At 67.6% G+C, this 44535-nt stretch carries 24 protein-coding genes and 2 pseudogenes; 11 read left to right on the forward strand and 15 right to left on the reverse strand.

Annotated features, from left to right (window positions below; all coding sequences use genetic code 11):
• Positions 1-109: 109 nt before the first annotated feature.
• Complete coding sequence (locus NP3_RS50725) at positions 110-1279, reverse strand: hypothetical protein (protein WP_245721166.1); 1170 nt, start codon at positions 1277-1279, stop codon at positions 110-112.
• 120 nt (positions 1280-1399) lie between these two features.
• On the opposite strand from NP3_RS50725, the gene NP3_RS50730 reads away from it, so the two are divergent.
• The gene (locus NP3_RS50730) at positions 1400-4000 is read left to right on the forward strand and encodes a hypothetical protein (RefSeq protein WP_157124613.1); all 2601 of its coding nucleotides are present in this window, start codon (positions 1400-1402) and stop codon (positions 3998-4000) included.
• Positions 4001-4033: 33 nt separating this feature from the next.
• On the opposite strand, the pseudogene NP3_RS51625 reads toward NP3_RS50730, so the two are convergent.
• A pseudogene (locus tag NP3_RS51625) lies at positions 4034-4189 on the reverse strand (IniB N-terminal domain-containing protein); the annotation flags it as partial.
• Positions 4190-4469: 280 nt separating this feature from the next.
• Between NP3_RS51625 and NP3_RS29305 the strand changes: the two are divergent.
• The 6 genes from NP3_RS29305 (at position 4470) to NP3_RS29330 (ending at position 14107) form a co-directional block, all read left to right on the forward strand.
• Entirely contained in the window at positions 4470-6299 is a 1830-nt protein-coding gene (locus tag NP3_RS29305) for an Hsp70 family protein (protein ID WP_063044839.1), read from the forward strand.
• Positions 6299-9031, forward strand: a complete 2733-nt coding sequence (locus NP3_RS29310) for a LuxR C-terminal-related transcriptional regulator (RefSeq protein WP_063044840.1) — start codon at positions 6299-6301, stop codon at positions 9029-9031. The genes NP3_RS29305 and NP3_RS29310 overlap by 1 nt, the downstream gene beginning before the upstream one ends.
• 44 nt (positions 9032-9075) lie before the next feature.
• The gene (locus NP3_RS29315; RefSeq protein WP_063044841.1) at positions 9076-10203 is read left to right on the forward strand and encodes a hypothetical protein; all 1128 of its coding nucleotides are present in this window, start codon (positions 9076-9078) and stop codon (positions 10201-10203) included.
• An 89-nt stretch (positions 10204-10292) separates the two neighbouring features.
• Complete coding sequence (locus NP3_RS29320) at positions 10293-11657, forward strand: S1 family peptidase (protein ID WP_063044842.1); 1365 nt, start codon at positions 10293-10295, stop codon at positions 11655-11657.
• Between the two features lie 223 nt (positions 11658-11880).
• Positions 11881-13083 carry a S1 family peptidase gene (locus NP3_RS29325; protein ID WP_373864794.1) on the forward strand — a complete coding sequence of 401 codons (1203 nt, stop codon included), beginning with the start codon at positions 11881-11883 and terminating at the stop codon, positions 13081-13083.
• 139 nt (positions 13084-13222) lie between these two features.
• Complete coding sequence (locus NP3_RS29330) at positions 13223-14107, forward strand: NRDE family protein (protein WP_063044843.1); 885 nt, start codon at positions 13223-13225, stop codon at positions 14105-14107.
• A 52-nt stretch (positions 14108-14159) separates the two neighbouring features.
• On the opposite strand, the gene NP3_RS29335 is transcribed toward NP3_RS29330, so the two are convergent.
• Positions 14160-14915, reverse strand: coding sequence for a DUF8020 domain-containing protein (locus NP3_RS29335; RefSeq protein WP_063044844.1), 756 nt, complete (start codon positions 14913-14915; stop codon positions 14160-14162).
• A gap of 465 nt (positions 14916-15380) precedes the next feature.
• On the opposite strand from NP3_RS29335, the gene NP3_RS29340 reads away from it, so the two are divergent.
• Positions 15381-18473 carry a (Fe-S)-binding protein gene (locus NP3_RS29340; protein WP_063044845.1) on the forward strand — a complete coding sequence of 1031 codons (3093 nt, stop codon included), beginning with the start codon at positions 15381-15383 and terminating at the stop codon, positions 18471-18473.
• Between the two features lie 102 nt (positions 18474-18575).
• On the opposite strand, the gene NP3_RS29345 is transcribed toward NP3_RS29340, so the two are convergent.
• The 6 genes from NP3_RS29345 to NP3_RS29370 all read right to left on the reverse strand — a co-directional run bounded on the left by NP3_RS29345 (position 18576) and on the right by NP3_RS29370 (position 23769).
• Positions 18576-18899: an enoyl-CoA hydratase-related protein gene (locus NP3_RS29345; RefSeq protein ID WP_063044846.1), complete on the reverse strand. Its 324-nt coding sequence runs from the start codon at positions 18897-18899 to the stop codon at positions 18576-18578.
• Between the two features lie 19 nt (positions 18900-18918).
• Positions 18919-19497, reverse strand: coding sequence for a QsdR family transcriptional regulator (locus tag NP3_RS29350; protein ID WP_063044847.1), 579 nt, complete (start codon positions 19495-19497; stop codon positions 18919-18921).
• Between the two features lie 2 nt (positions 19498-19499).
• Positions 19500-20648 carry an acyl-CoA dehydrogenase family protein gene (locus tag NP3_RS29355; RefSeq protein ID WP_063044848.1) on the reverse strand — a complete coding sequence of 383 codons (1149 nt, stop codon included), beginning with the start codon at positions 20646-20648 and terminating at the stop codon, positions 19500-19502.
• A complete protein-coding gene (locus tag NP3_RS29360; protein ID WP_063044849.1) occupies positions 20648-21877 on the reverse strand; it encodes an acyl-CoA dehydrogenase family protein in 1230 nt (409 codons plus the stop codon). The genes NP3_RS29355 and NP3_RS29360 overlap by 1 nt, the downstream gene beginning before the upstream one ends.
• Before the next feature lie 321 nt (positions 21878-22198).
• Entirely contained in the window at positions 22199-23038 is an 840-nt protein-coding gene (locus NP3_RS29365; protein ID WP_084509145.1) for a DUF3558 domain-containing protein, read from the reverse strand.
• Positions 23039-23223: 185 nt separating this feature from the next.
• The gene (locus NP3_RS29370; protein WP_245721163.1) at positions 23224-23769 is read right to left on the reverse strand and encodes a YdcF family protein; all 546 of its coding nucleotides are present in this window, start codon (positions 23767-23769) and stop codon (positions 23224-23226) included.
• Between the two features lie 149 nt (positions 23770-23918).
• Between NP3_RS29370 and NP3_RS29375 the strand changes: the two genes are divergently transcribed.
• A complete protein-coding gene (locus NP3_RS29375) occupies positions 23919-25241 on the forward strand; it encodes a UDP-glucose dehydrogenase family protein (RefSeq protein WP_063044859.1) in 1323 nt (440 codons plus the stop codon).
• 151 nt (positions 25242-25392) lie between these two features.
• A complete protein-coding gene (locus NP3_RS29380; RefSeq protein ID WP_245721164.1) occupies positions 25393-26727 on the forward strand; it encodes a DUF7159 family protein in 1335 nt (444 codons plus the stop codon).
• Between the two features lie 473 nt (positions 26728-27200).
• On the opposite strand, the pseudogene NP3_RS29385 reads toward NP3_RS29380, so the two are convergent.
• The 3 genes and pseudogenes from NP3_RS29385 to NP3_RS29395 form a co-directional block, all read right to left on the reverse strand.
• A pseudogene (locus tag NP3_RS29385) lies at positions 27201-28469 on the reverse strand (YibE/F family protein); the annotation flags it as partial.
• Between the two features lie 460 nt (positions 28470-28929).
• Entirely contained in the window at positions 28930-30186 is a 1257-nt protein-coding gene (locus NP3_RS29390; protein WP_063044852.1) for a pyridoxal phosphate-dependent aminotransferase, read from the reverse strand.
• Between the two features lie 297 nt (positions 30187-30483).
• Positions 30484-31824: an NsdA family TPR-like regulatory protein gene (locus NP3_RS29395; protein WP_084509148.1), complete on the reverse strand. Its 1341-nt coding sequence runs from the start codon at positions 31822-31824 to the stop codon at positions 30484-30486.
• A 234-nt stretch (positions 31825-32058) separates the two neighbouring features.
• On the opposite strand from NP3_RS29395, the gene NP3_RS29400 reads away from it, so the two are divergent.
• Positions 32059-32508: a hypothetical protein gene (locus NP3_RS29400; protein WP_063044860.1), complete on the forward strand. Its 450-nt coding sequence runs from the start codon at positions 32059-32061 to the stop codon at positions 32506-32508.
• A 283-nt stretch (positions 32509-32791) separates the two neighbouring features.
• Here NP3_RS29400 and dcd read toward each other — a convergent pair whose 3' ends face one another.
• The 3 genes from dcd to NP3_RS29415 all read right to left on the reverse strand — a co-directional run bounded on the left by dcd (position 32792) and on the right by NP3_RS29415 (position 44504).
• A complete protein-coding gene (dcd, locus tag NP3_RS29405; protein WP_063044854.1) occupies positions 32792-33364 on the reverse strand; it encodes a dCTP deaminase in 573 nt (190 codons plus the stop codon).
• Between the two features lie 104 nt (positions 33365-33468).
• On the reverse strand, positions 33469-34143 hold the full coding sequence (locus NP3_RS29410) for a DUF6875 domain-containing protein (RefSeq protein WP_063044855.1): 675 nt from the start codon (positions 34141-34143) through the stop codon (positions 33469-33471).
• Positions 34140-44504 carry a non-ribosomal peptide synthetase gene (locus NP3_RS29415; RefSeq protein ID WP_218024958.1) on the reverse strand — a complete coding sequence of 3455 codons (10365 nt, stop codon included), beginning with the start codon at positions 44502-44504 and terminating at the stop codon, positions 34140-34142. Before NP3_RS29415 ends, NP3_RS29410 begins: the two co-directional genes overlap by 4 nt.
• Positions 44505-44535 lie beyond the last annotated feature (31 nt).

Below are 44535 nucleotides of genomic sequence, written 5' to 3' on the forward strand. Positions count from 1 at the left end.
GCCGCGGCGATGGTTTCACCCAATACCGTCAGCAGCGGTACCGCGGGCGGTTGAGCATTGACTGCGGGTGTCCCCATCGAACCTCTTTCGTACGAATATCGGCTGCCTCTTAGTGCAGGAAGGCGTCGCCACCCAGATCGCCGCCGGCATGTCCGGCCAGATCGGTACCCGCATGAGTATCGGTGAAGAGGCTGGAATCGCTGTGTCCGGTGACCGACGTGTCCAGATGCGATCCGGCCGAACTGTCGAGTCCGGAACCGAAGGCATTCGAAACGTCCAGCGACGACCAGGTATTCGCGGTGGATCCGACGGTCGAAGCGGCGCCGCCGGTCAGTGCCGAACCGGCGTGGCCGCCCAGATCCGCGGCGCCGTTGGCGGTGCCCTGCGCCGCGGCGCCGGAGTGCACCGTGGAGTCGACGCTCGACGAAAGTCCACCGCCGAGGCCCGCATCCGCCGAGCCACCGGTGGAAAGGCCTGTGGCCAAACCGGTTCCGGCGTGCGCACCACCGCCGAGGCTGGTTTCCAGGCCACTGCCTGCCTGGACGCCACTGCTGATTCCGCTGGAAAGACCGGTCTCCAGACCTGTCCCCAGATGTGTTCCGGCATCGACGGCGCCCTGCGCTCCGGTGGACACACTGCCGCCGAGCCCGGTGGCCGCACCGACGCCGGTGGACAGCCCCGTCTCCAGACCGGTAGCCGCATGGCCCCCGGCATCGACAGCACCGCCCAAACCTGTGGACAGCCCCGCACCTGCCTGCGTCCCGGCGCCGACCGCACCGCTCACACCCGAAGACAAGCCCGCACCGAGCTCCGAACCCGCGTGCGCACCGGCACCAAGCGCGCCGCTCACACCCGCACCGAGCTCCGAACCCGCGTGGGCACCGGCACCGAGCGCACCGCTCACACCCGCACCGAGCTCCGAACCCGCGTGCGCACCGGCACCGACCGCGCCATTCAGCCCCGAGGACAGGCCCGCACCGAGATCGGCGCCCGCCTGTGCACCAGCGCCGACACCTGTGGACAGCCCCGCACCGGCCTGCGTCCCGGCGCCGACGGCACCGCCCAGCCCTGTGGACAAACCGCCGCCCAGATCAGCCGCGCCACCGATGGCACTGGAGAACCCGGACGTGGCGTGCGCCCCAGCGTCACCCAGATCCGATCCGACCTGCGCACCGCCGCCGAGAGCACCACCGAGACTGCTCGACAACCCGCCACCCAGCTCAGCACCCGCACCGAGCGCCGCGCCGGTAGCCAAACTCGACTCCAGCCCCGTCGTCACCTGAGCACCGGTACCGATCGCGGACGAAGCCCCACTCGACACCCCGCCACCGAGCCCAGCACCGGTATCCACCACGCCGCCGAGCCCAGCCTCCAGCCCACCCCCGAGCCCACTCGCCGCATGCGCCCCCGCATCGAAGGCCCCCTCGATCCCCGAAGTAGCCTGCGCCCCAGCATCAACAACCCCATTCACCCCTGTGGACAACCCGCCCCCAACACCCGCACCCGCCTGCGCAGCCCCACCGATCCCGGTGGACAACCCTCCCTCCAGACCGCTCGTCGCCTGAGCACCTGCATCGACAGCACCACCCAGACCGGACCCCGCCTGCGCACCACCACCGATTCCCGTGGACAACCCTGTTTCCAGACCACCGGCAGCCTGCGCACCAGCGTCAACAACACCACCGAAACCACTGGACAAACCGACGCCCAGATCGGCACCAGCCTGCGCACCGGCACCCGCCGCGCCCGCGAGACCAGTCGACAACCCGCCACCCAGCTCAGAACCCAACTGCGCACCACCACCAATTCCAGTGGACAGACCGGTTTCCAAACCACCAGCAGTGTGCGCACCAGCATCAACAGCACCACCGAAACCCGTGGACAAGCTGCCACCGAGATCAGCACCAGCCTGCGCACCGGCACCTGCTGCGCCCTCCAGGCTGTTCGACAAATTGCCACCAAGGCCTGTGGACAAGCTGCCACCAAGCCCACCCGTCGCGCCCTCCAGACCAGTCGACACCCCGCCACTGAGCTGAGAACCCAACTGCGCGCCACCATCGAGCGCACCACCAATTCCAGTGGACAACCCGGATTCCAAACCACCAGCAGCCTGCGCACCAGCATCAACAGCACCACCCAGACCTGTGGACAAACTGCCACCCAGATCGGAGCCCGTCTGCGCGCCGCCGCCAACGGCGCCGCTCAGTCCTGTGGACAGGTCGGCACCCGCCTGGGCACCAGCACCCACGGCACCTCCCAAGCCGGTCGACAGACTGCCACCCAGATCAGCGCCAGCCTGCGTACCAGCGCTGACAGCGCCGCCCAGACCTGTGGACAAACCGCCACCGGCACCTGCCGCGCCCTCCAGGCCAGTCGACACACTGCCGCCGAGCTCGGAACCCAGCTGCGCACCACCATCGAGCGCGCCACCAATTCCAGTGGACAAGCCGGTCTCCAGACCACCGGCGGCCTGCGCACCAGCACCCGCGGCGCCACCCAGATCGGTGGACAAGCTGCCGCCCAGACCGGCACCCGTCTGTGCCCCGGCACCGACCGCACCGCCGAGACCTGTGGACAGACCGGCACCGAGATCGGTCCCCAGTTCCGCGCCGCCACCGACCGCGCCACTCAGTCCGGTGGACAGATCAGCACCTGCCTGGGCTCCGACGCCTGCCGCGCCTTCCAGACCGGTCGACAGACTCCCGCCCAGATCCGATCCCAGCTGTGCACCGCCGCCGAGCGCGCCACCGATTCCGGTGGACAGGCCGGTTTCCAGACCACCGGCAGCCTGCGCACCGGCATCAACAGCACCACCCAGACCGGTGGACAAGCCACCACCCAGATCGGAGCCCGCCTGCGCACCGCCGCCAACGGCGCCGCTCAGTCCTGTGGACAGGTCGGCACCCGCCTGGGCACCAGCACCCGCGGCGCCCCCCAAGCCGGTCGACAGACTCCCACCCAGATCGGAGCCCGCCTGCGCACCGGCGTTTACCGCGCCTGTCAGGCCTGTGGACAGATCAGCGTTCGCATCGGCTGCGGTGCCGATTGCGCTGGAGAAGCCGGTCGATGCCTGCGCGTCGGCGTCCAGTGCGCCGCCCAGGCTGCCACCGAGATCGGCGCCCGCACCGACTGCCCCGCCCAGACCGGTCTCGAGGCCCGAAATTGCTTGTGCCCCTGCACCAATCGTGCCGCCGAGACCGGCACCGAGATCCGTACCGAGCTGGCCACCCGCACCGACAGCGCCACCGAGACCCGTTGCGGCCTGTGCACCCGCATCGACCACACCACCCAGACCAGCACCCAAATCCGCACCAACCTGACCACCCGCACCCACAGCACCACCGAGGCCTGCCTCCAGGCTTGTGCCCAGGTCAGCGCCTGCTTGGGCACCGGCACCAAGGGCACCGCCGAGGTCGGCACCCAACTGGGTGCCCGCTCCGATGGCGCCGCTCAGCCCGGCGCCGAGATCGGCGCCCGCGCCGACTGCGCCACCGAGCCCCGTCTCCAAGCCCGAAATCACCTGCGCGCCGCCGTTCAGGCCCGCGCCGAGAGCCCCCTCCAGCCCCGTTCCGACCTGCGCTCCGGCACCGAGTGCACCCTCGAGACCAGTGGCGAGATCGGCACCGGCCTGCGCTCCCGCGCCGAGCGCGCCACCCAGCGCACCGCCGAGACCCGTCACGGCCTGTACACCGGCGCCGATGGCGCCGCCGAGACCGGCGGTCAGATCCGCGCCCGCGCCGACAATGCTGCCGAGACCGGCGCCGAGGTCGGCTCCGGCCTGCAGGCCCGCGCCGATCGCGCCGTTGAGCCCGGCACCGAGGTCGAGCCCTGTACCGACGCCGAGGCCGAGGTCCGCGCCGAGGTCGATATCGGTGCCGAGGTCAACGCCCGCGTCGGCGGCGGCACCGAGTCCAACCGCGGCGGCGGTATTGGCGCCTGCGGCGGCACCGGCATCGACCGCCCCGGCGCCACCGGCCGCCACGATCGCCGACAGCTGTGAGCCGCCCGCGATCAGGGCCGATTCGGCGACCATGGGGGCGACGGCGGCGATATCCTCCGGCGTCACGGCGGGCAAACCGGCAGCTGCCAGCGCCTGGCCGGGGTTGGCGCAATAACCCACCGCGGCCTCGTGGTCACGGAGCAGGTTGAGAATGAACTCCAGAATCGCGTTGGGTGTCATCGAAATCATCTCCTGGATGAGCGGACCCTCGCGATCCGCAGTCGTTGGAATGCATTTCACGCTAGGGACGCCCGGCGTTACTCCGAAACGGGGTGCACCCCTACTGCGAACCGCACGTTCCCGTTAGGGACCCCCGAACCATTAGGGGAATTTCCCCGCACCTTCCCCGACTGAGTAACGGCTGATGCCCAGCAACCGACAGAAGTGTTGCGGCTGGCAGGTCCACTGCGCCTTCCCGTCTATACAACAGCGACTACCGGGCCACACAGTTTTCGAACGGGGTTCTCGAATGACAGAGCGTCTGGCGCTCGGCATCACTGTCGGAGCGTCGAATTCGGTCGCCGTGGCGACCCCGGGGGACGGCAGCGACTATGACAGGGGTCACTCCGGCGACGCTGTCATCACCCATCCGAGTGTGCTGCGCCTCGCCCCGCATGCGGCGCCCGCATTCGGGAGCGGCGCTCGCCCCACCGGCAGGCACTCCAGTGACGTTGTACTCGAGGGCTTCCTCGCCCGGGTCGGGGATCCGGTGGATATCCTCGCCGAGGACGGAACCGCCCACTCCGCAGCGGATCTCGTGGCCACCGCGGTCGGCTGTCTGATCGATGAGATCGGGGCCGGCGCCGCGCACTCCATGGTCGCCTGTCATCCGGCGTGGTGGTCGCGGCATACCGTCGACGTGCAGCGGGCCGCGCTGGATCGCGCCGACTTGCGCGAGGTGACCTTGGTTCCGGAGCCGACCGCGTCGGTGCGCTGGCTGGAGGCCGCACACGGCCCGCTCGGCGACGGCACGGTTGTCGTATACGACCTCGGCGCTTCCGGCCTCACCGTCTCGGTGGTCCGCACCGGGGCGCAGGCGGCCGTACTCGGCGCGCCATTGCGCACCACCGATGTCGCGGGCGCCGAATTCGATCTGTTGACCATGCGCTATGTCCTGGCTAATGCCTTACGTGGAAATGATTTCGATCCGTTCGATCCGGTGGTGGAACGGGAATTGTCGGCATTGCGCGATCGCTGCCGATATGCGAAAGAAGAGCTTTCCACAAATACCGCGACGGTTGTCCCGGTCCGTTTGAACCCGGACGATCACCACGCCGAAAACATCCGGCTGGTCCGCGACGAACTCGAGGACCTACTGCGCGGCCCCTTACTCACCTCGCTCGATCTCATCCGCGATGCGGTACATCGCGCCGGACTCGATATCGGCAATATCGGCCGGGTGCTGCTCACCGGCGGCGGCGGCGCGATCCCGCTGGTGGCCGAGTTGATCTCCACCGAATTCGCACTCCCCGTGGTCGCGGCCCCGCAACCACGGCTGACCAGCGCGCTCGGCGCCGCCGAACTGGCCGCGGACTTGATGTCGGTCACCGTGGATCGCACCCCGGTCGCGGTCATGGGCAGCAACGCGAAAACCGAGGAGCTGCCCACCGTGCCGCGGCCGGTCGAAAAGTCCGCGAACAGCTCCCGCGTGACCAGTAGCGCGGTGGCAAGCGGCGGCCTTTTCCACGATGACACCGTGCCCAAAAAGACCCTGCCCGGCACGAGCGACCGGCCCCGCCGCAGGCTCAGCGGCCGCCAGCGCGCCGTCATCATCGCGGGAGCGGCACTGGTGCTCGGCGCACTCGCGACCGGCACCGTCGCCATCGGCACCGGCGCGCAGCCCGGTCCGACGTCACCGGCAAGTTCGGATCCGACGACAACGCCGGGCGCTTCCGTCGTCGCGGCGACCAGTGACGGCAGTCCCACCGGTTCGGCGACGACCTCCGCGAAGGATTCGCCCGTCGGTAGTCCGAAACCGAAACCCACTGCGGGACAACCAGGTTCCGCCGGAACGAGCAGCGTCGCGGTGGCGAGCAGCCAACCCGTCGCAGGCGAGTCCGCCGACGGCCAGACCACCCAGAACCAACCGGCTCCCGGCCAACCGGCACCGGCTACGCAGCCGACGGCGGAAGCTCCGGCAACACAGACCCAACCCGCGCCACAACCGCAGCCTGCCCCGCAGACGCAGACGCAGACACAGGTGCAGATCCCGACCGTGCCGTCCCTGCCGGCGAACCCGCTGAGCGACACCCTCGGCGGCGTCCAATCCGCACTGCCCAAGATCCCCGGAGGCAGATGATGGGTGATATCGCCTTCGACACGCTGCCCTGCGCACGCGAGATCTTCCGCGAATTGGACTCCGCGGACCGGGAACCCGTCGTCTATCTGATCAGGGGCCGCTCCGGCTCCGGCAAATCCACCCTCCTCTCGGTGATCCGGGCCCGCCTGCGCGCCCACGGCATCCCGTTCCGAGACGACCCGGTAATGCCCGAACACCTTGCAGCGCAAGCAGGCTCGGTCAACGGAGCGCATGTGACGGCTGACGCCCACCGCGCCGACGGACAGCACCCCGACCACGACGATTCGCACACCATCGGCGCGGCCCACGCCACCGGCAACGGCCACGGAACCCGAACCGCCGAGAAAACCGACATCATTCAGCGCACCGATAACGGAGCGCATCCGATCCACCGCCTCGACGGCGCACACCCGCACACACCGCGCCCGGCCCTGATCATCGACAACGCCCACACCCTGAGCGACTCGGATCTCGAATCCCTCTGCGCGACCATCGAATCCGGCCGCTACACGGTCATTGTCGCGACCCAGCCGCGCCCGCACGATCCGCAACTGCGCACACTCGCCGACACTGTGGCCCGCCGCGGCCGGGTGGCCGATCTGCGGGCGCTCGGCGTCTCCGATATCGCCCCGTTCGCCCGCGAATTGGGTATGGCGGTGCCGCGCCCGGTGGCCCAGCACATCCATCGTCAGACCGCGGGCAGCCGCGGTGGCGTGGTGGCCGCGCTGACCGCCGCCTGCTCGGCCCGCCTCGACGCGGGCATCCGCGCCGTCGACGACGCCGTCGCCGCCTGGGCACGCGCCCTTCTGGACAACCTCGAGCCCGATCTGCTGGAAACCCTGGTCGTCGCCACCACCGGCACCGGCCTGGATTCCTCCGAACTGACCGAGGTCCTCGGCGTGGACACCGCCGCGGCCCAAGAACTCATCGACCGGGCCAGGGCCAGCGCACTGGTCACCGATGCCGATCTGTTGCTCGAACCCGCCGTCACACCGCTGCGCACCCTGCTCGGCGACCGCCGCTTCGTTGCCGTGCAGCGTCGTCTACTCAACGCGCGATTGGATGCGGGCCTGCTGCGCGATCACACCGCGCTGCTGCTCGCCGAATCCGGTGTCCGCGACCAGCGTCTGGCCGAATTCCTCTGCGCCGCAGCCGAAAAGGCGGGACGTGAGGCGGTGCGCTACTACGCCGCCGCGGCGGCGACCGGCGCGGATCCGGACGTCATCGCGTTGCGCTGGGCGGAGGCGGCCGCATGCACCGGCGACGGCGATACCGCCATGCGACTTGCCGAACCGGTGCTGGCTCGTCCCGGTGTCACCGGCGCGGAACTGGCTGCGGCCGTGCGGATCTGCGCGGCGGTGCTGACCCGCCGCGGCCTGGTCGGGCGCGCGGCGCAACTGTATTCCTGGCTCGGCGCGCATCGGGTCGGCGCGGATTGGGCGGTCGGCGCGACCGTGCAGTATCTCGCCGGTGAGGTGACCGCCGCCGCGGAGTTGTCCGAATCGGCGACGCAGTGGCCGCCGACCGAGGCCAACGCGCACGCACGCCTGATCGCCACCGCACTCGCGCGCACCATCGTCGAACACGGAACCGGCACCGCCACAGCCGTATCCGCGCTCATCCAGGCCGCGCAGGCCGATGCGGGTACCGACCGGTTCCTGCCGTGCACCGCGGTCTCCATCGCGACGCTGCTGTGCCTGAGCACCGGCGAACCACGCCGTGCCGGTGAGGCGCTGCGCCGGGCCACCACCAGCGGTCTGCGCTGTCACCAGTTGCAGGTGCTGACCGCCTGGGCGGCGATGCTCGGCGGCGACGAACAGGCCGCCGCGACCACCGTCGCCGCACTGCAATTGGATTCGCTCGATATTCGCGACCGCCTGCTCGCCCATGGTGTCGCGGTCGGTCTGGCCCGCCGCGGCGGCGACCACGCCGAACTCACCCGCGCCTGGCAGGCCGCCTATCCGCTCTTCGACGACGTCGACGCCGACCTGCTCACCCTGTTGCCGATCGGCGAGTTGTGGCTCGCGGGCATTCGGCTACGCGACGAACGCCGGATCGCACCGCTTGTCGATGCCAGCCTCGCGCTGCTGCGCCGACTCGACCAGCCGCCCGCCTGGGCCAATGCCTTCCACTGGTACGGCGTGCAGGCCGCGATCGCACACGAGAGCCCGGAGGAACTGCTCCCGCACGCCCGGCTGCTCAAGGCCGCGGCCGAGTCCGGTGACCGGCATGCCGCGATCCTCGCCGACGCGGGCCGCACCTGGGTGCTGGTGCTGCGCGGCCAGGTCGCCGCGGCCCCGGTGCAGGCGGCGGTCGCCGGACTCAGCGAGATCGGGCTGACCTGGGATGCCGCCCGGCTCGCGAGCGAGGCCGCACTCGCCGCCGCCGATTCCGCTACCGCGACCACCCTGCTGAAACTGGCCAGAACCGTCCGGGCCGACGCCCGTCCGCAGGAGCCCGCGGCTCGTCCGGCCGCAACGGCCGCGGGCGACGGTCAGGCCGCCGCCCCGGAACCGGTCGCCGACGCGGCGATTCTCAGCGAACGTGAACGCGAGGTCGCCGAACTCGTCCTACTCGGTTTGACGTACCGGGAGATCGGCGCTCGCCTGTACATTTCCGCCAAGACGGTGGAGCATCATGTCGCCCGGATCCGACGCCGGATCGGTGCCCGTTCCCGTTCGGAGTTATTGTCGATGCTCCGCGCCATGGGACACGGCTCGCTGCTGGTGTGATCGGGGTGCGGCCCGATCCGTGACGCCGAAGCGAGGTATTGAGGATGGCCACTGGGGTGGGCCTGCGCATCGCCGAGGACAACTGCACAGCGGCCATCGTCACCGATAACGGCGAACCGACGTTCATCGTCCGCGAGTCGATCCTGCATATGTCCGATGACGGCGACACCGTCCTCGGCGGACCGGCCCCGGCCGGTCATACGCATTCGATCACCGGTTTCGCATCCTCGGTCGGCGATCCGGCCGGTATCTCCGTCGACGCGGGCGAGGCCTACCGGGCCGAGGATCTGGTCGCGACCGCACTGTTCTGCCTGATCAATCTGACCGCCGAACATCTGAACGGCGCCGCCGAGTTCTATGCGACCTATCCCGCGGGCTGGCCGTCGGAGTACGTGCTCTCACTCCGCGACGCACTGGACTATCTGGGCCTGAAATCGGTACTGCTGGTCAGCGAGGGTGACCTCCCCGGCAGCGACGCCGTCGCACCGGAAATGGCCTACGCCTACGACGCCGCGCGCGCCGCGCTGGCCGCGGTGCTGGCGACCCCGGCCGGCGCGACCCCGCCGGATCCGGGCAATGCCGAGAACTCGACCGTGGTCACCGATGTCATCCCGGCGGTGCCGACGCCCGAGGTGCAGCCGCAGGCCTATTCGGCGGCGATGCCGGTGGCCGCACCGCTGATCGCTTCGACCGCGGTCGAAGCGACCACCCCGGAGCCGCCGCCTGCCGCGCCCCCCAAGAAGGACCGCGGCACACCGCTGCTGATCGCGGTCGCGGTCGGCATCGGCCTGATACTCGGCGGCATCGGTGTCGCCGTGCTGTTCCGAGATCCCGGCTCGACCCCGGTGCCGCAGGTGCGCGACGCCAAATCCGATCAGGTCTCGACGAGCCCGGCTCCGCAGCCGCCGGTGGACCTACCGACCGTGCCGGAAACCACGCCGCCGCCGACCACCGAACCGCCGGTCGTCATCACCAGCAGCGAACCGGAGACCACCGAGCCGACCACGACACCACCGACCACCACGCCCGCACCGACCACGACACCGCCGACCACCACCCGGCCGAGCCGGACCACGACCACCCGTCCCGGCTTCCCGATGTGGACGCCGCCGACGTGGACGCAACTGCCGTGGCAGCAGCCGATTCCGTTCGAGTTGGCGCCTCCTGGTTGATTTCGCAGCGACCTACCGGGGTTTGTGCCTTAAAGTGATCCGCTGACCGGTGTAGTGGCTGGCACATCTCGTGCCGACGAAGGGACTTCATGCGCAAGTTGGTGGCGCGCAGCGCCGCGGTCAAGGCAGCTTCGATCGGATTCGCCGCGACCGTTTTCATCGCACCCCTGCTCGTCACCACCGCCGCTTCGGCCGAACCGACAGCACCCGGGCAGCTTTCCGCCGAGAACCTGCCGCCCGAACTCGTCGAGGCCATTTCCCGCGATCTGAAGATGACGCCCGCGGAGTATCTGGAACGCTCCGCCAAGGCCCAGGCGCTCAGCGAATACGCGGAGTCGTTCCGCAGCGAGCGCCCCGACACCTACGCGGGCGCCTGGCTCGGCACCGACGGTAAGCCGGTCGTCGCGGTCACCTCGGTCGACGCCGCCAAGATCGCCGCGGCCGACGGCTACCAGACCCATCTGGCCCCGATCTCGGCGAACGGCCTGGAGAACTCGCTGATGCAGCTGAATCAGTGGATCAACACGCTGCCCAGGGAGATCTCCCAGTCGATCAACTCCGTCGCGGTCGACTTCCTGAACAGCCAGCTGGTGCTGTCGGTCGCCAATACGCCGGTCGGCCACGCGCTGAACCTGCCGACCCTGATCGCCAACGTCAAGGTCATCCTCTCGCCCAATAGCGGCGGCCCGATCGAACGGCGTCCGATGGGCGGCGACACCTACATCACCGCGCCGACCTCGCTGAAGGACACCTCGCTGCGCGGTGTCGATGTGTGCTCGTTCGGCTTCAACAGTGTGGACGCGGCCGGTAACGCGCTGAATATCAGCGCGGGCCACTGCGACCCGAACCTGGAAAAGGACGACCAGCACGCCGCGGTCTACCTGCCCAATATCAGGGACATCCCGAACAGCATCGAGCTCGGCAATTTCGTCAAGGCGCGCCTCGGCGGCCCGACCGCGCTCGACTACTCCGTCATCAAGCTCAACGAGCGCTCGGTCAATGCGGGCATGGACCAGCCCTCGGTGCGCGGCTCCAATGGCACCACGCTGACCATCACCGGTACCGCCGAGCCGGTCACCGGCGCCCCGATCTGCAAGTCGGGCCAGTCCTCCACCTTCACCTGCGGGTTCGTGGTGGCCGATCGGGTCGAAACCCAGCTGTACACTGCCGAGGGCGTGAGCAAGACCGTGCGCGGCTTCGCCAGCTCGGCCTGCACGCTCGGCGGCGACAGCGGTGGCGCGATCGTCTCCGGCACGCTGGCCCTCGGTATCACCAGCGGTTCCAATGCCGCCGACGCCCCCGACTGCAACGAGGCCAATATCGCCCTCGCGCAATACGGCGGCACCGCGACCCTCGGCATCCCGATCCGCTCGATCCTGGCCGATATCGACTCCTCCGCAGGCGGCGGCGTCGGCACCGGCATCGCGCTGCGGACCCGTCCGAACGCTGGGTGAGAGGGCTTGTCGGACACCGTATTTCCGACAAACCGACCGCCGGTCCGTTAGTGGGCCGAACAACATCCCCACATAAGTAGGCATAACCGGCCGGACACCTTAAGGTATGGGCATGCTCCTGCCACGTATAGGTCAGTTCCGATCAGCTGCGCGACAGACCCGGGTCCGAAAAACAGTTATCGCCGCCTCGGCGGCGATTCTGCTGTTCGGTCCGACGGCAGCAGTGGCGAACGCAGAACCCGACCAGCCGGCCCTGCCCGCCGACCTGGTCGCCGCGGTCGCGCGCGATCTGAAGATCTCCCCCGAGGAGTACTTGCACCGGGCCGATCTGGCCCAGCAGCTCGCGGCCTTCGCCACCACAGCGCAGCGCCAGTTCCCGCAGGTCTTCGCGGGTTCGTGGCTCGCTGACGGCGGCAAGGCGGTCGTGGCGCTCGCACAGGGCCCGGGCGCCGACGAGGCGCGCCAGGCGGCCACGTCGGCCGGATTCGAGGTCCGCAATGTCGCCAAGAGCGAGGCGGCGCTGCGCGGCGAGAAGAGCGCGTTCGAACGCTGGCTGGAGGGCCAGCCCGAGGCGGTCTCCGCGCTGGTGCGCGGTGTGGTGGTCGATCCCGTCAACAACAGCATCGCGGTGCGGGTCGAGCAGGCCGGCCTGCCGATGCCGAACTTCGTCGACCCGTCCCGGGTCATCGTGACGGCCCCGCCGATCGCCGGTGAGCAGCTGCAGACCACCCCGGTCGCGGCCGCGATGCAGACCGGTCCGCTGGCCGGTGGCGACGGCTTCGCCTCGATCGCCGGGAAGACGTCGCTGCGCTGCTCGCTCGGCTTCAACGGCACGGACCGGGCAGGCAACGTCGTGAACATCACCGCGGGCCACTGCAACCCGGACATTCCGTCGGCGGGTTCGGGGAATGCGGCAGGCGTCTACGAGCTGGCAGGCGATCGGGCGGGCGCGCAAGTGGGCACGTTCCAGAAGTCGGTGCTCGGCTCGCAGGACTACTCGATCATCCGGATCAACGATCAGGCCAAGGACCGGTTCAGCAACAACTTCGTGCGCCAGCCCGGCCAGCCGGTCGCGGTCGAGGGCGTTGCCGTGCCGGTGGTCGGTGCTCCGGTCTGCAAGTCCGGTGCGCGCACCGGCTTCAGCTGCGGCATCGTGAACGCTGTCGACCAGACCGTGCAGGTCGGTGACCGGGAGCTCACCCAGGCCTTCTCCGCCAACATCTGTGCCCTGCCCGGTGACAGTGGCGGCGCGATCGTGTCCGGCCGGATGGCGCTGGGCATCTCCAGCGCGTCGTCGGTGGCCGACTTCCCGATCTGCGAGATCCCGAATCTGATCGGTGCGCTCACCGGCAATGCGCCGCAGCTGTTCGCCCAGCCGGTCAGCGTCGTTCTCTCGGACAACCCCGGCCTCAAGGTCAACAACTAGCTGCACCCCGCGAAAGGCCGACAGCAGCGACGCTGTCGGCCTTTTTGCTGTCCTTGGGCCCGGATCCACTGAACTTGCGTTGCCCGAGTGCGCGCAAATGCCCTGTGGGGCCCGGCGACCTTCCGGCATCCTGGAATGCATGTGTTTGGTGTTGATCGGTTGGCGGGTCCATCCGGAGTACCGGTTGATCGTCGCGGCCAACCGCGACGAGTTCTACTCCCGCCCGACCGAGTCGATGCGATGGTGGTCCGAGGTGCCTGGACTGCTGGCCGGGCGCGATCTCGGGGCGCTGCGCAAGGTCGCGGGCGATCCGCCGGGTACCTGGCTCGGGTTGACGCGGGAAGACAAGGGCCGCAATCGATTCGCCACCGTCACCAATGTGCGCAATCCGAAAGACGAACGCGGCGACGCCCGTTCACGCGGCGCGCTGCTGATGGATTTCCTGCGCGGCATCGGCGACCGGCGTGAACTACTCGGCCCTGAGCAGTACGTGCTCGATGTAGCCGCCGCCCCCGACGACTACAACGGCTACAACATGCTGATCTCGGATCTCGAATCGCTGTGGTGGCACTCCAACCGCAGCGCACGACCGCCCCAGGAGCTGGCACCGGGCTTCCACGGTGTATCCAACGGCATGTTCATCACCTCGGCCGCGCCGGGCCTGGGAGCGGCATTCGAAGCGCCCCAATCCATTTGGCCCAAGGTACGCGGCGGTCTCACCGACCTGCGCACGGTGGTCGAATCGGATCCCGGCAATGTCGCGCGCTACTTCGAGGTGCTGGCCGACCGCACCGAGGCGCCCGATGAGCTGTTGCCGCACACCGGAGTTCCGCTGCGGCGCGAGCGCGCGCTCTCGGCCAGATTCATCGCCAACGCACTGCACGGGACCAGGGCGAGCACGGTCCTGCTGGTGCGCGAGGACGGTTCGTTCGAAATGGCCGAGCGCTCCTTCGGACGCTTCGGACGGCACAGGGGCGAGGAAATCTTCAGCGGCAGTTTGGATTTACGCGAGCACCAGGCCTGAAACGCAAACGGCCCGCTCCTGATGGGAGCGGGCCGGTCGAGTTCGATCGAGATCAGTTCGGCTGCTGAGCCGGCACCGGCTGCTGGGCCGACGCAGGCTGCTGGGCCGGCACCGACTTCTCGGCGAACTTGGTGGTGCCGGGCGCCGCCTGCAGAGTGTTGACCAGGTCGATGCCCGCGAGGGTCAGGATCGGACCACCGACGGCGAGCGTGCCGAGGATGCCACCGATACCCGCGCCCGCGATCGCGGCCGGAATGCAGCCGACACCGAGCAGTGGCAGGCCGAGGATGCAGCCGATGACACCACCGGCGACGACACCGATGGCGGTGCCGACGAAGCCGCCCACCGCCGTGGCGATGCCGAACTGAGTGGAGAACTCGTTCATCGCCCGCTGGTCTTCATCCGGGGAGGCGATCGGCTTGGCGACGGCGTTGACCGTATTCACCTTTTGCTCGATCTTGACGCTCTGGTCCGGGGTCAGTTCGAGGACCTTGCCGTCGTCCTTCACAACCGGCTTGACGTCGACCGGTGTCTGGTCGACATCGACGTCGAGCGGTGCCGACATGACGGTGTTGCCGAGTTCGTCCTTGACCGTGTAGAGGTCTGGTTCCTTCAATTCCTCGTCGGACTTCGTCAGCTCGAAGGTCCCCCCCTTGAGCGTGGCGACGACCGTCTTGTCCACGAGCTTGACGGAGTAGCTGATCGGTTGAGCCGCCGCGGGGGCGGGCTCGGCGTGAGCAACTCCGAATCCGATCGTCATCGCGCCGATGACCATCGTGGCAGCCGCGGTGGTGCTGCGGAGATTCATTCAGTTTCCAATCCATCATCAGGTTGTTCGCGCGCCGCTTCCGTACACGCGAGAGCGCTCATCAACCCGAGGTGGTCGGACCCCGGATTCTCCCCGAGCAGTGTGAAAGACAGGCACATCAAACAGAACGTGGTGAGCGTAATCGAACCGACATGAAGATGCGAGATCGACTATTCCCACTGTGATCTCGGCGTGACATAAGCCTGTCCTTACCGCCGATCGGGCACCGAGCATTGTTTACGGTGGTTGTCGCCCCGAACCACACCCGGATCGCGCGATCTTCGTGAAATCCATCACAGGCGAAAATCAGGTCAAGCCCCAGGAAGAGGGGGCAGGAACCAACCGCCGATCGTACGATAGACAGGTAAGTTACCGGTGGGTAACTTACCTGCAGTTAGGATACGAGCCAACCGGGTGGCGAGATCGCCGCCCACGCTCGTGTTGCCTCTAAAGAAAGGTCGCGACATGAATGCCCTGACATTGACGCTGGGCACGATTGGTGTGGCGTTCAGCCTGTTGGGTTGGGCATCATTCGTCGGTGGCGTCGGCAAAATGACCCGCGCGATCATGATCGGCCAGCCCGCGCCGGATCGTTGGCGACCCTTCTTCCCGCGCTTGAAGACGATGATCGTCGAATTCCTCGCCCACACCCGGATGAACAAATTCCGCACGGTCGGCTGGGCGCACTGGCTGGTGATGATCGGCTTCCTCGGCGGTTTCATCCTGTACTTCGAGGCGTACGGGCAGACCTTCGATCCCGAATTCCACTGGCCGATCATCGGCGGCTGGGGCATCTACCACCTGTGGGACGAACTGCTCGGCATCGGGACCGTGATCGGCATCCTGGTGCTGATCGCCATTCGCCAGCTCAACCACCCACGGGTGCCCGCGCGACTGTCGCGATTCAGTGGTTCCCGGTTCGCCCCGGCGTATGTCATCGAGGCGATCGTGTTCCTCGAGGGCATCGGCATGGTCATGGTGAAGGCGGGCAAGATCGCCACCTACGGCCACTCCGAGGCCTGGACCGACTTCTTCACCATGCAGGTGGCCAAGCTGCTGCCGTCCAGCGTGGCGATGGTGGCCATCTTCGCGTTCATCAAGATGGTTTCGGGCAGCACCTTCCTACTGCTGGTCGGTCGCAATATCAACTGGGGTGTGGCCTGGCACCGGTTCGCGGCCTTCTTCAACATCTACTTCAAGCGCGAGGACGACGGCGGCGTCGCACTGGGCGCCGCGAAGCCGATGATGTCCAAGGGCAAGCCGGTCGATATGGAGACCGCCGACCCGGACGTCGACACCTTCGGCGCGGGCCGGGTCGAGGACTTCTCCTGGAAGGGCTGGCTGGATTTCACCACCTGCACCGAATGCGGTCGCTGCCAGTCGCAGTGCCCGGCCTGGAATACCGGTAAGCCGTTGTCGCCCAAGCTGCTGATCATGTCGCTGCGCGACCACGGTGTCGCCAAGGCGCCGTACCTGCTGGCCGGTGGCCGCAAGGATATGGGCGGCGACGAGATCGGCCTGGTCGACGACGACGGCAAGCCCAACGAGGCGAAGCTGGCCAAGATCTCCGAACTGGCCAGGGCCGAGGCGGAGCGTCCGCTGGTCGGCGGCGAGGACGTCAACGGCATCATCGACCCCGAGGTGCTGTGGAGCTGCACCACCTGCGGTGCGTGCGTCGAGCAGTGCCCGGTCGATATCGAGCATGTCGATCACATCATCGATATGCGCCGCTACCAGGTGTTGATCGAGTCGGAATTCCCCTCCGAGCTGGCCGGTTTGTTCAAGAACCTGGAGAACAAGGGCAACCCCTGGGGCCAGAACGCCAAGGACCGGTTGAACTGGATCAATGAACTCGACTTCCAGATCCCGGTCTTCGGTCAGGATGCGGACTCCTTCGACGGGTACGAGTACCTGTTCTGGGTCGGCTGTGCGGGTGCGTACGAGGATCGCGCCAAGCGCACCACCAAGGCCGTCGCGGAGCTGCTGGCCACCGCGGGCGTGAAATTCATGGTGCTCGGCGCCGACGAGACCTGCACCGGTGACTCCGCGCGCCGGGCGGGCAACGAATTCCTGTTCCAGCAGCTCACGCAGCAGAACATCGAACTGTTGAACTCGGTATTCGAGGGTGTCGAGCAGTCACGCAAGAAGATCGTCGTCACCTGTGCGCATTGCTTCAACGCGCTGAACAACGAGTACCCACAGGTCGGCGGCACCTACGAGGTGGTGCACCACACCCAGCTGCTGAACCGGCTGGTGCGCACCAAGCAGCTGATCCCGGTCGCCTCGGTATCGCAGAATGTCACCTACCACGACCCGTGCTACCTGGGCCGCCACAACAAGGTCTACAACGCACCGCGCGAGTTGATGGAGGCCTCCGGCTCCACCCTCGTCGAAATGCCGCGGCACGGCGAACGTTCCATGTGCTGTGGCGCCGGTGGCGCGCGGATGTGGATGGAAGAGCAGCTCGGTAAGCGGATCAATATCGATCGCGTCGACGAGGCGCTGTCCACCTTGAACGGTGGCAACGAACCGTCCAAGATCGCGACCGGCTGCCCGTTCTGCCGCGTCATGCTCACCGACGGTGTCACCGCACGCAAGGACAGCGGCGAGGTCGGCCAAGGCGTCGAGGTCGTCGATGTCGCGCAGTTGATGCTCGACGCCATCGACCGGGTCGACCCGTCGAAGCTCACCGAGAACCTGACCGTGGTGCAGGAACCGAAGCAGGCACCCGAGCCGGAACCGGTTGCCGCCGAACCCGAACCGGCATTTCCCGATGATGTAGCGTCCGCCGAACCGAAGGCGGCTCCGGCCGGTGGCGGTCTGGCGATGAAGGGCGGCGGCAAGGCACCCGGCGGTCTGGGTATGAAGGGTGCGGCCAAGGCACCGGGTGGTCTCGGTATGAAGGGCGCCGCGAAGGCACCCGGAGCCAAGGCGACCCCCGCTCCGGCCGAGGACACCGCGACAGAGGCGTCGGCTCCGGCCGCACCCGTCAAGGGCCTCGCGATGAAGGGCCCCGCCAAGGCACCGGGCAAGGGCCTCGGCATGAAGGGCGGTGCAAAAGCGCCCGGCGCCAAGGCAACTCCCGACGCCGTCACCGAAGCAGCACCCGCCGCCGAGGCACCGGCAGCACCGCCGGTCAAGGGTCTGGCAATGAAGGGTCCGGCGAAGGCACCGGGCAAGGGGCTGGCCATGAAGGGCGCGGCAAAGGCGCCCGGAGCCAAGGCACCGGAAGCCTCGGCCCCCGCCGAAGCGGCCGCGGTAGCGGAAACCCCCGCGACCGAACCGGTTTCGGCCCCGACCGAAACCAAGCCGTCCATTCCCGCCAAGGGCCTGGCCATGAAGTCCGGCTTCAAACGGCCCGGCCCCAAGGCCCCCGGCACGGCCACCCCGGCTCCCGCCGAACCGGCCTCCGCCACCCCGGAAACCGGAACGGAACCCGCCGACGAACCGGCCAAGCCCACCAACGGCAACGGCACCCCCGCCGTGGCACCCCCGCCCGCCAAGCCCGGTGGCCTCGGCTTCAAATCCGGCGCCAAGGCCCCCGGCCGCAAGAACTGACGGGTAAGCGGAAACAAGCGAGCGGCCCGGGTGCGCATTGCGCACCCGGGCCGCGGGCGTCGAGGGTGAAGACGTCTTCGGGGGTTTTGTCGCCGGACATGGCTACCAGGCCGCGGCGGATGGCGGCGATGACGGGTTTGTGAGATTTGTCATCGGCCGAACCACACGCGTGGACCATTCGACCCAGTCGGGCGCGGTGACATCCTCGTCGGAGCCGCCCGCCGTGAGGTCCGTCCCGACGCAGAAATCCGTTCCAGCCGCTGCGAATACGACAGCACGGACCGCATCGTCGCTATCGGCGGCGGTGAAGGCGGCCCCGAGTTCATCGGCCATTTCGGCGGTGAAACCGTTGCGCGCGTCGGGTCGATTCAGCGTGATGGTGGCGATCGCATCCGCGACGCGGTAAGTAATAGTGTTATAGGACAATTCGGCTCCTGACTACGGTTCAGCGCTTCCCGGATGCGGCGGAGACGAGCAGCTCGACCATGGCGGTCGCTTTTTCGGACTGCGGCGGGTCACCGGTGATGACATCGCTCCAGACGAAAGCTTCGCCGATGCGCACGATCGCGTAGGCGAGATCGCGGATCTCGATACGCGGATCCAGATCGGGCAGCCCGGCCAAACGCTCTGCGGCCCAATCGATCATGCGGGCCTGCACAACGGTGTAACGCGAGGTCAGGACGCGCAGTCCGTACTCAGGATCCTCGGCGACGAAGCGTGACAGCGGTTCGAAGGTGCGCACAGTATCGGCGAGCTTGCCGAAATTGCGGACGAAACGTGCGGACGGCGCACCGTAACCGCGCGCCTCGACCCGGGTGATCGCCTCCGCGATCACCCGCCACACCACCTCCCCGATCACCACTTCCCTACTGCCCCACCAGCGATAGAGCGTGGCGCGGCCGATGCCGAGTTCGCGCGCGAGCTGCTGCATATCGATGCGGCGGCCGTCGAGGAACCAGCGGTGCGCGAGGTCGATCACATCCGCACGCACCGGCTTCGGTCCGACCGCCGCCTCGTCGGACACGGCTAGGGCCTCGTCAGCGCCGCATATCGAGCGAGATGCTGGTCGCTGGAACCGAATTCGTATTCGATCGCGGTCAGGCGCTTGAAGTAGTGGCCGATCGCGAGTTCCTCGGTCATGCCCATGGCACCGTGCAGCTGCACGGCGTTCTGGCCGATGAAGCGCGCGGCCCGACCGATGGTGACCTTCGCGGCCGAGACCGCCCGCGCCCGGTCCGCCGCCGCCGCACCCAACGAGTAGACGGCCAGATACACCGCGGCAATGGCCTGCTCGAGCTCGATGAACATATCGACCATGCGATGCTGGAGCACCTGAAAACTGCCGATCGGCTGACCGAACTGCTGCCGCTGTTTGGCGTATTCGACGGTGTCCGCCAATACCTTTCGCATGCAGCCGACGGCCTCGGACGCGATCGCGGCGATCGCCTCGTCCACCGTCGCATCGATCGCGTCCCATGCCGAACCCTCGGCACCGAGCAAGGCATCAGCGGGCAGTCGGAAGCCGGTGAAGGTGATATCGGAGCCGACCCGATCGTCGATCGTCCGATACGAATGCACCTCGACACCGGCGGGCAGATCAGCGGTATCGAATTCGGTGAGGAATAGCGAGATTCCGTCCTTATCGCGCCGATCACCGGCGGTGCGCGCGGTAATGAGCAGATGCGTCGCCAGCGGCGCACTGGTCACGACCGTCTTGACGCCATCGAGCACCCACGCGTCACCATCGCGACGCGCGGCGGTCGATACGTCGTGCAGCGTCTGCCCCGAGCTCGGCTCCAGCGCCGCGAACGCCGTCCGCGCCGCGCCGGAAACGATCTGGCGCAGTACCGAATCCGCACGCTCGCCACCGGCGCGATTCAGCAGACCGGCGCCGACCACCACGGTGTCGACATACGGCTCGACGACCAGCGCACGGCCGAGTTCCTCGGTGATGATCATCAACTCGACCGGACCTCCGCCCATGCCATCAACCCGCTCGGGCAGGGTGGCCCCGAGAATGCCCAGCTCCTCGGCGAATCCGCGCCACACGCCCGGCTGCCAACCGGCGTCGGATTTCGCCGCGCCCCGGCTTTTGTCCAGTTCGTAACGGGCGCCGAGGAATCCGGCCACCGCGTCGCGAAGCAGTTCCTGCTCATCGGTGAAGGTGAAGTCCATCAGAGCCCCAATGCTGCCTTGGCGAGAATATTTCGCTGAATTTCGTTGCTGCCCGCGTAGATCGAGCCCGCTCGGTCATTGAAGTAGCGCAGCGGCGCGACCGCCTGCCAGTCCGCGCCGCTGCGATATTCGTCGGCGGGCGGGGTGAATTCGGCGATCGGCCCGCCCGGCGCGGTGGCATGCGGCTGATAAACCCGGCCGCGCGGACCGGCCGCCTGCAGCGCCAATTCGGTGAGCCGCTGACTCAATTCGGTGGCCAGGATCTTGAGCATCGAGGAAGCCGGACCCGGATTCTTGCCCTGGGCCATCGCCGAAAGCGTGCGGTATTCCAGGATTTCGAGCACCTCGGTGCGAATTCGAGCCTCCGCCAATTTCGCCGCGAATGCCGCGTCATCGATCAGCGGATTGCCGTCGGGTCCGGTCTGCTCGGCCGCCGCGGTGGCCACATCTTGGGCCATGACCTGCAGCATCGGCGCTGCCGCACCGCCGCGCTCGTGCACGAGCAGATATTTCGCGACGGTCCAGCCGTCATCGATCCGGCCCAGCACATTAGCCTTCGGCACCCGGACGTTATCGAAGAAGACCTGGTTCTGCACCTGTTCGCCGGAGGTCATCACCAGCGGGCGAATCTCGATGCCCGGCGTGGTCATATCGATCAGCAGGAAGGTGATGCCCTGCTGCTTCTTCCCCTCGCGCGAGGTCCGGACCAGGCAGAAGATCCAATTCGCCGCGGTTGCATGGGTGGTCCAGATCTTGCTGCCGGTGCAGACGAAATCGGCGCCGTCGTCGACGGCTGCCATGGTCAGCGAGGCCAGGTCCGAACCGGCTTCCGGTTCCGAATAGCCCTGGCAGAAGAAGACTTCCCCGGTCAGGATGCGCGGTAGAAAGAAGGCCTTCTGCTCCGGCGTACCGAACGCGACGATCGCGGGCGCGACCATCCGGATGCCCATCGGCGAGAGCGACGGCGCACCGGCCAGCATCGACTCGCGATTGAAAATGTAGTGCTGGGTGAGGCTCCAATCGCAGCCACCGTGCTCCACCGGCCAGGCGGGTGCGGCCCAGCCACGCTCGTGCAGGATGTGCTGCCACTGCATGCTCGCCTCATGGTCCGGGTACACGCTCGTCGCCAAGCGCCCGGCCCGCCGCAGCTCCGGCGTCAGCTTCTCGCCGAGAAATGCGCGAACCTCGTCGCGAAAGTCCAGATCGGCCGCTGACCAGTCGTAATCCATCTGCCCTCCCGGAGGGATCTGCGTCATTGCATCGGGTCGCTCTACGGCCCCACGAGACACAATGTACGACTGTCTCATGCCGGAAATCAAACTGATGCCACCCGCCTGCACTTGCGGGCGACTAGCAGGCTTCGAGGGCCGCATTGGGCACGCGAGCCCGCGCGCCGACCGAGGCCGGGGTCGACACGGCCCAGCATGTAGCCGGAACAGCGTTGGGACCGGGAAGCTCTCACCATCCCGGTCCCAACATTTCAGTGTCCACCCGATGATGCGGGCGCGTCATCGAATTCGGCTGCCGCACCCTCCTTCACCGGGAGTCGCTCAGCGCAGATACCCGATCAGAGCACCGCTGAGACGCCGCGCCGCAGCACACGGTTCTTCGGGTGCGTCGGGCTGCATATTTCGCGTGACGAACGCGACTTGGCCCCACGGCACCGGAATGCCGACGTAGCACCCGATTTTGTTCGTGTCCTGAGCCGCACGATATTGGTAGGCCGCTCGACCGCCGACCGAGATCGGACTGAAGTCCACGTAGCCCCCGCTCTGCTTGAATTCCTCCACCGTCTGCCGGGTCGACGTGACCGTCAATTCGGATTTGCCCGTGAGGGACTGCCAACGGCAGCTCTTGTCGCTCGCGCCCCCGGATCCGCTGAGCGCCGATTTGCGGTCGGAGCGCAATCCCTGGTCGGTGACATCTGCGGCGGATATATCGCAGGGGTCCCAGAGCGCGCCGGGCGCGGGCTGCGGATCGGTGGTGCCGCACAGAGTCGCACCGCAGGTATCGGTGCCGCCGGGTGCCGGAGCCGGATTGCCCGCGGTACCGCACAAAGTTGCACCGCAGGTATCGGTGCCGCCCGGGGCATCGGGCTGCTCACCGACCGTCTGCCCGGTGCCTGCTCCACCCCCACTGCCCGGAGTCTCGCCGCGATTACCTGGAGCCGCAGTGGCGGTCGGGGGCGGCGTCTTCGAGGCACTGCTCGAGGTGGCCGTCGCGGCGCCGGAGCGTGTCGTGTCGGAATTCTGGTCGTCAGCCGTGCACGCGGTCACAATCAGTGCCGGTGCCACCATGCTCAGCACCAGTCCTGTACCGGCGCGCCATCGGCGCCCCTTGCCCAGCATCTGCATAATCCGCACGGTCTCCCCTGTTGCTCCTGCCGCCATGCCTGAAATAGACAGACGCGCAATGGGCCTGGTCACTTTCGGACGGTTGCCGGTTCCCGTGGACGGGATTACGAACACCCATGTTCACAGTCGCGAAGTACCCCCGGGTCGTTACCGGGACCGGCGCGGGCTGATTCGATGGGTTCCGCTGCGGGAGAGGAGGTTGGCGTACCGGTGGCCAGCAGCTAGCAGTCTTCGAAGAATGCCTTGACGTATCCGGTGGACTGGTAGACGTAGTCGTAGGCCCACCTGGGGACCGAAAGGCGCGGCTGCGGATCCACCATCAGCACCTCACCATCCCAGCATTTCCCGAGGATGTAGCGGGCCCGCGAGATATGCGGCGTGAAGGTGATGACGATGACTCGACGCCAACCCTGCGCCGCGGCGAATCCGGCGAGTTCACGACCTTCACCACGCGTGGTGCGCGGCGACGGATCGAAGCAGGTGACCTGAAAGCTGTAGCGGCTGTGGCAGATTCGGTTCATCAGCGCACTGTTCTCATACGGGTCCGAGAACAGCACCCGGGGCGCGTACCCCGCACTGGCCAACCGCAGCCCCAGCTTCTCGCGTCCATCGTGCGCGCCGCCGAGCACCAGGATCGCATCGGCCTTCGCGGGCACATCCACCTGGGGCCGGACATAAACCGGCCACAGACCTGCGATCAGCAGCACCACCGCAACGCCCGGCACCACCCAGGCGCTGCGGGCCCGGATGCTGCGCTGGCGTCGCACGAGATCGATCGTAACCGGGCCGTCATCGAATGAGTTTACGCAGGCCAGAAGGCTATCCGTCATTCATGTCGCCACATGTACATCTGCTGTTGCCGAGGCCCTTGCCTCGCTGACGTGGGGTGGCCATCGGCGGGACCTATCAATCGATCATGCGATGCACAGTCTTCGGAACCGGGTACCTCGGGGCCACGCACGCGGCGTGCATGGCCGAGCTCGGACACGATGTGATCGGCGTGGATATCGATCCGGGCAAGGTCGCGAAGCTGTCCGATGGTGTGGTGCCGTTCTACGAACCCGGGCTGGAGGAGGTGCTGCGCCGGAACCTGGACGCCGGTCGGCTGCGCTTCACCACCTCGTACGCGGAGGCCGCCGACCACGCCCAGGTGCATTTCCTCGGGGTCGGGACACCGCAGAAGAAGGGCGAGTACGCCGCGGACCTGAAATATGTGCACGCCGTGGTCGATACGCTCGCACCGCTGCTGGAGCGGCCGTCGGTGATCGTCGGGAAGTCGACGGTGCCCGTGGGAACCGCCGCCGCATTGGGTACGCGGGCCCGCGCGCTGACCGACGCCGCGGTCGAGGTGGCGTGGAATCCGGAGTTCCTGCGTGAGGGTTTCGCGGTGAAGGACACACTGCGTCCTGATCGACTGGTGCTCGGCGTGGATCGCGAACGCGAAAGCGCCGCCTGGGTCGAGGAATTGGTGCGCGAGATCTACGCGGACCTGATCGCGGCCGAGGTGCCGTTCCTGCTGACCGACCTGGCCACCGCCGAATTGGTCAAGGTCTCCGCGAATGCTTTTCTCGCGACCAAGATTTCCTTCATCAACGCCGTCTCCGAGGTCTGCGAGGCGACCGGCGCCGATGTGACCATGCTGGCCGACGCACTCGGCTACGACGCGCGCATCGGCCGCCGATTCCTCAATGCCGGACTGGGTTTCGGCGGCGGCTGCCTACCCAAGGACATTCGCGCGTTCATGGCGCGCTCCGGCGAACTCGGCGCCGATCACGCGGTGGCCTTCCTGCGCGAGGTCGACAACATCAATATGCGCCGCCGCACCAAGATGGTCGATATGGCCGCGCGGGCCTGCGGCGGATCGCTGCTCGGCGCCAATGTGGCGGTGCTGGGTGCGGCCTTCAAACCCGAATCCGACGATGTGCGTGACTCACCCGCGCTGAATGTCGCGGGGATGATCCAGCTGCACGGCGCGGTGGTGACGGTGTACGACCCGAAGGCGGCGGAGAATTCGCGACGGGTCTTCCCCACATTGAACTACGCGACCTCGGTCACCGAGGCCTGCGATCGCGCCGATGTGGTACTGGTGCTGACCGAGTGGGACGAATTCGTCGCATTGCGTCCGCAAGACCTCGATCCGGTGGTTCGCAAACGGTCGATCATCGACGGTCGGAACTGTCTCAATCGAGCCACCTGGAGAGACGCCGGATGGGTGTACGCCGGACTCGGCACACCGTAGAGTTGCCTGCGACGCGGGGGCGACGCCGGGACGATCAGATCCTGCCTTCGGGTCTGTCGGACGTCGGCGGTAGGGTCCCGAGAGCGGGCCGATCCCCCGGCGGGCGGCGCAGGCTCGCATGTCGTGATGTGTGAAACGGGATGGGCAGCTGATGAGTTCGGTTCTGGGAGTTTCGGTGGGGGCCGGCGCCGTCCGTATGGCGCGACCACACACCGCGAGCCCCCACGGCCCCATCGCCCCGCATTCCTTCGATCTGCAGACCATTCCGGTCGTCGAGCACCAGGTGGAGGAGCTGGCCGCCGAGGCGATCGGCGTGACGCTGGAATCCATGCCAGGTATCGCGGCCACCGCGATCGCCTACCGCAGTGAGCAGCATGCCAAGGCGCTGCGCGCGGCCATGGCGCGGCAGCAGCTCACCAATTACGAACTGGTCCCCGAAATTGTCGCGGCGGTCGAATTCGCGCAGGCCACCGGGGATATCCGCGGCATCTCCTCGCTCGTCGTCTACGACCTCGGCAGCTCCGGACTGACGGTCAGCGTCGTCGACACCCAGACCCGTGAGATCCGCCACAGCGAACGCACCAGCGATATCAGCGGCGACTACCTGGATTCGCTGATCCGCGAACAGCAGATCGCCTCGGGCCGGATCGCGCATCCGCCGGATTCGGCGGGGCTGGCCGCCCTGGACGCACTGTGCCGCGAGGCCAAAGAGCAACTGTCCTCGAATACCGCCGTGGCGCTGCCCAGCGAACAAGGGCTGGTGCTGCTGGCCCAGGAGAATTTCGAAGCTCTGATCATGCTGGCGATCGAATCGTCGGCGCGGATGGCGCGCGATGTCATCGTGCGCTCGGATCGCCCGGTGCACGGCGTGCTCGCGATCGGCGGTTGCGCGCGAATTCCGCTGATCGCCAAGGTCCTCGAACGCTGGATGGGTGTGCCGGTCATCGTGCCCGACAGCCCGGAGACGGTGGTCACCCGCGGTGCCGCCCTGATGACGCGTCCGGTGCGCACGGTCGTCCAGACCCCGCAGCAGCACGCGCCCGCCGCGGATTCGCTGCTCGATGACGATGAGCTCTCACCCGCCTGGCTATCCGCACCGCCCAAGCGGCGCCGCGGCAAACGGGAAATCAATGGTGCGGTGCTTACCGTCAGCGCACTGGCTGTCGTCGCGGCGATCGGACTCGGACTCGGTTACGGCCCACAGGTTCTCACACGCGATTCGCAGAGCAGTGACCACCCGACCTCGGTCTCGCCGACCAACCCGCCGCGCACCACCACCCTGGACCCGCAGATCGCGGTCGCACCGGCCAGCACCACCGAGTCCGCCGAGTCGGTGGCCGCACCGCCCCCGTACCGTGCGACGACCACGGAGCCGCCCACGCCCACGCCCGGCCCGAACACCATTGTCGTGCCAGGACTTCCGCCGATCGTGGTGCCGACGATTCCGCCCGTGATCCTCCCCTTCCCGCCACCCGTGCAGCGCTGAACTGGTGACCTGCACTCCCCAGCGAAGCAGGCTATGCGGCAGTAGATCTTGTATTGCACGCCCTTTGTGGCGAGTGCACACCCGGTAGAGGGGTGCGCTGCCTTGCGAGGGTGTAGGGCGGTGGGTAGTTGGGCTGCACCCTGCGGCAGTTACCGAAGGGCGGGCCCCTCGTCGCCCCACGCAGTCTCGGATCCGGGCGGCGGTTACCGAGCGGCCGGACCGTCGTCGTCCCAGGATCCGCGCGGATCCGGGCGGCGGTAGCCGCGCGGGTCGGTGTCGTAGTCGGGTTCATAGTCCCGCGGGTCGGCGCTGCGGTAGCCCCGACTGCGTTCGTATGCCCGGGGATTCGAGGGTTGGTCGTTCCAGGCCGCCGAGCCCGGCTCGTCGTCCCGGGTCGGGGTCGAGGTCCGTTGGCGGCTGGGAGCGGCAGCGGAGCGGGACGGCGAGCGACGGGAAGGTGCGGACGCCTCGGACTTCGCATGCCGCGAGTGCCGCGCGGGAACAGCGGGTTCGGGCTTGTGACCGAAGGGCCGGGCGAGCATGACGGCGATCGCGGTGGTCAACGGGACCGAAAGGGCCAGCGCGATACCGCCGACGGAGGAGCGGGCGATTTCGATGGCGACCGCATCGCCGGTCAGGACGTCGCGGATGGAGCGGCCCGCGACACTGAACAGCAGCAGCAACGGAAGCGCACCACCGGCATAGGCCAGCACCAGGGTGTAGACCGTGCTCGCGATATGGTCCCGGCCGACGCGCATGGCGGCGGCGAAAACCTCGCGGCGCGAAGCGGATTCATCGATGGAGGCGAGTTCGAAGGCGGCCGAGGCCTGGGTGATGGTCACATCGTTGAGCACACCGAGCGAACCGATGATGAAGCCAGCCAGCAGCAGACCGGTAATGCTGACGTGCTCGATGTAGGTGGCGACGTTGGTGTTCTGTTCCTCGGATAGGCCGGTCAGATGGGTGACCTCGATGGCGATCCAGGACAGCACCGCCGCGACGATCATCGATGTCAGCGTGCCGAGCAGCGCCGAACTGGTGCGCAGATTCACACCGTGCGCCAGATACAGCACGGCATACAGAATCATCGCACCCGCGACCAGCGCGACCGGAATAGCGGGCTTACCGTCCAACAGGGCGGGCAGCATGAACAGCACGAGCACCGCGAAGGCGAAGACCAGCCCGAGCAACGCCCGCAACCCGCGCCAGCGCGCCACCACGATGACCACGACCACGAAGGCCAGCACGATCAGGGTCAGCGGCAGCCCGCGCGAGTAGTCCTCGAACGAGTACAGCGGCATTCCGCTCGGATCGGTCTGTCGCACGATCCGGATGTGGTCACCGGCATGCAGGTCGGGTTGTCCTGGGCCGGGCGCGATTTCGAACAGGGTGCGATTGCCCTTGTGCGGACCGGAATCGATGCTGATCAGGCTGCGCTGACAGGTGTAGCCCGCGGCGCGCGGCTGCTCGGGCTTATCGATGAACACCTTGCCGATCGAACTGCTGCCGCACGCGCCGACGTCCTGCATCATCACGGTTCCGGCTTCGGTCTGCACCGCGCCACCGCCCGCGTTCTGCATCGGCAGCGGGATGTCGATGTGCTGGCTGCTCGGCCACAGCACGATCGCGGCGATCACGACCACGACACCGATCGCGGCGAGCAGCCCGACGACCACACGGGCCGCGGTCGCGCCGATAGCGATGGGGCCGGAATGGTCGTGGTGATGGTGATGATCACTCATGGCTCACCGGACTCCTACCTTTTCGTCTGTAGTCCAGGGTGCGAGCTTAAAGGATTTCATTTTCAAGATCGGATTCACGGACCGGCAGCGACCGACGAATAGTCATGAAAGGTGCCCACCCGTCGCCCGACCACCACCCCTCATCGAATCGCTTCGCGATGCTGAACCGGTGGGGAAGATCGGGAGGGGGCGGCGGAGAGCAGGGGGATGTCTCCGCCGCCCGCAGGTTGGCGCCCAGGGGGGTAGGCAGCCTAACCCGAGGTCAGGTTGTCCAGGGGGGGTAGACAACTTGACCGGGCACTCGAAGTGCCAAGAGACACTGTACACAAAAAGTCTCGTTTAGCGCTAGCTAGTAACCAAAACTCGCAACTATCCGTACACCGGGTATGTTTTGCCCCCGGAAGCGGGGCGATCCGGTAGCCCAGCGCACGCTGACAAAGGGTTCCGGACCGCCCAGTTCCTACTGCCGGTAACTCGACAGGAAGTTCCCGAAGCGCTCGATCGCCACCGCGAGATCTCGCGCCCACGGCAGCGTGACGATCCGCAGATGATCATGATTCGGCCAATTGAACCCGGTGCCCTGCACCATCAAGATCTTCTCCTGCAGCAGCAGATCCAGGATCAGCTTCGAATCATCGTGGATTTCATAGACGTTCGGATCCAACTTCGGGAACGCGTAGAGCGCGCCCTTCGGCTTCACACAGGAAACACCCGGGATCATATTCAGCCGCTCCCACGCGACATCGCGCTGCTCGAGTAGCCGTCCGCCGGGCAGGATCAGATCCTCGATGCTCTGATGTCCGCCGAGTGCCACCTGAATCGCGTGCTGCGCAGGCACATTCGGGCAAAGCCTGGTCGAGGCGAGCAGATCGATACCCTCGAGGAAGCCGGCCGCATGCTCCTTGGGGCCGGTGATCGCCAACCAGCCGGAGCGGTAGCCCGCGACCCGGTAGGCCTTGGAGAGTCCGTTGAAGGTCAGGCAGAGCAGATCGGGCGCGAGCGTCGCCAGCGAAATGTGCTTGGCGTCGTCGTAGAGGATCTTGTCGTAGATCTCGTCGGCGAGCAGCAGCAGCTGATGCTTGCGCGCGAGGTCGACCAGTTGCTGCAGCACCTCGGTGGAGTACACCGCACCGGTCGGATTGTTCGGATTGATGACCAGCAGCGCCTTGGTCTTATCGGTGATCTTGGCTTCGATATCGGCGATATCGGGCTGCCAGCCGTTGGATTCGTCACACAGGTAGTGCACCGGAGTGCCACCGGCCAGGCTGGTCATGGCGGTCCACAGCGGATAGTCGGGCGCCGGGATCAGCACTTCGTCACCGTTGTCGAGCAGCGCCTGCATGGTGATAGTGATCAGCTCGGAGACGCCGTTGCCCAGGTAGACGTCGTCGACATCGAGTTCGGGAAAGCCGGGGACCAGCTCATAGCGGGTCACGATGGCGCGCCGGGCCGACAGGATGCCCTTTGATTCCGAGTAGCCCTGGGCATACGGCAGCGCGGCGATGATGTCGCGCATGATCACATCGGGCGCCTCGAACCCGAACGGCGCGGGATTGCCGATATTCAGCTTGAGGATGCGATGCCCCTCCGCCTCCAGCCGTGCCGCATGTGCGCCCACCGGTCCACGAATTTCGTAGAGGACGTTCTGCAGCTTCGTGGATTGCTCCAGCACGCGCGGCGGGTGATGCGGTAGATGGCTAGGACTCACCCTGCCTATGGTGCCATCCCCGGCAACTCGTTAATCGGTGCCTGATGGCAGCACCTTCGGCGCTGCGTGTTCGCGGCCCCCTGGTGTCTCGCGTCCGGCCCTTTCGAGCGACCTGCAAGCAGTCGCCAGCGGCGCCGTCGAAACATGCGACTGCGTCGTATGCGCTTCGACGACTCGGCTGTGTTCGATGGCCGCGCCTTCGGCGCGGACGCGAGACGGGCCGCGAACTCCTCGCTCGTAAGACTCGCTCCGTTGTGGTCGACAGTGCTTGTAACCGCAGCTTGGTCCAGTGCGCGCACAGCGGGATCAGGCCGACGAGTTGCCCGGCGGGATGCCTTTGGCCGCAGTGGTTCCGCAGAACTCTTCGATTTTCTCGTCGAGGAACCGCGCCTCGACGGCGTCGCGGAACTCCGGTCCGGCGATCCGCCGCCGCAGCCCGACGAGCCGTTCCTCCAGTTGGGCGATGCGCTTGTCCTCGGCCAGGCCGAGCACCGGAACCAGCGCGGCGGCCGCACCGTCCAGACTGCCGTTGATCAGATGCGCCGCAGCGCTGTCGACCCGGGCCATCGCCTCGGTGCCGTAGGAACGCCGCTCGGACGGACCGTTCGCATACAACTCGATGGCCTGTTGCGTCGCGGCCAGCGCGGGTTCGGCCTGACCGAGATGGATATATGTCGCGCCCGCGTAGTAATGGGCCTTGGCCTCGTTGAAGCCGAAGACGCCGCCGACCTCGTCGTGCAGCGAGTCGGTATCGGATACCTCGCGGGCATCGTCGGCGGCCCGGATACAGCGATCGGCATCGGCGTCACTGCCCAATCGAGACCAGATCCTGGCCTCGATATTCAATAGTCGAACCTTGGCCGTGGCCGATTCGGCGAAGTCCTGCCCGCTCTGTGCCAGCAGCACTCCCCGACGCGGTCGATCGGACCAGTATTCGATCAGCGCGTGCATGCCGCGGGTCCAGGCGCGCAACCCGTTGTGACCACACAATTCCGAATATGCCCAGGCCGCTCTGATCTGCTCGCCCGCGGCATCGAGATAGCCGAGGTCGGTGCTCGCATTGGCGAGCAGTCCCGACAGCGTGCCTGCCAGCAGATACAGATGGCTGGTATCGGCGGGGCGCTGATGCCCCTCCAGCAGCCGGTACACCCGGCGGCGCACGCGCAGCATCTCCACCATCATCGGTACCGGCGGGATGTGCACATATTCGTTCGCGATGCGCGTGACATCGGCATCGAGCTGCTCCAAGGTGGTGGCACCCACATTGGTGCTCTCGGCCTGGCCGGCATGCTCGCTCGCCTCATGGGCAGCCGCCATGATCAGATCCCTCTCCGAAATCGCCGCTAACGCATCACCTCTCATCGCACCGGCGTCTATGAGAGCCAAAAGATCCGCGTCACTCGAATAATTGGGGCGAGCCGAGGCATCGGCCCGCCTGTCGAATCCGGGCGCGGTCGGTCGATCGAATACAGGTTGATCGATCATGGCCGCAAACCGCGCCCGCACAACATCGTCGGACCTGGCCAGGGATGTATCGAGGGCGGCTTGATTCACCGGACGTGGATGGACCCGGGCGCCGCCGGCCTCCCACTTCGATACGAGCCGCTCGTGCACACCCAGATGCGCTGCGAACTCCCGGATACTCATCCGCCTGGCATCGCGAAGGGCACGGGCCTCTTTACCTGACCACTGCCGGACCACGACGTCATCCCTTCCGAACGAACTCCTTCCCAGGGTACGAGCGCTTTGTGAGTGCGGCCACAGGCAAAAGCCGTCCGCTATCAGAGGCAGCGGAATGGCAGTAGAAGGCGAGCGGGTGGGCAATTCCCGAATCGCCGTCCGGCACAGGACCCTTGGACACGAGGAGGCAAGGAGTTGGCCGTGAACGTGGAGAAACTCAGAACAGTCGACGATTGGGTGGCCTATTACCGGCACGAGTTCGGATTACCGGTCACCGAACGCGGCGGGTTCGTGATGCTGCCCATCACCGGCCGGGTCTGCGTTGTCCATCTGCCGACGATCCGGGCCGAAAAGGTCAGGGCCGCACTGGAACAGCACGGGACGAGGGGCCCGATGCTGGCCAGGCAGATTCGCTGGAGCTTCCTCGCCGAGCCGGACAGTCGGCCGGGCGCGCAGGTATTGGAGGTGCTGAACCGTCTCGATATAGGCATACCGGCCATCGGCAGTGCCGTGATGTTGCCGACCGGGCTCGGTCGGTGGACCCGGGAAGGGTGCTTCTGGGTCAATCCACCGAGTCGCGGCGACACGCTCCCACCGTTATCCGTCGTCATCACGACGGCACTCGCGGTGGGGGCGGGTGGCGGGGACTGAATGCGTCGTCGGTCCCCGCCGCCGGGCCTACCGAGTCCGCCCCTCTACTGGCAGTCGACAGGGGCGGGCTCGGTCGGGTGTTTTTCGGGCCGGATCCGCGCGATCCGACGTGGGCGAAGAGGCAGCGAAAGGGCAGTGGGGTTGCGTCCTGGCGCCGAAACCCGTACGCATCCGCAAGATTCGAGCGAGACGAGGAAGCTCGTTCGGATCGACGCCGATGCGTACGGGTCGCTGCCGCTGGTCGCGATTATTTCCGGCCCGCCGAAACCCGCACTGCCACAGACTAAGTGGGCAGCGGGAAGTTCAGATACGACCGGGAGGGGGTCGGTCCGCGCTGGCCCTGGTATTTGGAGCCCGCGCTGGTGCTGCCGTAGGGGTTCTCGGCGGGGCTGGTCAGGCGCAACAGGCACAGCTGACCGATCTTCATACCCGGCCACAGGGTGATCGGCAGATTCGCCACATTCGACAGTTCCAGTGTGATGTGGCCGCTGAAGCCCGGATCGATGAAGCCCGCCGTCGAGTGCGTCAGCAGGCCGAGCCGTCCGAGACTGGACTTGCCTTCCAGCCGACCGGCCAGATCGTCCGGCAACGTGCACACCTCGAGCGTGGAGCCGAGCACGAATTCGCCGGGATGCAGCACGAACGGCTCACCCGCGTCGGGCTCGACAAGGCTGGTCAGCTCATCCTGACGTTGCGCCGGATCGATATGGGTGTACCGCGTGTTGTCGAATACCCGGAACAGCCCATCCAGCCGCACATCGATACTCGACGGCTGGATCAGGTTTTCCAGGAGCGGCTCGACGCCGAGACGCCCAGCGGCGATCTCCGCACGGATGTCACGATCGGAAAGCAGCACGCCGACGAGCGTAGCGCCTGCTCGATACCGCTGCTCAGCCGCCGCATGGTGACGAGCTGCCGCCGTGTTGCCGATGGCTCGGTTGCCTTGTCCGGGACCCGATCTCAGTGATTTCCGTCCGAGGCTTCGGTTGTCTGCACGAGTCTGTCGGACATGGCGCTGGTGATGAACTTGGGGATCGCGGGGGCGAATATTTTGAGATAGGAGTCCACCCATTCATGGCGGGAGCTGAGGAATGGGAAGTCGGTGGCGGCCATATGGCGAATGGCGAGCATGGGCAGGGGCGCGTCGAGCGCGGGGAAGGCCGGGTTGCGCAGCCCCGGGACGGTGCAGCCCGGATAGAACTGGCCGAGCATCAGACCCTTTGCGACGAACCGAGACTTCTGGTCATGTTGCACCGCGTCGATGTCGGCGTAGTCGGTGAGGTCCGGGAACACCGCGAGGACGGCCTTGAACTTGCAATCGGGTTCGTCCCGGGGTGGCAGGGCGGGGAACATGTCGTACAGATCGTCGATGATCGCGGTCAGGCACTGGGCGTCGACGGCAGTACCCGCGAAGAATGCGGCCCAGAGCGAGTGGTTCGCGATGGCGTGGTTGGTGTATGGACAGACCGGACCGGATCGGCCGAGATCAGGGTGCGGCCGACACAGGTATTCGCGAGTCCACCTACGCAATTCGGCAGCACGGGGGTGCGGATCGATATGCGTCGCCGGATCGGGCGCGAATAGATTGACCGGCTCGATGCCGGAACGTGTCCCGGCGATTCGGTGCGGGTTCATGATCGGCTTGTCCTTGCGGAGGTGGCGGTTTCCATCGGGGTGGTCCGGGCTGAGCGGAAGTGCTCGGTGAGGACGAGTCCGATCGCGCGCAGCGACTCGGGTTCGATCATCCGCTCGTGCCGGACCGGAATGTGATGGTCGGTGATCCGGCCATTGATCAGGTTGTGCCATGCGAGGGCCTGCGCGGGACCCTCGTCTGTGTGGGCGGCGGCGCTGAAGTAGATCAAGTCGCCGTCGAAGGGAGTCGGCCGGTGGTTCCAGGTGAGGTCGACGAGCCGGGTGTAGTCGTCGTGCAGGATCACGAGGTGCTCGGGGGTCACCGCGGTGAAGAGTCCGCCTTGCCGGTGCAGCAGTTCGGCCGCGGCCACGGCGGTGAGATCGGCCGCGCCCGGTGGCACATCGAGTCCGGCGAACTCGGCGAGCAGCTGCCCGATGGAAGGAGTGGGCACACGGACGGTTTCGGCGGTGACGACGCGCGTGTCCATCATGGCCAGGGTGGCGACGGACGCACCGTCACCGCGGAGTCGGACCGCGATCGCGTGCGCGATGGTGCCGCCGAGCGAGTAGCCGAGCAGGTGGTACGGACCGTGCGGCTGGACAGCCCGGATCTCCTGGACATAGCGGGCGGCGAGTTGGTCGAGCGTCTCGAACTCCGCGGTGGCATCGCTGAATGCCGGGGATTGCACCCCGTACACGGGACGGCCGGGATCGATGTGCTGCACGAGTCCGCTGAAACCCCAAGCCAATCCGATGGCGGGGTGGACGCAGAACAGCGGCGGCTCGTTTCCGGCGGCGCGCAGCGGTAGCAGGACGGACAGCGCATCGCCGGGGTCCTGCTCGTCGAGCCCGTGACGGCGCATGTCGATGCGGCGGGCCAGCGACTCGGGCATCGGATCGGTGAAGATCCACTGAACCGGCACGTCGACACCGGTCGACTCGGCAAGGCGCGCAACCAGTCCGGCCGCGGCAAGCGAGTTGCCGCCCAGGGTGAAGAAGCCGTCGTCGAGGCCGACCCGCTCGATGCCGAGAGTCCGGGTGAAGGCCTCGCAGACGGCGCCCTCGAGTGTGGTGGACGGCGGCCGGAACCGGGCGGGTCGCCAATCGGGGGTGGGCAGGGCCTGGTAATCGACTTTGCCGGTGGGGGTGAGGGGTATCCGGTCGATCGTGCGGATGGCCGTGGGGATCATGTGCGTGGCCAGTCGCGTTGCGAGGTGGGCGGTCAGTGCGGCGGTGTCGGTCGTGCTGCCGGGAGCGGGCACGACGTAGCCGACGAGTTGAGTGCTTCCGTTGGGGCCGGTGTGCACCGTGACGGCGGCATGGTCGATGCCGGGGTGGGCGCGGAGTGCGGCTTCGATGTCGCCGGGTTCGATGCGGTGGCCGTTGATCTTGAGCTGTAGGTCGCTGCGACCGGAGAAACGCAGTGTTCGATCGGTAGTCCAGCTGACGAGGTCGCCGGTCCGATACATGCGTGTCCCGGCCGGTCCGTACGGGTCCGGGATGAATCGGGCTGCTGTGGTTGCGGGTTCGCGATGGTAGCCGCGGGCAAGGCCCGGTCCGGACACGTACAGTTCGCCGACCACTCCGGGCGGGACGGGGCGCAATCTGCGGTCGAGTACGACGGCGGTGAATCCGAGCACCGGCCCGCCGATCGTCATCGGGCCGCTCGTGGTCAAAGGAGCATGGCCGCAGCTGACGATTGTGGTTTCAGTAGCCCCGTAGGCGTTGAGCACGGTGCGGCCCGGCGTCCACTGTGCCGCCAGATCGGGTGGACAGGTCTCGCCGCCCAGGATCAGCGTGTCCAGGGTGTGGACTTCGTCGGCGTGCAGTGATGCGAGCACGGTGGGAGTCACGGCGGCATGGGTCACCTGTTCGGCATTGATCAACTCGGCCAGTGCGGCGCCCGCGACTACCGATGCGGGGGCCACGACCAGGGTGGCGCCGGTGGCGGTCGCGCTGAACCATTCGAGGATCGAGACGTCGAAGGTCGGGGAAGCAGCCGCCAGCATCCGAGAGGCCGGGGTGAGGCCGAACCGCTCCCGTATTTCGGCGGCCAGATTCGCTATCCCGGTATGAGTGACGACCACTCCTTTGGGCGTCCCGGTGGAGCCCGAGGTGTAGATCAGGTAGGCCGGATGCTCCGGCCGTAGCGGGGTTGCGCGCTCGGCGTCATCGATCGCCCTCGGGTCGGTCTCCGCCGTCATCGCGACGAAGGCGGGATCGTCGAGGGCGAGCCATTCGAGTGCGTCGGGCAACTGCTCTCGGTAGGTGTCCAGGGTCAGCCCGACCGCGGCACCGGAATCGTTGAGAATGCGCGTGATCCGGTCGCGCGGGTGGGTGGGATCGATCTGCACGAACGCGCCGCCGGACTTGGCGACCGCCCACACGGCGATGACAGCGTCGGCACAGCGCGGAAGCGCCACGGCAACCATCGCTTCCGGACCGATTCCCAGATCGATCAATACGCGCGCCCAGCGGTTGGAGGTCTCGTCGAGTTCGCGATACGACATCCGCACGCCGTCGCAGACCAGCGCTTCCGTGCCGGGCGTCAGCGCGATCGCATCCGAGAACACCTGCGGCAATACCGACGCCACCGGGCCGGGCCGACCGCGGACGGGCACCAGTGCGGCCTGCTCGGCGGGCGAGAGCAGCTGCAGTTCGGTGAGTGGGAGATCGGTATGCGCGGCGACGGTGTCGAGCACGCGCAGCACCCGGTCGGCGAGGGCGTCGATCTGCTGTCGAGTGAACAGTTCGGGTAGGTATTCGAAGGTCAAGTGCAGACGGGTGTCGTGGTGCACGACCAGGCCGAGCGGATAGTGCGCGGCGTCTCGTCCTTCGATGCCACGGACGTGCATTCCGGCGATGTCGATGTCTTCGGACAGCCCGGCCCGGTCCACCGGGTAGGACTCGAAGACGGTCACGGTGTCGAACATCGCGCGGGCACCGGCCACCTGTTGGATCCGGGCGAGTCCGAGGTGGTGATGATCGAGCAGCGCGGTTTGTTCGGCTTGGATTCGCCGCAGTAGCTGGGCGAGGCTTTCGCGGTGGTCGAGCCGGATCCGCACGGGCACGGTGTTGACGAACAGTCCGATCATCGATTCGATGCCGGGAAGCTGTGGCGGACGCCCGGAGACAGTGGTGCCGAAGACCACGTCGTCGCGGGCGGTCGCATTGGCGAGCACGAGCGCCCAAGCCGCTTGGATGATGGTGTTGAGGGTGGTCTCGTGCCGGTGAGCCACCTCGACCAGGGCCGCGGTGTGGTCCTGGCTCAGCTGCACCCGCACTTCGCGCCCCGGGGCGGTGGTTCGGCGGCCGCGGTCCTCGGGGGCCAGCAGAGTCGGCTCGGCGACCCCCTCGAGTGCCTGTGCCCACGCGGTTTCCGCACCGGTCCGGTCCAGGCTGTTCAGCCAGTTCAGGTAATCGCGGTAGGGACGCACCGGAGGCAATGCCGCGGCGTCGCCGTCGGCGGCGTAGAGGATCAGCAGTTCCCGGATCAGCAGTGGTGTGGACCAGCCGTCGATCAGGATGTGATGCATGCTCAACACCAGCCGGTACTGCTGGGAGGCGATCCTGATCAGTGTCAGTCGTAGCAACGGCGCCGCGGTCACATCGAAGTGGCGGTCGTCGGCCATGACCTGCTCGAGCGCGGCCGCGGTGTCGTCGTGCTCGGCTAGGTCGACCTCGGCGAACGGCACGTCGACATGCCGGTAGACCACCTGGACCGGGTCGCGGGCGCCGTCACGCACGAACGCGGTCCGCAGGTTCGGGTGCCGTCCGAGCAGAGTCCGCGCGGCGCGGCGCAGCCGGTCCGCATCGACGCACCCGGCGAGTTCGATACGGAGTTGCACGATGTAGGCGTCGAGGGCGCCGTCGGCGAGCTGGGCATGGAACAGCAGTCCCGCCTGCAGCGGCGTGAGCGGCCAGATGTCGTCCAACGCCTGGTGCCTGGTCTCCAGCCGGTCGATCGCGGCCTGGTCGAGATCGACTAGGCCGACATCGGAAGGGGTCAGCCCGCCGACACCGGGTCGGGACGCGTGGGCGGCCAGAGCGGTCACGGCGTCGCGCCACAATTCGGCGAGGTCGGTGGCTTCGGTGCAGGTGAGCACGCCGGACGGGTAGTCCCAGGCGGCGGTCAAGGCGGGGCCGTCCGAGGTATCCGTGGTGACCGCGTTGATGCCGAGCACGGCGGCCGCGGCCGCGTCGGGATTCTGGTTGCCGCCGCCGGTATCGCCATCGGCGGGCAGCCATCCGCTGTCGCGCAACGCCTCGGGAACGGTGTCCAGACGACCGAGATAGTTGAAGCTCACCCGCGGGGTCGGCAGCGCACGCAGGATGGGGGCGGTATCGGCGTTGAGGTAGCGCAGCAGCCCGTAGCCGATCCCGCGGTCGGGGACCTCGCGCAGTTGTTCCTTGACCGATTTGACGACCGCCGCCGCGGCGGCACCCGCGGCGAATGCGTCATCGATATCGATGCCGGACAGGTCGAGCCGCACCGGGTAGGCGGTGGTGAACCATCCGACCGTGCGGGTGAGGTCGGCGCCGGGGAGCACCGTGTCGTGGCGGCCGTGGCTTTCGAGCGTGAGCAGTGTTTCGGTCACGTTGTCGCCGTGGCGCTGCCGCCATCGAGTCAGTGCCAGTGCGAGCCCGGCGATCAGGGCGTCGTCCACACTGCCGTGGAACGCCTGGGGCAGGGTGGTGAGCACAGCGCGGGTCACCGAGGTCGGCAGCGTCACCTCGACGGTCGCGACGGTGGCCTGCACGTCGAGCTCGGGGTCGAGCGGGCGGGCACCGATCGGCGGATCGGCGGCACCGAGCGTGGATCGCCACCAGTCGAGCTCGTCGAGGCTCTCGGCGGCGGCGTTCAGGCCGTGCGCCCAGCGGCGCATCGAGGTACCGACGGCCGCGAGCCGTGGCCGTTGCCCGGCATCGATCTGGGCCCATGCCGTCGCGAGGTCGGGAATCAGGATCCGCCACGACACCGCATCGACGACCAAGTGGTGTGCGACAACGAGCAGCCGTCCAGGCCGCCGCACCCAGTCGAACCAGACCAGCTGCAGCATGATGCCCGCGGCGGGGTCGAGCCGTTCGGCGGCCGCGTTCGCCTCGGCCTCGGCGATCGCGGCGAAGGCGGCGCTGTCCGGCGCCACTTCCACCGGCACGCGCCGGATCAGCCCCGCGGCGATCGCCGCGGTCGGCCGCACGTGCAATGTCCAGCCGGATGGGTGCGCAGGATCCGGTTGCAGTCGTGCCCGCAGCATGTCGTGCTGATCGATCACCGCTTGCACGGTGGCCTCGATACCGTCGACATCGATACCGCTCGGCAGCGTGAGCATCACCCACTGGCAGAAATGGTCGAATCCGCCGCGTTCGAACATCCAGCACATGATCGGCGTCAGCGGTACCCGGCCGACGCCGCCGCCGGGGAGCTCCGCCGGAAGAGCGGCCGCCGCGGTGCTGTCCTGGACTGCGACCTGGGCCAGTGCCGCAACCGTTTTCCGCTCGAATACCTCCCGCGTGGAGAACACCACACCGGCTGCCCTGGCTCGGGTCACCAACTGGATCGACATGATGCTGTCGCCGCCCATGGCGAAGAACGAATCATCGATTCCGACCCGGTCGATGCCCAATACCTCGCCGAACAGACCGGCCAGCGTCCTTTCCACCTCGGTGACCGGCGCCCGGAATTCGGCCCGGCCGGTGGTGAAGTCCGGCTCGGGTAGCGCGGCGCGGTCGAGCTTGCCGCTCGCCGTCACCGGCAAGGTGTCGAGCACCACCACGGTCGCGGGCACCATCTGCGGGGCCAGCCGCTGTTCGGCGAACGCGCGGACCGCGGACGGGTCCAGCGCGGCGCCCGGCTCGGGCACCACGTACCCGACCAACCGGTCACCGGCGGCCGCGCCCCGGTGGACGGTCGCGGCCGCTCGCGCGACACCGGCACAGGCCAGCAGGCCCGATTCGACCTCGCCGAGTTCGATGCGGAAACCACGTAGCTTGACCTGGAAGTCGGCCCGGCCCACATAGTCGAGCGTCAGATTCCCCTCCGGTAGCCGCAGCCAGCGCACCAGGTCGCCGGTCCGGTACATACGCCGCCCCTGCTCAGCGAACGGATCGGCGATGAAGCGCGAAGCCGTCAGCCCCGTCCGGTTGCGGTAACCACGAGCCAGAGCCGGGCCCGTGAGATACAGCTCGCCGACAATTCCGACGGGCACCGGCCGCAACCAGGCGTCGAGCACGACGTGCCCGACCCCGCGGATCGGTCCCCCGACCGTCACCGGCTCACCTGCCACCAGCGGCGCGCTGGCGTCGGTCTGGATCGTGGCCTCCGCCGGGCCGTAGGTATTGAAGAATCTCCGGCCCGGCGCCCACCGGGACACGAGATCGGGCGGGGGCGGTTCGCCACCGACCACGACCGTCTCGAGGTTCTCCAACCCGGCCGGGTCGACGGTCGCCAAGGCCGTCGGCGTCAGTGCGGCATGGGTCACCCGCTCGCTCGACAGAATCCGCGCCAGCTCGTTCCCGCCGTAGACGGTCGGCGGCGCGATCACCAGCCGCCCACCCGATGTGAACGCCCAGAGCAGTTCCAGGACAGCCGCATCGAAACTCGGCGACGCGACATGCAGCACCCGCGCGCCCGGCTCGATTTCGAACCGCGAACACAGCTCGGCCACCAGGTCTGCCAACCCTTGGTGCGACACCACCACGCCCTTGGGCACACCCGTCGAACCGGAGGTGTAGATCAGATACGCCGCATGATCGAGCCGGATCGGCCGTGTTCGCTCCGCATCGGTCACCGGCGCCGCCGATGCCGCCGACGCCTCGGCTTCCACCGCCGCCTCGTCGAGGACCAGCCACGGCACCGATCCGGGCAATCGAGACCGCCACTGTGACAAGGTGATTCCCACCACCGCACCGGAATCGGTGAGCATGTGCCCGATCCGGCCGGTCGGATACTGCGGATCTATCGGGACGAATGCCGCCCCCGACTTCGCCACCGCCCATACCGCCAGCACCGACTCGACCGATCGCGGCAGCCCCACCGCCACATTGGCCTCCGGCCCCACACCCCGATCGATCAACAACCGGGCCAACCGATTCGACTGCGCATCGAGCTCGCCGTAGGTCCACTGCCGATCCTCGTACACCAACGCGACCGCGCCCGGATCTCGCTGCACCGTCGCCGCCAACAGCTCCGGCAGCATTCGCCCCGGCACCGCCGGGGAGCCCGATACCGGCGTCAACTCTCGGTATTCCGCGGGTGAAAGCAGATTCAGCCGGGCCAGCGGCAGCTCCGGATCGGTTGCGACGAGTCCGAGCACGCGCAGGATGCGCTGCAGGGTCTCGGTCATCGTGTCGTGGTCGAAGAGTTCGGGCAGGTACTTGATCTTCAGGTGCAGTCGGGTGTCGATCCGCGCGACCACTCCCAGCGGATAGTGCGCGCCGTCGGTGCCCGTGACATCGACGACTCGCATCCCCGCGATATCGGTCTGCGCCGTCAGCCCGAAACGGTCGATCGGGAACGATTCGAACACCGTCATCGTGTCGAACACCGCCCCCGGCCCGGCCACCCGCTCGATTTCGGTGAGGCCCACGAACTGGTACTCGAGCAGGTTCGCCTGTTCGGTCTGGATTCGGTCGAGCAGTTGTCCCAGACTCTCGGCGGCGTCGAGACGGACGCGCACCGGCACGGTGTTGATGAACAGTCCGATCATCGACTCGATGCCCTCGATCCGCGGGGACCGTCCGGAGACCACGGCGCCGAACGTCACATCGTCCCGAGAAGTCAACGTGCCCAACACAATTGCCCATGCCAGCTGGATCACGGTGTTGAGGGTGACGCCGCGGGTTCTGGCCAGATTCGTCAGCGCCGCTGTCTGCTCCTCGGTCAAATCACCGAGCACATCGCGTGATTCGGTGTAGCGGCGGCCGGGATCGGCCTGCACTACCAGCGTCGGCTCCTCGGCGCCGTAGAACGCGGCGGCCCACGCATCGAGCGCCGTAGCCGAGTCCTGCCCGGCGATCCAGGCAAGGAAGTCCCGGTACGGACGGACTTCGGGCAGCACGGTGGCATCGCCGTCGGTGGCGTAGAGCACCAGCAAGTCCCGCAGGAGCAGCGGCGTCGACCAGCCGTCGAGCAGCAGGTGATGATTGGTCAGTACCAGCCGATAATGCTGCGGCCCGGTGGTGACCAGCATCCAGCGCAGCAGCGGGGCACGCGCCGGATCGAACCTGGTTGCCCGGTCCGCGGCCAGGAGCAGCTCCCACTCGCGATCGCGGGCACTGTCATCGAGGTCGGACAGGTCGAGCTCCGACCAGGCGGCCTCGACATCTTCCTGGACCACCTGAACCGGTCCGACATCGGTGTCGAAGGCGGCGCGCAGATTCGCATGTCGGTCCAGTAGCACTTGTCCGGCTCTGCGTAGCCGCTCCGGATCGACCTGGCCGCGCAACTCGACGACCAGTTGGGTCAGGTAGGCGTCCACCGACTCCTCGGACACCAACGCGTGGAACAGCAGCCCCTCCTGCAACGGCGTCAACGGCCAGACATCGCTCAACGTCGGGTATCGGTACTCGAGTCGCTCGATTTCGGTCTGCCCGAGCCGGACCAGATCCAGATCGGATGGTGTCCGTCCCCCACTACCGGCCAGGCGGACGTTGCTCGCCAACGCGGTCAGTGCCCGGCGCCAGGCTCCCGCCGCCGCACGCACCTCCTCGGGGGTGAGTACCTCGGCGGGATAGGACCAGATGGCCCGCAACTGCGGCCCTTGTCCGTCGTCACGGGCGCGAACATTGATGTCGAGTACCGCCGAAACCGGCATATCCGGATCCCGCGCATAGGTGAACTCGTCGCCGTCCACCGGCTGCCATCCGACCGCCGGTTCCCCTTCTGGAACCCCGGTGGAGGCCGGGCCGACGTAGTCGAAGGTGATCTGCGGCGTCGGCAGCGCGCCGGTGTCCTCGTCGAGATACCGCAGCAAGCCGTAGCCGATCCCGTGGTCCGGGACGGCGAGCAGCTGTTCCTTGACGGACTTGACCGCTGCGCCGATGGCCTGCCCGCCCGCGCATGCGTCATCGATATCGATGCCCGACAGATCCAAACGCACCGGAAAGCTCGTGGTGAAACAGCCGACCGTCCGGGTCAGGTCCGCGCCCGGAACGACGCCTTCCTCCCGACCGTGCCCTTCGAGACCGATCACCACATCCGTCAGCCCCGTGGCCGCGGGTCCCCGTTCGCGCCGCCACTTCGTCAGCGCAACCGCCAGGGCGGCCAGTAGCCCGTGGCCCACCTCGCCGTGGAATGCCGCGGGCACGTCGCTCAACAGCGCCTCGGTCACCTCGGGGGACAGCTCGACCTCAACCGACCGAGTAGTCGCGACCACGTCGATCGCGGGGTCGAGGGCCCGCGACCCGATCATCGGATCGGAGCCGTCGGCCATCGCTCGCCACAGTTCGAGCTCGGCTGCCCGCTCCGGCCGCCGGGCCGCGTCGACCAACCCATACGCCCACCTGCGCATCGAGGTCCCGACCGGGGGCGGCTCGGGTGGCTCGCCGGACTCGATCCGCGCCCACGCGGCCGCGAGGTCCGACACCAGCACCCGCCAGGAAACCCGATCGATCACCGATTGATGCACCAGCACCAGAGCCCTGCCCGGTTCGGCCGGATTCGCCGGATCGAACCAGACCACCCGCAGCACGATCCCGGCGTCCGGATCGAGCCGGGCCGCAGCGGAAGTCAGCTCCGCCGCCGCAAACGTCCGGAACTCGGCGCTTCCCGGCATCGGCACCCGGTGGATGGCATCGGCGGCGCGAATCGTGCCGACCGGCAGCACATCCCACGCCCGGCGGCATTCGTCGTCCGAGCACAGCCGCGCGCGTAGCATGTCGTGCCGGTCGAGGACCGCCTGCACCGTTTTCGCCAACTGCTCCAGGTCGATTCCGATCGGCAGATTCAGCATCATCGCCCGCGAGTAGCGGGCGAACTCCGGACCGGACCGTTCGAGCAGCCTTCGCATCATCGGCGTCAGCGGTACCGTGCCGACGCCGCCGCCGGGCAGTTCCGTCAACTGGGCGGCTGCGGTGCTGTCGCGGGCTGCGACCTGGGCCAATCCGGCGATGGTTTTCCGCTCGAACACGTCGCGTGCGGAGAACGTCGCACCGGCCGACCTGGCTCGGGCCACCAACTGGATCGCCATAATGCTGTCGCCGCCCAGGGCGAAGAACGAATCATCGAGCCCGACCGTGTCGGCGTCGAGTATGTCGGCGAAGGCTCCGGCGATGATGTGTTCGGTTGGTGTCTGTGGTGCTCGGAAGGGTTTGCGGTCGGCGAAGACCGGCTTGGGCAAGGCCCGTCGGTCCAGCTTGCCCACCGGCGTCAACGGAATCCGGTCCAGGACCATG

This window comes from Nocardia pseudovaccinii NBRC 100343 (assembly GCF_001613225.1).
GTDB lineage: Bacteria > Actinomycetota > Actinomycetes > Mycobacteriales > Mycobacteriaceae > Nocardia > Nocardia pseudovaccinii.

Excerpts from the sequence above, each read along its gene's own strand:
- NP3_RS50730 (WP_157124613.1), top strand. The coding sequence starts at position 1,400 with ATGCGCCCCCGCATCGAAGGCCCCCTCGATCCCCGAAGTAGCCTGCGC.
- NP3_RS29305 (WP_063044839.1), top strand. The coding sequence starts at position 4,470 with ATGACAGAGCGTCTGGCGCTCGGCATCACTGTCGGAGCGTCGAATTCG.
- NP3_RS29310 (WP_063044840.1), top strand. The coding sequence starts at position 6,299 with ATGGGTGATATCGCCTTCGACACGCTGCCCTGCGCACGCGAGATCTTC.
- NP3_RS29315 (WP_063044841.1), top strand. The coding sequence starts at position 9,076 with ATGGCCACTGGGGTGGGCCTGCGCATCGCCGAGGACAACTGCACAGCG.
- NP3_RS29320 (WP_063044842.1), top strand. The coding sequence starts at position 10,293 with ATGCGCAAGTTGGTGGCGCGCAGCGCCGCGGTCAAGGCAGCTTCGATC.
- NP3_RS29330 (WP_063044843.1), top strand. The coding sequence starts at position 13,223 with ATGTGTTTGGTGTTGATCGGTTGGCGGGTCCATCCGGAGTACCGGTTG.
- NP3_RS29335 (WP_063044844.1), bottom strand. The coding sequence starts at position 14,915 with ATGAATCTCCGCAGCACCACCGCGGCTGCCACGATGGTCATCGGCGCG.
- NP3_RS29340 (WP_063044845.1), top strand. The coding sequence starts at position 15,381 with ATGAATGCCCTGACATTGACGCTGGGCACGATTGGTGTGGCGTTCAGC.
- NP3_RS29355 (WP_063044848.1), bottom strand. The coding sequence starts at position 20,648 with ATGGACTTCACCTTCACCGATGAGCAGGAACTGCTTCGCGACGCGGTG.
- NP3_RS29360 (WP_063044849.1), bottom strand. The coding sequence starts at position 21,877 with ATGGATTACGACTGGTCAGCGGCCGATCTGGACTTTCGCGACGAGGTT.
- NP3_RS29365 (WP_084509145.1), bottom strand. The coding sequence starts at position 23,038 with ATGGCGGCAGGAGCAACAGGGGAGACCGTGCGGATTATGCAGATGCTG.
- NP3_RS29375 (WP_063044859.1), top strand. The coding sequence starts at position 23,919 with ATGCGATGCACAGTCTTCGGAACCGGGTACCTCGGGGCCACGCACGCG.
- NP3_RS29380 (WP_245721164.1), top strand. The coding sequence starts at position 25,393 with ATGAGTTCGGTTCTGGGAGTTTCGGTGGGGGCCGGCGCCGTCCGTATG.
- NP3_RS29395 (WP_084509148.1), bottom strand. The coding sequence starts at position 31,824 with ATGAGTATCCGGGAGTTCGCAGCGCATCTGGGTGTGCACGAGCGGCTC.
- NP3_RS29410 (WP_063044855.1), bottom strand. The coding sequence starts at position 34,143 with ATGAACCCGCACCGAATCGCCGGGACACGTTCCGGCATCGAGCCGGTC.